General features: G+C 72.3%; 31 protein-coding genes and 1 tRNA gene (1 of these 32 only partly in view). 16 read left to right on the top strand and 16 right to left on the bottom strand.

Going from position 1 to position 44,727, the window contains the following annotated elements; all coding sequences use genetic code 11:
- The 4 genes from ACWDRW_RS03715 to ACWDRW_RS03700 form a co-directional block, all read right to left on the bottom strand.
- Window positions 1-691 (bottom strand): fructose PTS transporter subunit IIA (locus ACWDRW_RS03715; protein ID WP_451719553.1); only part of this gene is annotated, 691 nt, incomplete at its 3' end.
- A 238-nt stretch (window positions 692-929) separates the two neighbouring features.
- Window positions 930-1,877: a 1-phosphofructokinase gene (gene pfkB, locus ACWDRW_RS03710; protein ID WP_451719550.1), complete on the bottom strand. Its 948-nt coding sequence runs from the start codon at window positions 1,875-1,877 to the stop codon at window positions 930-932.
- A complete protein-coding gene (locus ACWDRW_RS03705; protein ID WP_451719548.1) occupies window positions 1,874-2,635 on the bottom strand; it encodes a DeoR/GlpR family DNA-binding transcription regulator in 762 nt (253 codons plus the stop codon). Before ACWDRW_RS03705 ends, pfkB begins: the two co-directional genes overlap by 4 nt.
- A gap of 184 nt (window positions 2,636-2,819) precedes the next feature.
- Window positions 2,820-4,361, bottom strand: coding sequence for an MFS transporter (locus ACWDRW_RS03700; protein WP_451719546.1), 1,542 nt, complete (start codon window positions 4,359-4,361; stop codon window positions 2,820-2,822).
- A 62-nt stretch (window positions 4,362-4,423) separates the two neighbouring features.
- On the opposite strand from ACWDRW_RS03700, the gene ACWDRW_RS03695 reads away from it, so the two are divergent.
- A complete protein-coding gene (locus ACWDRW_RS03695; protein ID WP_451719543.1) occupies window positions 4,424-5,389 on the top strand; it encodes a helix-turn-helix transcriptional regulator in 966 nt (321 codons plus the stop codon).
- Window positions 5,390-5,834: 445 nt separating this feature from the next.
- Here ACWDRW_RS03695 and ACWDRW_RS03690 read toward each other — a convergent pair whose 3' ends face one another.
- From ACWDRW_RS03690 to ACWDRW_RS03680, 3 genes are all read right to left on the bottom strand, one after another.
- Complete coding sequence (locus tag ACWDRW_RS03690; protein ID WP_451719540.1) at window positions 5,835-6,515, bottom strand: TetR/AcrR family transcriptional regulator; 681 nt, start codon at window positions 6,513-6,515, stop codon at window positions 5,835-5,837.
- Window positions 6,516-6,928: 413 nt separating this feature from the next.
- On the bottom strand, window positions 6,929-7,927 hold the full coding sequence (locus tag ACWDRW_RS03685) for a sigma-70 family RNA polymerase sigma factor (RefSeq protein WP_451719537.1): 999 nt from the start codon (window positions 7,925-7,927) through the stop codon (window positions 6,929-6,931).
- A gap of 404 nt (window positions 7,928-8,331) precedes the next feature.
- On the bottom strand, window positions 8,332-9,117 hold the full coding sequence (locus ACWDRW_RS03680) for a dioxygenase family protein (protein ID WP_451719535.1): 786 nt from the start codon (window positions 9,115-9,117) through the stop codon (window positions 8,332-8,334).
- Between the two features lie 135 nt (window positions 9,118-9,252).
- Between ACWDRW_RS03680 and ACWDRW_RS03675 the strand changes: the two genes are divergently transcribed.
- A complete protein-coding gene (locus ACWDRW_RS03675) occupies window positions 9,253-9,768 on the top strand; it encodes a MarR family winged helix-turn-helix transcriptional regulator (RefSeq protein WP_451719532.1) in 516 nt (171 codons plus the stop codon).
- Between the two features lie 96 nt (window positions 9,769-9,864).
- On the opposite strand, the gene ACWDRW_RS03670 is transcribed toward ACWDRW_RS03675, so the two are convergent.
- Complete coding sequence (locus ACWDRW_RS03670; RefSeq protein ID WP_451719529.1) at window positions 9,865-11,406, bottom strand: MFS transporter; 1,542 nt, start codon at window positions 11,404-11,406, stop codon at window positions 9,865-9,867.
- A gap of 75 nt (window positions 11,407-11,481) precedes the next feature.
- Complete coding sequence (locus ACWDRW_RS03665; RefSeq protein WP_451719527.1) at window positions 11,482-12,126, bottom strand: TetR/AcrR family transcriptional regulator; 645 nt, start codon at window positions 12,124-12,126, stop codon at window positions 11,482-11,484.
- 268 nt (window positions 12,127-12,394) lie between these two features.
- On the opposite strand from ACWDRW_RS03665, the gene ACWDRW_RS03660 reads away from it, so the two are divergent.
- The 7 genes from ACWDRW_RS03660 to ACWDRW_RS03630 all read left to right on the top strand — a co-directional run bounded on the left by ACWDRW_RS03660 (window position 12,395) and on the right by ACWDRW_RS03630 (window position 29,289).
- On the top strand, window positions 12,395-13,672 hold the full coding sequence (locus ACWDRW_RS03660) for a M6 family metalloprotease domain-containing protein (RefSeq protein ID WP_451719524.1): 1,278 nt from the start codon (window positions 12,395-12,397) through the stop codon (window positions 13,670-13,672).
- A 103-nt stretch (window positions 13,673-13,775) separates the two neighbouring features.
- On the top strand, window positions 13,776-15,338 hold the full coding sequence (locus tag ACWDRW_RS03655) for an IclR family transcriptional regulator domain-containing protein (protein ID WP_451719521.1): 1,563 nt from the start codon (window positions 13,776-13,778) through the stop codon (window positions 15,336-15,338).
- 147 nt (window positions 15,339-15,485) lie between these two features.
- Window positions 15,486-16,766: an MFS transporter gene (locus ACWDRW_RS03650; protein ID WP_451719518.1), complete on the top strand. Its 1,281-nt coding sequence runs from the start codon at window positions 15,486-15,488 to the stop codon at window positions 16,764-16,766.
- Entirely contained in the window at window positions 16,744-27,390 is a 10,647-nt protein-coding gene (locus tag ACWDRW_RS03645) for an amino acid adenylation domain-containing protein (protein WP_451719516.1), read from the top strand. Before ACWDRW_RS03650 ends, ACWDRW_RS03645 begins: the two co-directional genes overlap by 23 nt.
- The gene (locus ACWDRW_RS03640) at window positions 27,383-28,393 is read left to right on the top strand and encodes a serine hydrolase domain-containing protein (protein WP_451719513.1); all 1,011 of its coding nucleotides are present in this window, start codon (window positions 27,383-27,385) and stop codon (window positions 28,391-28,393) included. The genes ACWDRW_RS03645 and ACWDRW_RS03640 overlap by 8 nt, the downstream gene beginning before the upstream one ends.
- Window positions 28,394-28,527: 134 nt before the next feature.
- Window positions 28,528-28,600: transfer RNA gene (locus ACWDRW_RS03635), tRNA-Arg, on the top strand.
- Window positions 28,601-28,791: 191 nt separating this feature from the next.
- A complete protein-coding gene (locus ACWDRW_RS03630; RefSeq protein ID WP_451719510.1) occupies window positions 28,792-29,289 on the top strand; it encodes a hypothetical protein in 498 nt (165 codons plus the stop codon).
- A 265-nt stretch (window positions 29,290-29,554) separates the two neighbouring features.
- Here ACWDRW_RS03630 and ACWDRW_RS03625 read toward each other — a convergent pair whose 3' ends face one another.
- On the bottom strand, window positions 29,555-29,995 hold the full coding sequence (locus ACWDRW_RS03625) for a VOC family protein (RefSeq protein ID WP_451719507.1): 441 nt from the start codon (window positions 29,993-29,995) through the stop codon (window positions 29,555-29,557).
- Between the two features lie 119 nt (window positions 29,996-30,114).
- Window positions 30,115-31,107, bottom strand: coding sequence for an Lrp/AsnC family transcriptional regulator (locus tag ACWDRW_RS03620; RefSeq protein ID WP_451719504.1), 993 nt, complete (start codon window positions 31,105-31,107; stop codon window positions 30,115-30,117).
- A 144-nt stretch (window positions 31,108-31,251) separates the two neighbouring features.
- On the opposite strand from ACWDRW_RS03620, the gene ACWDRW_RS03615 reads away from it, so the two are divergent.
- Both ACWDRW_RS03615 and ACWDRW_RS03610 read left to right on the top strand, forming a co-directional pair.
- Window positions 31,252-31,626, top strand: a complete 375-nt coding sequence (locus tag ACWDRW_RS03615; RefSeq protein WP_451719501.1) for a VOC family protein — start codon at window positions 31,252-31,254, stop codon at window positions 31,624-31,626.
- A 189-nt stretch (window positions 31,627-31,815) separates the two neighbouring features.
- Window positions 31,816-32,172 carry a hypothetical protein gene (locus ACWDRW_RS03610; protein ID WP_451719498.1) on the top strand — a complete coding sequence of 119 codons (357 nt, stop codon included), beginning with the start codon at window positions 31,816-31,818 and terminating at the stop codon, window positions 32,170-32,172.
- 42 nt (window positions 32,173-32,214) lie between these two features.
- Here ACWDRW_RS03610 and ACWDRW_RS03605 read toward each other — a convergent pair whose 3' ends face one another.
- Together ACWDRW_RS03605 and ACWDRW_RS03600 are read right to left on the bottom strand one after the other, a co-directional pair.
- A complete protein-coding gene (locus ACWDRW_RS03605; RefSeq protein ID WP_451719495.1) occupies window positions 32,215-33,864 on the bottom strand; it encodes a cellulase family glycosylhydrolase in 1,650 nt (549 codons plus the stop codon).
- A gap of 82 nt (window positions 33,865-33,946) precedes the next feature.
- Complete coding sequence (locus tag ACWDRW_RS03600; RefSeq protein WP_451719493.1) at window positions 33,947-35,125, bottom strand: MFS transporter; 1,179 nt, start codon at window positions 35,123-35,125, stop codon at window positions 33,947-33,949.
- 70 nt (window positions 35,126-35,195) lie between these two features.
- Between ACWDRW_RS03600 and ACWDRW_RS03595 the strand changes: the two genes are divergently transcribed.
- From ACWDRW_RS03595 to ACWDRW_RS03585, 3 genes are read left to right on the top strand one after another with little or no spacing between them, the layout of a single operon-like run.
- On the top strand, window positions 35,196-36,188 hold the full coding sequence (locus ACWDRW_RS03595) for an ArsR/SmtB family transcription factor (RefSeq protein ID WP_451719490.1): 993 nt from the start codon (window positions 35,196-35,198) through the stop codon (window positions 36,186-36,188).
- Window positions 36,185-36,694, top strand: coding sequence for a glutathione peroxidase (locus ACWDRW_RS03590; RefSeq protein ID WP_451719487.1), 510 nt, complete (start codon window positions 36,185-36,187; stop codon window positions 36,692-36,694). Before ACWDRW_RS03595 ends, ACWDRW_RS03590 begins: the two co-directional genes overlap by 4 nt.
- Before the next feature lie 55 nt (window positions 36,695-36,749).
- The gene (locus tag ACWDRW_RS03585; RefSeq protein ID WP_451719484.1) at window positions 36,750-37,619 is read left to right on the top strand and encodes a MerR family transcriptional regulator; all 870 of its coding nucleotides are present in this window, start codon (window positions 36,750-36,752) and stop codon (window positions 37,617-37,619) included.
- Between the two features lie 145 nt (window positions 37,620-37,764).
- Here ACWDRW_RS03585 and ACWDRW_RS03580 read toward each other — a convergent pair whose 3' ends face one another.
- The 3 genes from ACWDRW_RS03580 to ACWDRW_RS03570 all read right to left on the bottom strand — a co-directional run bounded on the left by ACWDRW_RS03580 (window position 37,765) and on the right by ACWDRW_RS03570 (window position 40,128).
- Window positions 37,765-37,956, bottom strand: coding sequence for a DUF397 domain-containing protein (locus tag ACWDRW_RS03580; protein WP_451719482.1), 192 nt, complete (start codon window positions 37,954-37,956; stop codon window positions 37,765-37,767).
- A gap of 219 nt (window positions 37,957-38,175) precedes the next feature.
- Window positions 38,176-39,033, bottom strand: a complete 858-nt coding sequence (locus ACWDRW_RS03575) for a helix-turn-helix domain-containing protein (RefSeq protein ID WP_451719480.1) — start codon at window positions 39,031-39,033, stop codon at window positions 38,176-38,178.
- Between the two features lie 339 nt (window positions 39,034-39,372).
- Window positions 39,373-40,128, bottom strand: a complete 756-nt coding sequence (locus tag ACWDRW_RS03570; RefSeq protein WP_451719477.1) for a GOLPH3/VPS74 family protein — start codon at window positions 40,126-40,128, stop codon at window positions 39,373-39,375.
- 217 nt (window positions 40,129-40,345) lie between these two features.
- Between ACWDRW_RS03570 and ACWDRW_RS03565 the strand changes: the two genes are divergently transcribed.
- Together ACWDRW_RS03565 and ACWDRW_RS03560 are read left to right on the top strand one after the other, a co-directional pair.
- Entirely contained in the window at window positions 40,346-42,781 is a 2,436-nt protein-coding gene (locus ACWDRW_RS03565) for a D-alanyl-D-alanine carboxypeptidase (RefSeq protein ID WP_451719474.1), read from the top strand.
- Window positions 42,782-43,014: 233 nt separating this feature from the next.
- Window positions 43,015-44,727: the 5' portion of an MFS transporter gene (locus tag ACWDRW_RS03560; protein ID WP_451719471.1), read on the top strand. It continues 102 nt past the right edge of the window; only the first 1,713 of its 1,815 coding nucleotides appear in the window; it begins with the start codon at window positions 43,015-43,017; its stop codon lies off the right edge, out of view.

The raw sequence follows: 44,727 nt of genomic DNA, 5'->3' as shown, positions 1-44,727 counted from the left end.
CCGGGCTGGTCGAGGGGGGTCGGTTCCGGCAGGGCGGGCCAGTAGTGCTCGGTGCCCCCGGCGCCGCAGCGGAGTCCTTGGCGACGCTCTGCGCGCCGCGCGCGCCCCCTACAGCGCCGCTCGCGCTCTCCCCAGCGTCGCTCGCGCTCCCAAGAGCGCCACCCGCACCCTCAACAACGTCGCTCGCGCCCCCCTCAGCGCCGTGCGCGCCCTCGGAAGCGCCCTCCGCGCCGGTCTGCGCCCCCGGCACCTCCTCCCCACGGATCAGCGCCGCGGCCGACCCCGGGTCCCGCACCGACCGCAGCGCGTCGGTGAACTCCGCGTTCATCAGCTGCCGCGCCAGCGACGACAGGATCGTCAGGTGGGCGTCGTCCGCGCCGGCCGGAGCGGCGATCAGGAAGATGAGGTCCGCCGGACCGTCCGCGGCGCCGAAATCGACGCCGACCGCGCTGCGCCCGAACGCGAGCGTCGGCTCGGTGACGTGCTCACTGCGGCAGTGCGGGATGCCGATGCCGCCGTCGAGGCCGGTCGGCATCTGGGCCTCGCGGGCGGCGACGTCGGCGAGGAAGCCGTCGAGGTCGGTCACCCGGCCCAGCGCGACCATGCGCTCGGCGAGGGCGCGGGCCGCGGCTTCCTTGGTGTCGGCGGACAGGTCGAGGTCGACCAGGTCCGCGGTGATCATGTCGCTCATCGCGAGCTCCTTCGCACGCGTATCGCCCGGGCAGTGGCGTGGGCGGGGGTGGGGACGGGGGTGGGGACGGAGGTGCGGTGGGGAGGGGTGGCTGAGGCGAGGCCGGGGAAACCCCGCACTCCCCGGGCAACGGGACGACTCAGTCGGCCCCGCCATCCGCAGGTCTCGGCGCGTAACGAGGAGCCTCGCCCTTCCACGGCCGGGGTGGCCGGATCAGCGGAGAGCACAGGGCGGTACGTCATGACACCGGCTCCTTCAGTACGCGGTCCACCGGCACCTCCGCCGTGACCGTGACGGCCGAGGGGTCCAGGTCGCCCGGCGACGGCATCACGCTGCCGGGCAGCTGCACGGCGGCGGCGCCGTGCGCGACGGCGGAGGCGAGCGCCTCCGGGCCGCTGCCGCCGGCGATGAGGAAGCCCGCGAGCGAGGAGTCGCCGGCGCCGACGTTGGAGCGCACGGTGTCCACCCGCGCGCTGCCGAACCAGGCGCCCGCGTCGTCCACGAGCAACTGCCCGTCCGCGCCCAGGCTCGCGAGCACGGCGCGTGCGCCCATCTCGCGCAGCTCCTCGGCCGCCTTCACCGCGTCGCCCACCGTCGACAGGGGGCGTCCGACAGCCTCCGCGAGCTCCTCCGCGTTCGGCTTCACCACGTCGGGCCGCTCACGCAACGCCTCCAGCAGCGCACGCCCCGAGGTGTCCAGCGCGATTCGCGCGCCCCCCGCGTGCGCCCGCGCCACGACATCGGCGTACCACGCCGGCGCGAGCCCGCGCGGCAGGCTCCCGCAGCACGCGATCCAGTCCGCGTCCCGCGAGTGCTCGCGCACCGTCTCCAGCAGCAGTTCCTGCTCGGCCACCGAGAGCTCCGGACCCGGCGCGTTGATCTTCGTCAGCACCCCGTCCGGCTCGGCGAGCGCGATGTTCGAGCGGGTGGCCCCGGCGATCCGCACCGCCGTGACCTCGATGTCCTGCACGGCGAGCAGACTGGCGACGAGCGCCCCCGGCGCACCACCCAGGGGCAGCACCGCCACCGTGCGCCGTCCGGCGGCGGCGACGGCACGCGAGACGTTCACGCCCTTGCCGCCCGGGTCCATGCGCTCGCCGGTGGCGCGAACGACCTCGCCACGGTCGAGCGAGGGGACCTCGTACGTGCGGTCCAGGGACGGGTTGGGGGTGACGGTGAGGATCATGCGCGCACTACTTCCGTGCCGCCGCGCTCGATGGCGGCGGCGTCTTCGAGGCTCAGCCCGCTGTCAGTGATCAGCAGGTCCACGTCGCTCAGGTCGCCGAAGCGGGCGAAGTGCTCCTGGCCGTGCTTGGAGGAGTCGGCGAGCAGCACCACCCGGCGGGCCGCGGCCACCGCCGCGCGCTTCACCGCCGCCTCGGCGAGGTCGGGGGTGGTCAGGCCGTGGTCGGCCGAGAAGCCGTTGGCCGCGACGAAGAGGACATCGGCGCGGATCTCGCCGTACGCCCGCAGCGCCCAGGCGTCGACGGCGGCGCGCGTGCGGTGTCGTACGCGCCCCCCGACGAGGTGGAGCTGGATGCCGGGGTGGTCCGCGAGCCGGGCCGCGATCGGCAGGCTGTGGGTGACGACGGTGAGCGAGGTCTCGAGCGGGACGGCGGCGGCCAGGCGGGCGACCGTCGTACCGGCGTCGAGGATCATCGTGCCCTCGGTCGGGAGTTCCGCGAGGGCGGCCTTGGCGATGCGGTCCTTCTCGTCGGCGGCCGTGGACTCGCGTTCGGCGAGGTCCGGCTCGAAGTCGAGACGGCCCACCGGTATGGCGCCACCGTGCACCCGGCGCACCAGGCCGGCGCGGTCCAGCGCCTTCAGGTCCCGGCGGATCGTCTCCGCCGTCACCTGGAACTCCTCGGCCAGCGACAGCACGTCCACCCGGCCGCCATCACGGGCGAGCCGGAGGATTTCCTGCTGCCGCTCCGGTGCGTACATGTCCGTTTGCCTCCGACCGGTGCCCGAACTTGTGGTTTCACCCGGAGGCTGCGCCGGGATTTCCGGAAAGTAAACAGGTTCGGACCCAACTCGGGCATGAACGGACTTCCGGCGGCAGAGACCCGTACACGCGGAAGGGCCCCGCGCCACGACGCGGGGCCCTCGCTCCAGACGATCCGCCGGCTCAGCCGACCGGCACCGGCACCTTCTCCCCGGCGTCCCCGTCTCGGGCCTCCGCGCCGGAGAGCTCCTCCGCACCACCCTCCAGATGCTGCGCGGGCCGCCGAGGCAGCGCGAACATCAGCAGGAAGATGACGCCCATGACAGCGGCCACCCAACCCAGCGCGTGCTGGAAACCGTCCCCGAACGCCGGACCGACACCCGCGGGCCCGGCCGCCGCGATCCGCTCGTCGACCACCCCGAAGAACACGACCGACACCAGCCCGAGGCCCAGCGCGTTCCCCATCTGCTGCACCGTGTTGATCAGCCCCGAGGCCGAACCCGCGTGCTCGCGCGGCACCTCGGAGAGGATCGCGTCGGTCAGCGGGGCGACGATCAACCCCATGCCCACGCCCATCACGACCAGCGGAAGCGCCATCTGCCAGGGGGCGATGTCCATGCCGTACCGCTCGGACTCCCACATGTAGAGCAGCACCCCGAGTCCGAGCACCAGCGCCCCCGCCTGCAGCACGCCCCGCCCGAACCGCGGCACCAGCTTCTGCACCGACAGACCCGCCGCCGTGGACACCGCGAGCGAGAACGGCACCCCGGTCAGTCCCGCCTTCAGCGGCCCCCAGCCGAGACCCAGCTGCATGTACAGCGTCCACACCAGGAAGAAGATGCCGAGGCCGACACCGAACACGGTCTGCACGGCGATACCGGCCGCGAAGCTCTTCACCCTGAACAGGGACAGTTCGATCAGCGGGGAGCCGTCGCGCGCGGTCTTGCGCCGCTCGTACGCCACCAGCACCCCGAGCACGACGAGCGCGCCGCCCATCGAGACGTACCCCCACAGCGGCCAGCCCAGCTCACGGCCGCGGGTCAGCGGGTAGAGCAGCATCAGCAGTCCGAGCGTCACCAGGCCCACGCCCACCAGGTCGAGCTTGGGGGCCCGGGCGGCCTTGGACTCGGTGATGAAGCGGCTGCCGAGGATCAGGCCCGCGATGCCGACCGGCAGGTTGATGAGGAAGATCGGGCGCCATTCGAGGCCGAAGAGATTCCACTCGGTCAGCAGCGCGCCGAGCAGCGGACCGGACACGGCCCCGAGTCCCACGACGGCGCCGAACAGCCCGAACACCTTGCCGCGCTCGTGCGCGGGGAAAGTGGCGTGCACGATCGACAGCACCTGCGGCACCATCAGCGCCGCCATCGCGCCCTGCAGGATGCGGGAGGCGACCAGCATCTCCGGGTTCGCGGCGAAGCCGCACAGCGCGGAGGCCACCGTGAAGCCGCCGATGCCGAGGAGGAACAGCTTCTTGCGGCCGTGGATGTCGCCGAGCCGCCCGCCGGTGATCAGGCCCGCCGCGAAGGCGAGGGCGTAGCCGGCGGTTATCCACTGGATCTGGCTCTCGGTGGCGCCGGCGTTCTGCTGGATCGACGGGATCGCGATGTTGACGATCGTGACGTCGACGAGGTCCATGAAGGCCGCCGTCATGACGATGGCCAGGGCGAACCAACGTCGCCGATCTTGGGCCGTGGTTTCGAGATGAGGCTCGCTGGAGGTCATGACGTAAAGCTAGATCCTCACTAGGTCAGATCATGACCTAGTAGTCGGGCATCCTCGAAGACATGACCACAGACACCCCGGCCCGGCTGCTTCAGCTCCTCTCCCTCCTCCAGACGCCCCGCGAATGGCCCGGCGGCGAGCTCTCCGACCGGCTCGGGGTCTCCCGGCGCACGGTCCGACGGGACATCGACCGGCTGCGCGAGCTGGGCTATCCGGTGCAGGCGACCAAGGGTTCCGAGGGCGGCTACCGGCTCGTCGCGGGCAAGGCGATGCCGCCGCTCGTCCTCGACGACGAGGAAGCGGTGGCCATCGCGGTCGGGCTGCGGGCGGGCGCCGGGCACGCGGTGGCGGGCGTGGACGAGGCATCGGTACGGGCCCTCGCCAAGCTGGAACAGGTACTGCCCGGCCGGCTGCGCCACCGGGTCGCCACGCTCCAGGCCGCGACCACCCCGCTGACCAGCGGCGACGGCGCGAGCATCGCACCGGAGACACTGACCGTGATGGCCTCGACGGTGGCCGGGCAGGAGCGGCTGCGGTTCGCCTACCGCGCGGGCGACGGCACGGAGTCGCGCCGGCTGACCGAGCCCTACCGGCTCGTCTCCACCGGCCGCCGCTGGTACCTCGTCGCCTACGACCTCGACCGCGACGACTGGCGGACCTTCCGGGTGGACCGGGTCAGCGACCCCTTCGCCACCGGGGCCCGTTTCGCCCCGCGCGAGCTGCCGACGGGCAGCGCGGCCGAGTATCTGCGTCAGTCGATGTACCGGCGGCAGGAGACCTACGAGTTCAGCGTCACCTTCGCCGCCCCCGCGCAGTTCGTCGCGGCCCGCGTGCCGCAGTGGCTCGGCACGCCCGAGCCGATCGACGCGGACACCTGCCGCCTGCGCGCGACGAGCGGGGACGCCGTGGAGTGGATGGCGGTACGGCTGGCGATGGTCGACTGCGAGTTCACCGTCCACGAGCCGGCGGAACTGGTGCGTTGCGTCAGGAACCTGGGCGGCCGGCTGAGCAGGGCGGCAGCGGACTGACCGGCCCTACCCGCACGCCCTGTCCACGACGGCCCCGCGCCCTCGTCCACGACGGCCCTGGCGCCCAACCGCAGCGCCCCGCCACCGTCGCCTTGACGCCCCTCGGCCCGACGCCCCTCGGCCCGACGCTTAAACGCCCCTCGCCCCGAGGCCGTTGTCTTGACGCTCCTTGCCACCACGCCCCTCGACCCGACGCCCACGCCCCGCCACCGTCGCCTTGACGCCCCTCACCCCGACGCCCCTCGGCCCGAGGCCGTTGTCTTGACGCTCCTTGCCACCACGCCCCTCGCCCCGACGCCCACGCCCCGCCACCGTCGCCTTGACGCCCCTCGGCCCGACGCCCCTCGGCCCGACGCTTAAACGTCCCTCGCCCCGAGGCCGTTGTCTTGACGCTCCTTGCCACCACGCCCCTCGACCCGACGCCCAAGCCACCAACCCCCCAAGGTCACCGCCCCCCGGCCAACTCCCCCCAAGGAAAGTCCCGCAGCGCCGCCAGATTCCGTAGGGCCAGTTCGGCCGGTCCCCCCGGCCCGTCCGGCCGCCCCTCCCCCGCGGCCCACGACTCCACGGCGACCCGGACCGCCGCTCCGGCCACCGCCGCCGCGAACCTCAACTCGGGCGCACCGGCAACGTTGTCAGGCACGTCCGTCCGCCCCAGCCGCCCCGCCAGCACGTCCGCCAGCGTCCGTTCCGACTCGTGACAGACCTCCGCCCACACCTTCCCCAGCGCGGGGCCCGCGTCGGCGAGACGGATGAGGGTGCGGACCCACTCCCAGGAGGGCGCCGAGACGCCCACGCCGGGCGTCAGGGTGTGCCGTACCGCGTGTTCCAGGGCCTCGGGGACGGACAGTTCCGCGGGAGCGAGGTGCACGGCCCGGGCCCAGCGCTCGGCGCCCGCCGCGTAGAGGGGGGCGACGGCCTCTTCCTTCGTGGCGAAATACCGGTAGAACGTGCGCGGGGCGATGCCGGCGGCCTGGGCGATGTCCTCCGCGCGGGTGGCGCGCAGGCCCTGCCGAACGAAGAGGGCGGCCGCGGCGCGGGCGATCTGCAGACGCGTCTCCGCCTTGCGCCGCTCCGTCAGGGAGAGCGGGACGGCGGAGTTTGGTGCTGGGGTGGGGCTGCTCACATTCGGCAGGCTATGCCCATGTGACACAATCTGCCATCCGGCGGGCCACCCCGGGGTTCAGGTACGGGGTGGCCCGCCTTCCAGCGTGTCCCGGGGATGCGCGACCCCACCTCATGGAGAAGCCGGACCCCGGCGCCCAGGGGGGGAGGGCGCCGAGATCCGGCTCTGGGAGAGTCCCGGCGCCGGGGGGGATGTAGCGGCGGGACTTGGTTCAGGGTGAGCCCGCGAGGGGGGATCGCGAGGCCCGAACTCCTGGACCCTGAAAAGTTGTTCCCAGGGCCCCGGCGGTTGAAGCGGTGTTACGCGCCATGTTTGCGCGGTCTTTCGCCACCGGGCGTACGCGGCTGTGGCACCCCGCACGCCCCCGGGCTCACGTCGCCCCGGTCGATTCGCCCCCGCTCACACCGCCCCGATCACGCCGCCGCGTCGAACCCGGTGTCCCGGGCGAGCTTCTTCAGCTCCAGCAGCGCGTGCTTCTCGATCTGCCGGATGCGCTCGCGCGTCAGACCGTGCTCCTTGCCGACCTCGGTCAGCGTGCGCTCACGGCCGTCGTCGATGCCGTACCGCATCTTGATGATCGAAGCCGTGCGCTGGTCGAGACGGCCGATCAGGTCGTCCAGCTCCTCGCTGCGCAGCAGGGTCAGCACCGACTGCTCCGGGGAGACCGCCGAGGTGTCCTCCAGCAGGTCGCCGAACTGGGTCTCGCCCTGGTCGTCCACCGACATGTTCAGCGAGACCGGGTCGCGGGCCCAGTCGAGGACGTCCGCGACGCGCTCCGGCGTGGAGCCCAGCTCCGCGGCGATCTCGGCGGGCTCGGGGTCCCGGCCGTTCTCGCGGTTGAACTCGCGCTGCACGCGCCGGATCCGGCCGAGCTCCTCCACCAGGTGGACGGGGAGCCGGATGGTCCGGGACTGGTCGGCTATGGAGCGGGTGATCGCCTGACGGATCCACCAGGTGGCGTACGTGGAGAACTTGAAGCCCTTGCGGTAGTCGAACTTCTCGACCGCGCGCACCAGGCCGGCGTTGCCCTCCTGGATCAGGTCCAGCAGCGGCAGTCCGCTGCGCGGGTAGCGGCGGGCGACGGCGACGACCAGCCGGAGGTTGGAGCGGATGAAGACGTCCTTGGCACGCTCCCCCTCGGCGACCAGCGCCTCGAGCTCCTCACGGGAGGCGTCCGCCGTGGACTCCTCGTACCCGTCGAGGACCTGTCGCGCGAACACACCCGCCTCGATGATCTGGGACAGCTCGACTTCCTTGGCGGCGTCGAGCAGCGGGGTGCGGGCGATCTCGTCGAGGTACATGCCGACCAGGTCGCGATCGGCGATCTCGCCGCCATGGGCGCGAACACTGCTTGCCGCGGCGTCCGTCTCGCCGGTGGCGGACTGACGACGGGCGACGGCACGGGTTGCCATGCGTGCTCCCTTGCGATGGTGGGCTGGCGGGTGGTCCTGGTTGCCCGGCACTCTGCTCGGGTGCCCTGCATCCGATGGAAACAACGACTGGAATCAGGACAGAATTCCCAACCCGTCCTACTATTTTTCTGATCTTGCAGTACCCTGTCCGGCCGCACGGCCCGAGGCGGGTTCGTCGCCCCTCGCAGAGGCGCAGGTCAACCCGAGAGTCACGGGGTGCCCCGCAGCCCCCGCGAACCCCTGGGGTCACTGTGCGAATGTGACACCCGTCACATCCCGTACCGCGCTCCTCATCCGTGAAGACGGACCGCGCTCCCCGAAGGTTGCCGGGAGGGGCAACCTCACGGGAATCTCACAGGTACCCCACACGCGGTCTTTATGCCAGGTCACACGCGACGGCCGGCTCAGCCGAACTGCACCGACCGCTTCGCGAGCCCCATCCAGAACCCGTCGATCACGGACTTCTGCGCGTCCAGCTCGCCGCCCGCCTCCGCCGCGCCCATGGTCACGAACAGCGGGGCGAAGTGCTCGGTGCGCGGGTGGGCGTACCGGCCGGCCGGGGACTTGTGGAGGAAGTCCAGCAGCGCGTCCCAGTCCCGGCTCTCCAGGGCCCGGCGGCCCCAGTCGTCGAACTCGGCGGACCAGGCGGGGATGCCGCCCTGGCGGAGCGCGGCGAGGTTGTGGGTGAAGAAGCCGGAGCCGACGATCAGCACGCCCTCGTCGCGCAGCGGGGCCAGCTTCCGGCCGATCTCCATGAGCCGCACCGGGTCGAGGGTGGGCATGGAGATCTGCAGGACGGGGATGTCGGCGGCCGGGAACATCTCCACGAGCGGGACGTACGCGCCGTGGTCGAGCCCGCGGTCCGGGATGTCCTGGACGGGCACGCCGGGGGCGCGCAGCAGCTTGCGCACGGACTCGGCGAGTCCGGGGGCGCCGGGGGCGTCGTAGGTCACCTCGTAGTAGTGGCGCGGGAAGCCCCAGAAGTCGTGGACCAGCGGGACGGGCCGCACGGCGCCGAGCGCCAGCGGGGCCTCCTCCCAGTGGGCGGAGACCATGAGGATCGCCTTCGGGCGGGGCAGGCCGGCGGACCAGGCCGCGAGTTCGCCGGGCCAGACGGGGTCGTCGGCGAGGGGCGGGGCGCCGTGGCTGAGATAGAGAGCGGGCATGCGCTCCGGGGTTGCGGCGGTCATGACGGGCGGCTCCCTCTGACGCGATTCCCGGCCCCGGCGATCAGGACGGAGCGGGGTTACTTGAATTCTAAATCTCTACGTCAGAATAGGCTCCATTCGTTTAAGTTTCAAGGAGCCTACTCGTACAGTGGAGCCATGAACTCGGCATCCGCACCCGCATCCGCTGACCAGCCCCGCTGGCTCACCGACGAGGAACAGCGCGTCTGGCGCTCCTACCTCCAGGCCACGACCCTCCTGGAGGACCACCTGGACCGTCAGCTCCAGCGGGACGCGGGGATGCCGCACATCTACTACGGGCTGCTCGTCAAGCTCGCCGACTCCCCCCGGCGCCGGCTGCGGATGACCGAACTGGCGAGGTACGCGAAGATCACCCGCTCTCGCCTCTCCCACGCCGTCGCCCGACTGGAGAAGAACGGCTGGGTGCGCCGCGAGGACTGTCCCTCCGACAAGCGAGGCCAGTTCGCGGTGCTGACCGACGAGGGGCTCGCGGTGCTGGAGCGGACCGCGCCGGGCCATGTGACGGCCGTGCGGGGCGCGCTCTTCGACCGGCTCACCCCGGAACAGCAGAAGTCCCTCGGCGAGATCATGCGGATCGTCGCCGAGGGACTCGAGCCCGATGAAGCGGGTGCGGATCTGCCCTGGCTCCGCTGAGCCGCTCACTCACGCGGTGCCAGGGCAGATCCTGGGGTCGTACGTACGGGGCGTCCCCTTCCCCGCACGTACGGGTCCGTCCCGAAGAGGGGGTCGTCAGTGGGCGACGACCGGAACCGCCAGCTCCTCACCGGCGCCCTCTTCGGAGGAGGCCACCGGCGTGCTGCCGGGCTTGCCGGCGTTGACGAAGGTGAAGGCGATCAGCGCGGCGGCGAGCAGGATGCCGACGGCCGCCCAGATCGCGGTGGTGTAGCCCTCGACCATGCCCTCCAGCTGGACCAGCTGCTGCTGGGAGCGGGTGGCGGCACCGCCGATGTGGTCGGCGATGTAGGTGGTGGTGGCCGAGGCGGCGATCGTGTTCAGCAGCGCCGTACCGATGGCACCGCCCACCTGCTGGGAGACGTTGACCATCGCGGAGGCGACACCGGAGTCCTGCGGCTTGACGCCCATGGTGGCGAGGGACATCGCCGGCATGAACGCCGTACCCATGCCGAGACCGAGCAGCAGCATCGCGGGCAGCAGCAGGGCGGCGTAGGAGGAGTCGACCTCCAGCTGGGTCAGCATCAGCATGCCGACCGAGGCGACCAGGAAGCCGGGGCCCATCAGCAGGCGCGGGGCGACCCGGGTCATCAGGCGGGTGCCGATCTGGGTGGAGCCCGTGATCATGCCGACGATCATCGGCAGGAACGCGAAGCCCGTCTTGACCGGCGAGTAGCCCTGGACGATCTGCAGGTAGTAGGTCAGGAACAGGAACAGACCGAACATGCCGATGATGGCGAGGCCGAGCGAGAGGTAGATCCCGCCGCGGTTGCGGTCGGTGATCACGCGCAGCGGCAGCAGCGGGGCCTTGACCTTGGCCTCGGTGAGGACGAACGCCAGCAGCAGGACCGCGGAGGCGACGAACATGCCGACCGTCACCGCGTCGCCCCAGCCCTCGGACTCGGCGCGGGTGAAGCCGTAGACCAGCGCGACCAGACCCAGGGTGGAGAGCAGGACGCCGGGGATGTCGAGCGGGTTGCGGTTGCGGCCGCCCTCGGGCTCACGGATGACGAACCAGGCACCGGCCGCGGCGATCACCGCGAACGGGATGTTCACGAAGAAGGTCCAGCGCCAGTCCAGGTACTCGGTGAGGAAGCCGCCGAGGATCAGGCCGACGGCACCGCCGGCACCGGCGATGGCGCCGTAGATGCCGAACGCCTTGGCTCGCTCCTTGGCGTCCGTGAACATCACGGCGAGCAGGGAGAGCGCGGCGGGCGCGAGCAGGGCGCCGAAGACACCCTGGAGGGCGCGGGCGCCGAACATCATGGCCTCGTTGGTGGCGGCGCCACCGAGCGCGGAGGCCGCGGCGAAGCCGGCCAGACCGACGACGAAGGCGCGCTTACGGCCCCACAGGTCGGCGATGCGGCCGCCGAACAGGAGCAGTCCACCGAAGGCGAGGGCGTAGGCCGTGACGACCCACTGCCGGTTGCCGTCGGATATGCCCAGGTCCTGCTGGGCGGAGGGCAGCGCGATGTTCACGATGGTGGCGTCGAGGACCACCATCAGCTGGGCGAGCGCGATGAAGACGAGCGCCTTCCAGCGGTTGGAATCGGGGTTGGCATCCGGTACGGACGAAGCCTTGACGGCTGATTGAGACATGGAGGTACCCACTTCGGGACTTCGTGACGGAAAAAATCGTGGAGACGTGGACAGGTCGACGGGAGGCGCGATCGGTCAGGCTTGGCGGAGGTCCTCCAAGGTGACGGCGGCTCCCGGCAGTTCGGAGCGGGCCGGGGCCCGCAGTCCGTCCAGGAACAGCTGCAGGTGACGGTGGACGAAGCGGTCGGCGCTGAGGCAGCCCGTGCCGGCCGGGGGCCGGCTGAGCTGGGCGACGGCGACCATCAGGTCACCGACACCGACGTCCTCGCGGAGCTGCCCGGCCGCCCGGGCGCGCTCCATGACCATCGCGATGATCTGCTCGCTCCGCTCGCGCGCGGCCTCCAGATCCGGGTGGTTCTGGTCGAAGGTGCTGGAGATCATCGGGCACAGGGCACTGATCCGCTCGTCGGCGGCGGTGTGCACGAAGCGCTCCAGGGCCTCGAAGGCGTCGCCGTTCTGCGCGAGCGCGGCCTCGGCGGCGGCCACCGTGCGGTCCATGACCGAGCAGACGACCTCGCGGACGAGGGCGTCCCGGTCCGGGAAGTTCCGGTACACGGTGGCGTTGCCGACACCGGCGCGGCGGGCGATCTCGTCGAGCGGTACGTCCGGACCGTGCTCGACGAACATCTCCCGGGCGGCGGTGACGATCCGCTCCCGGTTGCGGAGGGCGTCGGCACGCGGCCGGGTCACCTTGCGCGGCACGGGGATCGCGGTCTGCACGGCGTCCTCCTCTGAGGCGTGAGTGGCTTGTGTAAGGCGTGTGACGGCGATCCGGGGAAGCTGTCCCCGTTTCGCGCGAACACTGGTCTAAACGGGGAGAGGGTCCCCGGTTATTTCCCGCCCGGGAAGAGATTTCCTGTGACCTGAGTCACAGCCTCTCCGGGTGCCCTGTTCGGGCTCTTCCAGCGCGCGCCCGCGCCCCCGTCGGCCGAGGGTGATCGCAAGGGTGCAGCCAGACCGGCGGCTGCCGTGGACGAAGGGCCCCTGCATGCAGCCGTCCAGCCGTCGGATACGCCCCCGCCGTGTCGCCGCCCTCGCCTCCGTGACCGCGCTGACCCTGGCGGTCAGCACCTCGGCGGGCTCCGGGCACCTCTCGGCGGGCGGGACGACGGCGAAGGCGGGACCGATCTCGCTGGCCCGCACCTCGGCGCTCGGCCCCTGCATGATCAGCGGGGGCCCGTCGGTGCAGATGTCCGAGGGCGTCCCCACCGCGAGCGGCTACTCCCGCTCCACCGGCACGGTCCGGGCGCTGACCCTGATGATCGACTTCTCCGACGCCCGCGGCCGGGGCAAGGCCATGGACCGCTACCGCGAGTTCTTCCCGCAGACCCGGGAGTGGTTCCGCACCAGCTCCTACGGCCGCCTCGACTACCGCGCGGAGACCCCGATCCGCGGCTGGCTGCGGATGCCGAAGTCGTTCGAGGAGTACGGCATAGAACGCGGCGCCCCCTTCGACCCCGGCTACCGCGGCCTCGTGCAGGACATCGTGGCCGTGGCCGACCCGAAGGTGGACTTCCGGCGCTACGACTTCCTGAACGTCCTGGTGACCCCCAACGCAGGCCCCTCCGCCCTGGACACGGTCCTGTCCGTCACCTTCGCCGGCAACACCGAGGCCCCGGTGGCCGACGGCGTTCCCGTCGCGAACGCCTCCTTCGTCTACTCCCGTCAGGACGACGGCTCCGGCACCTACGACCGCACCGGCTACCGCGTCCTCCCCCACGAGAACGGCCATGTCTTCGGACTGCCCGACCTCTACACCCAGGAGGGCGGGGGCGCGGTCGGGCACTGGGACATCATGAGCGAGGACTGGGGCGCCAACAACGACCTCCTCGGCTGGCACAAGTGGAAGCTGGGCTGGCTGGACCCGGCCCAGATCAGCTGCGCGACGGCGCCCGGGACGGCGGAGTACCGGCTGACCCCGCTGGCCCGCCCCGGCGGCCCCAAACTGGTCTTCGTCCCCCTGGACGGCCGTACCGGATACGCCGTCGAGCTGCGCACCCGCGAGGGCAACGACGAGACGGTGTGCCGGCCCGGGGTGCTGATCTACAAGGTCGACGCGGACGTGGACACCGGGCAGGGGCCGGTACAGGTGTACGACAGCCTCGGCGACAGTGGCGGCTGCACCCGCAGCCCGAACGTCCACGCGGAGCTGTCGGACGCGCCCTTCGCACCCGGGGAGGACTTCCAGGACCCGCGGCGGGGCATCCGGATCGCGGTGTCGGCGGAGCTGTCGGGGGACCACGTGGTACGGGTGACGCGGCGGTAGCCGCACTGCCCTCGCCCTCAGGGCGCCGCCCGTACCGCGGCTCACGCGGAGCCCGTCCGCCACTACCGTGGGGCCTGCCGTCACCCGCCGTACCGGAGACCCGATGCCCGCCCACACCCCGACCGACACGCCACCAGCCGAGGCGGTCGCGCCGCTGATCAGGGGGGTCAGCGTGCTGCGGGAGCTGACGGAGGCGGGCGGCACGGCGAGCGCGAGCGGACTGGAGCGGGCCACCGGCCTCGCCCGCTCCACGGTCGACCGGATCACCTCCACCCTCGCCCGCATGGGGTACGTCCGCCTCGACGGCCGGGATGTCGTGCTGACCCCCCGTCTGATGGACCTGGGCAACGCCTGCCTGGCCGCCCTGCGCCTGCCCTCGCTGCTGCGCGGGCCCGCGGACGCGCTCGCCGACGCGCTGGACGAGTCGGTCTCGCTGGCGGTCGCCGACCGCGACGGCATCCGCTTCATCCACCAGGCCACCCGGCGCCGGGCGATGTCCCTGAGCTTCCGCATCGGCGACCTGCTCCCGGCCGAACGCACCGCGCCGGGACCGCTGTTCGCCACGGAGTGGACGCAGGACGAGTGGCGGGCGTGGCGCGAACGCCGGGCGGCGGACCCGCACGACCGGGGCTTCCCGGCCGTACCCCCGAGGGAGCGGCCCGAGGACGACGAGGAGTTCGCGCGCCGGGTGACGGCGGCCCGGGAGCAGGGCTGGGCGGTGGACGACCAGTTGATCGAACCGGGTCTGGTGGCGCTGTCCGTCCCCGTCCGGGAACCCGGTACGGGCCGGATCGCCTGCGTCGCGAGCGTGGTGAGCCACACCAGCCGCCACTCGGCGGCGGACCTGCGCGAGACGCTGCTGCCACCGCTGCGGGCCGCCGTGGCGCGGATGGAGCGGGAGCTGCGCGAGGCGGCGGAGCCGGAGCCGTCGCCGCCGCCCTCGGGGCTCGCGGCCTGGACGGGCGCGTCGAAGCAGGAGCTGGGCCGGGACTTCGTGGAGTCGCTGGCCCGCGGTCTGACGGTGCTGACCGCCTTCGACGAGGGACGGGCGCGGCTGACGCTCACCGAGGTGGCCACCGCCACCGGGCTGGCCCGGGCGACGGCACGCCGGGCGCTGATCACGTACGAGCATCTGGGCCTGGTGCGACGCCTGCCGGACGACGACCGCGCGTTCGCGCTCACGCCCCGGGTGCTGTCCCTGGGCTTCCCGCCGCTCTCCCGCACCTCCCTGTCCCGGCTCGCGACCCCGCACCTGGCGGACCTGACCGCCCGGATCCAGGAATCGACGTCACTGGCGGTGCCCGCCGCGGGCGGGGCGGAGATCCAGTGCACGGCCGGGGTCACCGCGTCGCGCGTCATGAGCGTGCACATCGCGCCGGGCACCCGGCTGCCCGCCCGGCAGACGGCACAGGGCCGCGTCCTGCTGGAGAACGCGGGTCACGTCCTCCTCGACGACGAACACGAGCACGGGCTGCGCACCCTCGCCGTCCCCGTCCACGACCGGACGGGCCGGACCGTCGCCGCGGCGGCCGTGTCGATGCACGCGGCCCGGCACGCCCCCGAGGACTGCGAGGAGCACGTCCTCCCGGCGCTGCGGCGCACGGCGGACGCCATCGCGGCGGACCTGCGGGCCGCGTCCCGCTTCACCCACGTGCCCCTGTCCTGACCCCGCTCCGTCCGGGCTCCGTTTCTCGCTCCGTCCGGGCCGGACCACAGCGGCGGCGCACCACCACAGAGGCGCGGCGCATAACCGTATAGATCGCGCATAGAGGGCGAATAGATCCCGTATAGGGGCCCGTCCCACCGTCGACGCATGACCACGCCCCCCTCGACCGGTCCGCCCTCTCTGCGGCGGAACCGGGACTTCCTGCTGCTGTGGTCCGGTGCCGCCGTGTCCTTGCTGGGCACCAGGGTCGCGGGGGTCTCGTATCCGCTGATCGCGCTCTGGCACACCGACTCGCCGCTGGTGATGTCGGCGGTGTCGTTCGCCGCGCTCCTGCCCCTGCTGCTCGTGCAGCTCCCCGCCGGAGTCCTCGTCGACCGCTGGGACCGGCGGCGGCTGATGGCGGTCTGCGAGGGCGTACGGGCCGTGGCCCTCGGCAGCCTCGTCGTCACCCTGGCGCTCGGCGGGTTCTCCGCGGTCCAGCTGGCCGCCGTCGCGTTCCTGGAGACCGGCCTCGCGATCCTGTACCGGCTCGCCGAGCGCGGGGCCGTGCGCAACGTCGTCGACGCGAGCCAGCTGGCGACCGCCCTCTCCCGCAACGAGGCACGCGGACGCGCCGCGGTCCTGCTCGGCCAGCCCGGCGGCGTCCTCCTGCAGAGCGCGGCGCGCTGGGCGCCGTTCCTCTTCTCGGCGCTGGCCGGACTCGCCTCGCTGGGCAGCCTGCTGCTGATCCGCAAGGACTTCCAGCAGCGGCGCGGGACCCCGCCCAAGTCACTGCGCACCGAACTCGTCGAAGGGCTGCGCTGGCTGTGGCGGCAGCGTTTCCTGCGCACGGCACTCGTCTTCGTCGCCGTCAGCAACCTCCTCCTGCAGATCCTCCCGCTCGCGCTGTTCGTCCTGCTGAAGGAGGAGGGCCGGCCGCAGAGCGCCGTCGCCGTCATCGTCGCGGCGGGCGGGATCGGCGGCATCGTCGGCGCGCTGAGCGGCAACTGGTGGCAGCGCCGGATCAGCCTCCGCACCGTCCTGATCGGCGGGCTGTTCTGCTGGTCCGCGCTGATCAGCGCCATGGCCCTCGCCCGGGAGCCGGTCGTCCTCGGCGTCCTGTTCGCCGGGACGGGATGCGTCACCGGCGTCTTCAACGTCGCCGCCGCCGTGTACCAGGTCCGCACCACCCCCGACGCCCTCCAGGGCCGGGTCGCGGCCACCTCGCACCTCGTCGCCACCGGCGCCAACGTGCTCGGCGTCCTGCTCGCAGGCCTCGCCCTCTCCGCCTCCGGCACGGCCGTCGTGTTCCTGCTGATCGGCTGCGCCATGGCGGCCCTGGCCACGGCCGCGACGACCACCCCGGCACTGCGCGACGAAGACGCCGCCACGACCGAGAAGTTGACCGAGACAAGGGAGACCGATCATGGGCACGAGCGCACACGGTGACCGGGACGCCCTCCGCGCCGAGCTGCTGCGGCGCCGGCTCGCCGGAAAGGGCCGCGGCCGGCGCGGCGGGGACCCGGTCCGCGCCGACCGGGGCGGACCGCTGCGGCTGTCCCACGGCCAGCAGCAGATGTGGTTCCTGAACCGGCTGGAACCCGGCAGCCCCGAGTACCTGGTCCCGCTGGCCCTGCGGCTGCGGGGACCGCTCGACGTCCCGGCCCTCGCCCGGGCCTGGGACCGGTTCCTCGCCCGGCACGAGATCCTGCGCACCCGGTACGCCTGGCAGGATCCCGAACCCGTCCAGGTCATCGACCCGGTCCGCCCGGCGGAGCTCCCCGTCGAGGACGTCCTCGGGCTCTCCGAGGCGGACCTGCGGGAGCGGATCTCCCAGGACTTCCGTCGGCCCATCGACCTGGAGCGGGAATGGCCGGTCCGCGCCCGGCTCCTGCGCCGCTCGGCCGACGAGCACATCCTGATCGTGGTCGTCCACCACATCGCCTGCGACGCCTGGTCGACCCACCTGTTCGCGGAGGAGATCAGCGCGCTGTACACGGCAGGTCCCGGCGAAGGCCCGCGGCAGCTCCCCTTCCAGTACGCGGACTACGCGGCCTGGGAGCGCGAACGCCTCGCCGGGGACGTCGGGAAGCGCAATCTCGCCTACTGGCGACATCAGTTGGCCGGCCTGACCCCGCTCGCCCTCCCCACGGACCGGCCGCGTCCCGCCGTACGCGACCCCCGGGGCGCGTCGGTCGCCCGCGCGCTGCCGGCGGAACTCGCCGGCGCCGTACGCGATCTGGCCAAGCGGCACGACACGACCCCGTTCACCGTGCTGCTCGCCGCCTTCCAGGCGCTGCTGGCCCGGTACACCGGCGAGGACGACATCGCCGTGGGCACCCTGCTGTCGACCCGGAACCGCCCGGAATGGCAGCGCCTGTTCGGCTACGGCATCACCAGCCTCGTCCTGCGCGGCCGCCTCGACGGCGACCCGGCCTTCGACGAGTTGCTGTCCGCCACCCGCGGCACGGTGCTGGACGCCTTCGAGCACCAGGAGGTGTCGTTCCGCCATCTGGTCACGGAACTCGAACCGGACCGCGACCGCTCACGCACCCCGCTGTTCCAGGTGCTGTTCACCCTCCGCGAGGAGACGGTCGACGACTACCGGCTGCCCGGCGTGACGATGACCCGCGTCCCGCCCGCCGACCTCCCGGCCCGGTTCGATCTCTCCTTGGTGATGAACGAGGGCCGGGACGGCACCCTGACCGCCCACCTGGAGTACGCCACAGCCCTGTTCGACCGCGCGACGGCCGAGCGGATGCTGAGCCACTTCGTCCGCCTCCTCACCTCCGCCACCGCCCGGCCGGAGGTCCCCCTGTCCCGCCTGGACCTGCTCACCGAGGAGGAGCGCACGGCACTGCTGGAGGCAGCGGGGCCGCCCGGCGGGTCCCCCGTCACCCGACGCGTCCATGAGCTGTTCGAGGAGCAGGTACGCCGGGCGCCGCACGCCCCGGCCGTCTCGTACGGCGGACGGACGCTGTCGTACGGCGAGCTGAACGCCCGCGCCAACCGGATCGCCCACCTGCTGCGGGCCAAGGGCGTCGGCCCGGAGGACCTCGTCGGACTGTGCCTGGAGCGCGACATCGAGCTGATGCCGGCCCTGCTCGGCGTACTGAAGTCCGGCGCCGCCTACGTCCCCCTCGACCCGGCGAACCCGCCCGAGCGGCTGGCGTACATCGCTGCGGACACCGCGACCCCGTTGGTGCTGAGCACGTCCGCGCACTCCGGCGTCCTGGAGGGCGCGTACGACGGAGAACTCGTCCTGCTGGACCGGGACGCGGAGCTGATCGCCGCCCGGCCGGACACCGATCCGGGCGTCCCGGGCAGCCCCGAGAACCTGATCTACACGATCTACACGTCCGGTTCGACCGGGAAGCCCAAGGGGGTCGCGCTCACCCACGCCAACGTGGTGCGCCTGCTGCGGGAGGCGCGGCGCCCTCTCGCGTACGGCGACGGCGATGTGTGGTCGCTGTTCCACTCGTACGCCTTCGACGTGTCGGTCTTCGAGATGTGGGGTGCGCTGCTGCACGGCGGGCGGCTGGTCGTGGTGCCGTATCCGGTCACCCGCTCGCCGGAGGAGTTCCTCGACCTGCTTGCGGCGGAGAGGGTGACCGTCCTCAGCCAGACGCCGTCCGCCTTCCGCGGCTTGGCCGCGAGCGCCGGGGAGCGTGAACTCGCCCTGCGGGCCGTGCTGTTCGCTGGAGAGCGGCTCGACGTCCGCGAGCTGGAGCCCTGGACCTCACGGCGCGGCCTGGAGCGCGTCGCCCTGGTGAACCTGTACGGAATCACCGAGACCACCGTCCACACCACCTGCCACCGGCTGGCCGAGGAGGACCTCGCGCCCGGAGCGGGCAGTGTCGTCGGCCGCCCGCTCGACGATCTCCGCGTCCATCTGCTGGACCGGCACGGCCGGTTGGTGCCGGTCGGGGTGCCGGGCGAGATCCACGTCGGCGGCCCGGGCGTGGCCCGCGGCTATCTGCACCGCCCCGAGCTGACCGCCGAGCGTTTCGTGCCGGACCCGTTCGGCCCCGCGGGCTCCCGGCTGTACCGCAGCGGTGACCTGGCCCGGCGGCTCCCGGACGGGCGACTGGAGTTCCTCGGCCGGATCGACGACCAGGTCAAGATCCGCGGCTTCCGCGTCGAACTCGGCGAGATCGAAGCCGCGTTGGGTACCCACCCCGGTCTGCGCGACGCCGTCGTCGTGGTCCGCGAGGAACAGCTCGTGGCCTACGTCCTTCCCGCTGGCGAGGCGCCGGGACCGGCCGAGCTGCGGGCGCACCTGGCGGCCTCGCTGCCGCAGTACATGGTCCCCGCGGCCTTCGTCGCCCTGGACCGGCTCCCGCTGACCACCAACGGCAAGCTCGACAAGCGCGCCCTGCCCGCGCCCGGCCGTGAGGACCTGGGCGGAGACCGGGCACACACCGCCGCCCGCACCCCCGTCGAGGAGCGGGTCGCCGAGGTCTGGCGGGAGGTGCTGGGCCTTGACCGGGTGAGCGTCGAGGACGGCTTCTTCGACCTCGGCGGCGACTCCATCCGGGCGGTGGCCCTCGTCGGCGCCCTGCGGGCCGCCGGGTTCGACGTCGCCGTACGGGACGTCTTCGACCACCGCACGGTCGCCGGTCTCGCCGAGGTCGTGGCGGGGCGGGGCCAGGCCGTCGTACAGGAGGCGGTGCGGCCGTTCGAGCTGCTGGCCGACGCGGACCGGGAGCTGCTGCCGGCCGGGCTCGCCGACGCCTATCCGATGGCGCAGACGCAGATCGGCATGGTCGTCGACATGCTCGCCCACGACCGGCACAGCAACTACCAGAACGTCGCCTCCACCCGGATGCGCGACGAGGTCCCCTTCGACCTCGACGCCCTGCGCGCGGCCGCCGCCGTGGTCGTCGAACGGCACGACGTACTGCGCACCTCCTTCGACCTCAAGTCCTGCTCCGTGCCAGTGCAGTTGGTGCATCAGACGGCGACGATCCCGACGGCCGTACGGGATCTGCGCGGCCTCGGCACCGAGGAGGTGCGGCACGATCTCGACGCCTTCCACGCCGAGGAGAAGGCCCGTCTGTTCGACCTGTCCGAGCCCCCGCTGTTCCGGCTGACGGCCCATCTGGTGGACGACGGCTGGTGGCTGTCGGTGACCGAGTTCCACGGCATCGTGGAGGGCTGGAGCTACCACTCCCTGGTCCAGGAACTCCTCTCCTGCTACCGGCGGTTGTGCCAGGGCCTGCCGCTGCCGCCGTACCCGCCGCCCGGTGTCAGGTTCGCCGACTCCGTCGCCGGGGAGCTGCGCGCCCTGGCGTCCGCGGAGGACCGCGCCTACTGGGCCCGGACGATCGACGGGCCGCGGAAGTTCTCCCTCCCCGAGAGCTGGGGCGAGAAGGACGGGCCCGCCGAGCACTTCTGGGTGTCCGTGCCCTTCGACGACCTGGAGGACGGGCTGCGCGCGCTGGCCGCCCGGGCCGGTGCCTCGCTCAAGAGCGTGCTGGTCGCCGCGCACGGCAAGGTGCTGAGCCTGCTCACCCCGCAAACGGAGTTCACCAGCGGTGTCGTGGTGCACACCAGGCCGGAGGCGGTGGACGCCGACCGGATCTACGGCATGCACCTCAACACCGTGCCGTTCGCCTACGACCGGACGGCCCGCACCTGGCGCGACCTCGTGGCGCGGTCCTTCGCCCGGGAGGCCGAACTGTGGCCGCACCGGCGCTTCCCCATGCCGGAGATGCAGCGCATGGCGGGCGGCCGACGGCTGGTGGACGTGCTGCTCAACCATGTGGACTTCGACCGTCTGGAGAGCGACGCGGTCGACCTGGACTCCGTGCTGGCTCCGGGAACCACGGAGTTCGACCTCGCCGTCACCACGATCTCCCGGCGCATCGGCCTGAAGACCAACACCCGCGCCCTGAGCCGCCCCAACGCGGCCCGGCTGGCGGCGCTGTACCGGTCGGTGCTGGAGGCGATGGCGGCGGATCCGGAGGGCTCGGCCCGGGAGTCCCATCTCCCCGAGCCGGAACTTCGGCGTCAGCTGGTGGAGTGGAACTCCACGGCGTCCGAGGCCCCTACGGCGTCGGTGCTGGAGCAGTTCGAGGCGCAGGCCGCGAGGACTCCGGAGGCGGGGGCGGTACGCGCCGGGGACCACACGCTCTCCTACGGCGAGCTGGACGCCGAGGCCGAACGGATCGCGCACCGGCTGCGCGGCCGTGGAGTGGGCCCCGAGTCGCGGGTCGCCGTACTGCTCGACCGGGGTCCGGAGCTGGTGGCCGCGCTGCTGGGAGTGTGGAAGGCGGGCGCGGCCTATGTGCCGGTGGATCCGTCGTACCCGGCCGAGCGGGTGGCGGCGATCGTCGAGGTGTCCGGGGCGGAGGTGCTGCTGGACGAAGGGGGGCTCCTGAACAATGGAGGGCTCCTGAACGAAGGAGGGCTCCTGGACGAAGGCGCCCGGTCCGCAGCCGACGTCCCCGCCCCACCGCCGCCCCCCGTCGACGCCCTGGACCGGCCGGCCTATGTGATCTTCACCTCCGGATCGACCGGTACGCCGAAGGGCGTCGAGGTCACCCACCGGGGTCTGGCCAACCATGTCGGCTGGGCCGCGCGCGAGTTGGCGTCGAACGGCACCGGCGGCGCGCCCCTGTTCTCCTCGGTGGCGTTCGACCTGGTCGTCCCCAACCTGTGGGCGCCGCTGGTGACGGGACAGGCCGTGCACACGGTCTCCCAGCGGGTCGATCTCGCCGATCTGGGCGGCCGGCTGTCGGCGGGGGCGCCGTACAGCTTCGTCAAGCTCACCCCCGGTCACCTGGACGTGCTCGCCCACCAGCTCACCCCGGCCGAGGCCGCCGCGCTCGCCCCGGTCCTCGTCGTAGCGGGCGAGGCGTTCACCCGGACGACGCTGCTGCGCTGGCGCGCCCTCGCCCCGAAGACCCGGCTGATCAACGAGTACGGCCCCACCGAGGCGTCCGTCGGCACCTGCGTCCATGAGGTACCGGCCGAACCCGAGGAGGAGATCCTGCCGATCGGCAGGCCGCTGCCGGGTATGACGATGTACGTCCTCGACGGCTCGCTCCAGCCGGTACCGGCAGGCGTGCCGGGCGAGCTGTACGTCGGCGGCACGGGTGTGGCCCGCGGCTACGCGAACCGCCCCGACCTGACCGCCGAGCGGTTCCTGCCCGACCCCTACTCCGCCGAACCCGGCGCCCGTCTCTACCGCACCGGTGACCTGGTGCGGCAACGCGCGGACGGAATCACGGAGTTCCTCGGCCGGCTCGACGACCAGGTCAAGATCCGCGGCTTCCGGGTCGAGCCCGGCGAGGTCCAGGCCGTCCTGGCCGCCCACCCCGCCGTCCGCCAGGCCTTCGTGACGGCCGTCGACGGCGAACTCGCCGCGTACTGCGTCCCGGAGACGGTCGTGGCCGACGCCCTGCGCCGCCACCTGGCGGACCGCCTGCCCGACTACATGGTCCCGGCCACCTTCACCGCCCTGAAGGCGCTCCCCCTCAACGCCAACGGCAAGATCGACCGCGCGGCCCTGCCCTCTCCCTCCACGTCCGGCGCGGACACCTTCCTCGCCCCCCGCCCCGGCACCGAGGAGCGGATCGCCGCAGCCTGGCGCAGGGTCCTGGAGTGCGAACGCGTCGGCGCCGAGGACAGCTTCTTCGATCTCGGCGGCGACTCGATCCGTGCCGTCGCCCTCGTCGGCGCCCTGCGCGCGAGCGGGTTCGACCTCGACGTACGGGATGTCTTCGACTGCCGTACGGTCGCCGCTCTCGCCGCCCTCGTGGCGGACCGGGCACCGGCGGTCGCCACCGCCCTGGTGGAGCCGTTCGAGCTGCTCACCGCCGAGGACCGGGGGCGGCTGCCGGACAGCCTGGTCGACGCCTACCCGATGTCACAGACGCAGACCGGCATGGTCGTGGAGATGCTGGCCGACGAACGGCTGCGCCGCTACCACAGCGTGACGTCGTTCCGGATCCGCGACGAGGTGCCCTTCGACCCGGCCGCCCTGGTCGCCGCGGCCCGCACGGTCGCCGCGCGGCACGAGGCGCTGCGCACCTCCTTCGACCTCGACTCCTGCTCGGTGCCGGTGCAGTTGGTGCACCCGGCCGCCGAGATCCCGCTGTCCGTGCACGACGTCACCGGCCGGGACGTCCAGCAGGCCCTGCGCGCCTTCCAGGCCGAGGAGCGAGCCCGGCCGTTCGACCTGTCCGCCCCGCCCCTGCTCCGGCTGGCCGCGCATCCGGAGGGCGACGGGGCCTGGTGGCTGTCAATGGTCCGCTGCCACGCGATCACCGAGGGCTGGAGCCACTACAACCTCCTGATGGAGCTGCTGGAGTGCTACCGGCGGTTCCGCGACGGCGAGAGCGTGGCACCGTCCGACGAACCGGAGCTGCGGTACGCCGACTTCGTCGCGGCCGAGCTGAGGGCCCTGGCGAGCGAGGAGGACCGCGCCTACTGGTCCGGGATCGTCGAGGAGCACCCCCCGTTCGCACTGCCGGACGGCTGGGGAGGAACTCCCGGGTCCTCGGACGACAGCCAGGTCAGGCTACGGGTCCCGATCGGCGACCTGGAGTCCGGACTGCGCGCCCTCGCGAGCGGGGCCAGGGCCTCGCTCAAGAGCGTGCTGCTCGCCGCGCATCTGAAGGTGCTCGGCGCGCTCACCGGCGACCGGTCCTTCACCACCGGTCTCGTCTGCGACGCCCGGCCGGAGGCGGTCGGCGCGGACCGGGTGCACGGCATGTACCTCAACACCGTGCCCTTCGCGCACGACCGCCGCCGGGCGGACGGCAGCTGGCGGGACCTCGTACGGTCGGCCTTCGACCGCGAGGTCGAGCTGTGGCCCCACCGCCGCTTCCCGATGCCGGAGATGCAGCGCATGGCGGGCGGTGGGCGGCTCGTCACCGTGTCGTTCAACTACCTCGACTTCCGCCAGGTCGACCAGGAACTCGTGGACGTGGCACCCACGCTCGCCGAGGGCGGCACCGAGTTCGACCTCGCCGTGACGACCCTGGCCGGGCACCTCGGCCTCAGCAGCCGTACGGGCGTCCTGAGCGAGACCGCCCTGGGGCGGATCGGGGCGATGTACCGGCGGGTGCTCGAAGCGATGGCGGCCGACGCGGACGGGGACGCGGGGGCGGAACTGTTCCTGTCCGAGGAGGAGCGGTCGCTGCTGGAGGAACTCGGCAGCCCTGTTCGGGCGGAAGGCCCCCGACCCCTCCTCCCCGAACTGTTCGAGGAACAGGCCGCCCGCACCCCCGACGCCCCGGCCCTCGTCCACGGCGCGACCACGGTGTCGTACGCGCAGCTGGAGACCCGCGCCAACCGCCTCGCGCACCTGCTGCGGGCCCGGGGCGTGGGCGCCGGGTCCACCGTGGGCGTGCTCCTGGACCGCGGACCGGACCTGGTGGCGGGCCTGCTCGGGGTGTGGAAGGCGGGCGGGGCGTACCTGCCGCTGGATCCGGCCTCGCCTCCGGACCGGCTGCGGTTCATGGTCGCGGACGCGGACGCGCGGACCGTTCTGACCCGGCGCGAGAGCGCCCCCCGCGGTTTCGACCACCCCGGGGCGCTGTTCCTGGAGGACGCCCCCCTGGACGCCGGTCCGGCCACGGCGCCCGCCCGGCAGACCGACGCCGAGCAACTGGCGTACGTCATCCACACCTCGGGCTCCACCGGCCGGCCGAAGGGTGTCCAGATCACCCACGGCGGCCTCGCGCACCGGGTCTCCTGGGCGCTGACCGCGCAGGGCCTCGGTCCCGCCGACCGCGTGCTGCACAAGACGTCGATCGGCTTCGACGCGGCCGGGTGGGAACTGTTCGCCCCGCTGATCAGCGGAGGCACGGTGGTGCTCGCTGCGGCCGGGGCGGAACGCGACCCGGCGGCGCTGCTGCGCTCGGTCGCCGACCACCGGGTGACGGTCCTGCAGGTGGTGCCGTCGGTGCTGCGCCTGCTGGCGGAGACGGAGGGCTGGGACGGGTGTGACTCGCTGCGGCTGCTGTGCTCGGCGGGCGAGCAGCTCGACGGTGAACTGGCCACTCGCGTCCGGGCGTTGTGCCCTTCGGTGGAGCTGTGGAACACCTACGGCCCCACCGAGTGCACCATCGACGCGACCGCCCATCGGGTCCCGGCCGGCCCCCTCACCGGCCCCGTGCCGATCGGCCGGCCCCTCCCGCACGCCGGTGCCCGGGTCCTGGACGCCGGTCTGCGCAGGGTCCTGCCCGGCGTGACCGGTGAGCTCTACGTCGCGGGCGTCGGTCTCGCGCGCGGCTACGCGGGCCGCCCCGACCTGACCGCCGAGCGCTTCGTCCCCGATCCGTACGGCCCGCCCGGCGCCCGCCTCTACCGGACCGGTGACCTGGCCCGGGTGCTGCCGGACGGCACGCTCCGGTACGCCGGGCGGACGGACGACGAGGTCAAGATCAACGGGGTGCGGGTGGCCCCGGCGGAGACCAGGGCCGCGCTGCTCGCCGTACCCGGTGTACGGGACGCGCTCGTACTGCCGTGGCGGGACGGCCAGGGCGAACAGCGCCTGGTGGCCTACGTGGTGGCCGACGACGCCGAGCCGGCCCGGCTGCGCCGACAGCTCTCCGGCACCCTGCCCGCGGCCCTCGTCCCCCACTTCCTCGTCCCGCTCGACCGGATCCCGCTCACCGTGAACGGCAAGCCGGACCGGACCGCACTCCCCGCGCCCGAACCGGCCGAGGATCCGGCGGGCCCGGACCCGAGCACCCCCGTCGAACGGGCGCTCGCCGAGATCTGGTCCGAGGTGCTGGGCCTGGAACGGGTGAGCGCGCACGACAACTTCTTCGACTACGGCGGGGACTCCCTGATGGTCATCAGGGTGATCGGCGCGGCACGACGGCGTGGTCTGCCGCTGACCCTGCGGATGTTGTACGAGTACGACACCCTGGCCGCCCTGGCCGAGGCCGTCGACTCGCTGAGGGAAGGACAGGGCATGACGACCGACGTACGACCGGCGCCCGAGCCGCTCCGGGCCGTCCTCCTGCCGCCGGACTTCCGGCGGGAGCTGGAGGAGGTCATGGCGGCCCACCGCGTACCCGGGGTGAGCATCGCCCTGCTGCGCGGTGGCGAGGTGGTGACCCTGGAGGGCTACGGCGTGACGGCGGCCGACCGCCCCGAGCCGGTCACCCCGCACACCGCCTTCCAGGTGGCCTCGGTGAGCAAGCACGTCACGATGCTGGCCGTGCTCCAGCTCGTCGGCGACGAAGTGCTCAACCTGGACGCCGACATCAACCGCTACCTCACCACGTGGCAGGTCCCGGACGGCGCCCGGATCACCCTGCGCGAGCTGATCAGCCACCAGTCGGGGCTCAGCCATGTCGCCCCGACCAACTTCCTGCCCACCGAGCCCATGCCGTCGATCCCCGAGATCCTGCACGGCCGCCCGCCCGCCACCAACGCGCCGGTGCGGGCCGAGCATCCGGCGGGCACCGTCTTCAAGAAGACGAACATCAACTTCTCGGTGCTGGAGCAACTGCTCCTCGACGTCACCGGCGAGCCGTTCGGGGCGATGATGCGGCGCCTGGTCCTCGAACCGCTGTCCATGACCGACAGCACCTTCGACCAGGACCACCCCGCCGTCGCCCCGGCCCCGGTGGCGGTCGGCCACGATCCGGACGGCGCCCCGGTCCCGGGCCGCTGGCGGGTCCGCAACGAGGTCGCGGCCGGCGGGCTGTGGGCGAGCGCGGCGGACCTCGCCAAGGTGGCGCTGGAGATCCGCCGCGCGTGGCGGGGCGAACCCGGCACCCTGATCAGCCGCCCACTGGCGCAGCAGATGCTGACCATGTGGCATCCCGGCGGCTTCTACGGCCTCGGCACCGTTGTCGACACCAGCACCGGCGAGGTGGAGTACGGGCACGGCGGCCGTACCGTCGGCTTCAGGGTGGGCACCTTCACCCGGGTGGACAGCGGCGAGGGCCTGATCGTGCTGACCAACTCCGAGAACGGCAAGCGGGTCAACACCTTCGTCGCGGACACCGTCCGGCGGGCGGGGGGCTTCGGCAAGGGCGAGATGATCACCACGTGGGCGCATACGGAGGACGAGCCGGTCGAGCGGGTGGCGTCCGGTGACTGAGGCACTCGAACAGGCGGTGGGCCACCGCCCGGACGACGAGGCCACGGCCGTGATCCTGCGGGCCGAGGGTCCCCGGGGCCCCTGGTCGACGGCATCGGGAGTCGCCGACACCGCCACCGGCGAACCGGCCGGCCCCGACCACAGGTTCCGTGTCGGCGGGGTGACCAAGACGTTCGTGGCGGCGGTCGCGCTGTCGCTCGTCGACGAGGGTCTGATCGCCCCCGACGAACCGGTCGAGGCCCACCTGCCCGGCCTGCTCCAGGCACCGGTGACCGTACGACAGCTCCTCGACCACACCAGCGGCCTGGCCGACGACAGCGACGTCCGCTACAACGACACCCCGTGGTTCCTGAGCCACCGTCTGGACACCTTCACCCCCGCCCAGCTGATCGACCTCCCCCTGCGGGAGCCGATCGGCTTCCCCCCGGGCACCCGGCAGCAGATCACCCGCGCCAACTACGTGGTGGCCGGGATGCTGATCGAACAGCTCACGGGACGCTCGTACGCGCGGGAGGTGGAGGACCGGATCCTGCGCCCGCTGAACCTGACGTCGACCACCCTGCCGGGCACCGACCCCACGATGCCCGCCCCGCACATCAAGGGGTACGAGAACGGCGTCGACGTCACCGAACAGAGCCCGACGATCCACGGCGCCGCGGGCGAGATGATCTCGACCGTCCCCGACCTGGACCGCTTCCTGACGGCCCTGTTCGGCGGCGAGCTCCTCACCGAGAAGAGCCTCGCCCACATGTTCCGGGTGCCGGACGTCCCGTACGTCAGGGGCGGCCGGGCCTTCTGCGGCGCCGGCCTGGACAGCATGGTCCTGCCCGGCGGCACCACGGCGTGGGGCATGGCGGGCGTCGTCCACGGCTACCTCAGCGGCCTGGGCGCCACCCGGGACCTGGAACGCCGGGTCGTCTACATGATGAGCCCCCGCACCCGGGGAACGATGCGGGTACCCCCCACGGTCCAGTCCTTCCTGACCGCGGCCCTCACCCCGTAGCGGAGCGGGGCCGAGGGCACACCCCGGAGCGGGGCCGGAGCGGGGCCGAGGGCGAACCACTCCCCGGCCCCGCGATCCACCCACCCGCTACACTGTCGGCGGCGGCGCAACAACTCTCGACCGCGCCACCGCGCGCCTTCGTAGCTCAGGGGATAGAGCACCGCTCTCCTAAAGCGGGTGTCGCAGGTTCGAATCCTGCCGGGGGCACAGAGTGAAGGGCTGGCTCAGGAGGTTTTCCTCCCAGGCCGGCCCTTCGTCGCCGATCGGCGCCGGTTCCGGCCCCATCACGGTCGTCGGTCATGTGCTGACAGATCAAGTGTCGACTCCGCCGACCTGATGTCGGTGCCGCCTGCTCTACTTCTCGGCACAGGGCAGGACGGTGGACGACGGAGACCGACATGGGCGTGCTGTACGACTACTTCCACGCGACCGACCGCACTACGGCGGTGAACCAGGCCATCGGCCCGGACGGCGACTGGCTCCGCGGTACGTCGTTGGAGGAGGCGGGCGCGGACTGGATCGACGCCAAGGGGTTGGACCCGAACGTCGCGCTGGCCCCACTGGTCGCCTACGCCGAAGGTGTCCCCTTCTCCGATCAGCGGGATGCGCCGGAGCTGGTCTGGCCCGAAACGCCGTATCCCCAGGGTGATCCCATGAATGTCGACTCCCCCTGGGACACGGGCCTGGTCCTCCAGCGACTTCCGGATCGCTGGCGGGACGTTCTCGCCGCTCTCCCTGAGGACATGATCCCCATGGTGGCGGCCCAGTGGTACGAGATCGAGGAGGTCGATTTCGCCGACCACCTCCATGCCAACGATGCGGTCGCCGCGTTCACGGCCCTGGCGTCCCGTGCGCGCATAGTGGGCTCCCACCTTTACTGCCGGTGCAGCCTGTGAGGCGGTCCGTGGGGCTGTCGGCCCGTTGCCGCCAGTGCGAAGCCGCGTCCGCTCCCCGTTGCTGTGCGCCACATGACCAGCGACGCCCCGACCTGTCCTGCGTGCGGACAGCCCATGACATCCGGTGGACTCGTACTCTCCAGGCGAGAGGAGCCGGGCGATCCCCTGGAGCGTGCCCGGTGCCCAAGCTGTTCCGATGACATCCACCGCTGATACCAGCAGGGGCGAAAGGCTTGGTGGCGCTGCTCGGATCGTCGGACGGTGCTCAGCTCAGTTGTTCGGCCAGGCCGACGATGATGCCCTCCGGGCCCCGGACGTAGCAGAGCAGGTAGCTGTTCTCGAAGCGGGCGATCTGGCCCATGAGTTCGGCGCCGTGCGGGCGCAGGCGGGTGACGGTGTCCTCGATGTCGTCGACGGCGAACATGACGCGGTGGGTGCCGACGATGTTGTGGGGGCGGTCGCGGGGGCCGGCGGCGATCGGCTCGGGGCTGCGGTACCTCGCCAGTTCGAGCCTGCTGTGGCCGTCGGGGGTGCGGAGCATCGCGATGTCGCAGTGGACGCCGTCGAGTCCCGTGCACTGGTCCGCGAAGAGGCCCTGGACCTCGCCCCTGCCCTCCAGTTCCATGCCGAGTTCCACGAAGAACGCGACGGCGGCGTCCATGTCCTCGACGACGATGCCGACGTTGTCCAGCCGCTGAATCGCCATGACGGTCTCTCCTTGTGCCTCGTGCGGCCGGTGGCGGCCGCTGACGTCCCTGGGACGGAGCCGGGGGCTCGTTCTCGACACGTACGGGCCCCCGCATTCCGAGAATTCCGGGCGCCGTCTCAGGTGCGCGGTATCAGGAGCGGGCCGGCGCGTTTGAGCCAGCGGGAGACGATCTCCGTCTCTGCGCGGTGCACGCCCGGGAGTGCGCCGAGGCGGTCCGCGAGGTAGGCGTCGAGTTCGTCGGTGGTGGCGAATTCGAGGATGGCGAGGATGTTGCTCCTCCCCGTGGTGGTGGCCGCGAACGCGACCTCCGGGTGGGAGCCGAGCGCGTCGGCGACGGCCCGGACCGCGGCGGGTCGCACGTCGAGCCAGCAGATCACGTCGATGTGGCGGCCGTAGAGCTTGGGATCGACCTCGACCTCGAACATCAGCACGCCCCGGCCGGTGAGCTCGCCGATCCGGCGGCGCACCGTCGATTCGGGGATCCCCGACGCGGCGGCGAGGCGGGCGACGCTCGTCCGTCCGTCGGTGGCGAGGAGGCCCAGCAGGCGCTCGTCGTCGTCCGACCGGGGTGTGGCGGCGGACGCCGTGGCCACGTCGGGCCCGGAAAGGGGCGGTGCCAGGGCCTCCCGTTCGTCCCGGGTGAGCGCCTGCAGCCTGCCCGGCCATCCGCCGACTCCGGCGAAGGGCGCGAGCAGGCGCTGGGCGGTCACCGTCCCCACGCCCGCACCGCGCCGGAACCGCTCGAGCGCGTTGCCCGTGCCGCCGGTCGGCACGGGGACGCGGAGGATGCAGCTGAGCCCGCCGCTGCCCGTAAGGGACGCGATCCAGGAGGTGTCGTCGCGGAGGGCGAGTCCGCGCGCGACGGCGTCGACCGACGTGGGTGCGGGCGTGACACGCAGGAACCAGTCCTCCTGTGCACGCCGGTCGTGGCGCGTGACGCCGACCACGCGCAGCGCGAGCCGGGACCGCAGTCGGTGGTAGCGGCGCGAGACGGCACGCTCGGACATGCCGAGAACCGTCGCCAGCCGGGCGAAGGACGCCCGCCCGTCGAGCTGCAGCGCGTGCAGCAGGCGCCGGTCGTCCTCGTCGAGCCTGACGTTTTCCGCCACGTCCACCGACCCTAGCCGCGTGATCCGCCATACCGCGACCGCGTGGACGACAGACCTCCCGGCACCGCCCAGATTGGGCGCATGACCCGGTTCGGGGTCACCCGGCCGCGCGCCGGACCTCCCCCTCCAGCTTCAGGAGACGTCATGCTCACCGTTCTGCCCATCCGCTACGTCGCCGACGTGGCGGCCTCCCGGCGCTTCTACGAGGGCCTCGGCCTCACCTACCGCACCGACACGGGCGTCGCGGTGTGGGCGCAGCTGGACGGCGGGGCCGGCGGGGTCGGTGTCCACGACGCCGCCGTGTCGAAGGGCCGCCCGCCCGGGACGGTCGAACTCGGGTTCTCCACCGACGAACGGCTCGAGGACGTGTCCGCCCGGCTCACCGCCGACGGCTACGAGCACACCCTCGTCGACGAGGACTTCGGCCGCAGCATCCGCGTCACGGACCCCGACGGCGTCGTCGTACAGATCCAGGAGATCGACCCCGAGACCGTGCGCCGGTCCCAGGCGCGGCTGTGAGACGGACGCCGGGGCGGCCCTAGTCGCCCTGGTCGGCGTGACCGTCCTGGTCCTCCTCGTGAACAAGGTCTGGGCCCAGCGTCCGAGAGGGCTCGAGATCGCCCTGCGCGCGGGCGCGGCGACCGTGACCGTGGCCGGCCTCACCCACCGCGCACCCGCACGGGAGCCGTCCGCGCCGATACTGAACCCGTGCGCACAGCATTCGCCCATGACGCGGTCCTCGTCATCGAAGCCGACGGTGATGTGAGGGCACCCGGCGCCGCCATCACGGTCGCGCTCTGCGGGCACTGGGAGCACGAGCCCCCGTGCCCGCTGGCGGCCCACCACACCGCCACCGAGCGCATCGGCGACGAGGTCCGGTTGCGCGTGCTGTTCGCCTCCGAGCCCGCGGACGAGGCGGAGTTGCGCGGGCGGATCGAGAGCGCGCTGTCCGAGGGCCGCCTCGACGGCCCCGACGGGCGCACCACGCGGTGGCGCCTCCGCGACACCCGCCCCGGCGTGGTCCACGACGACGAGCGCGACCACGCCGAGCGCCTCACCCGGTGAGACGGGCCGGAGGTCAAGTGAGGGCTCCGGCCCGTCCGGGGGTCAACTCGTGCCGCAGGTCCCCCCGTTCAGCGTGTACGTCGTCGGGGGCGCGTTCGTCGTGTTCTTCGTGCCCGTGAAGCCGACCGTGACCGAGCCGGCGGCCGGGATCGTGGATGTCCAGGAGGCGGCGGTCACGGAGACCGCGCTGCCCGTCTGGGTGGGGGTGCCGCCCCACATGTTCGTGACCTTCTGGTCGTCGGGGAAGGTGAAGGCCAGGGTCCAGCCGTTCACGGCCGTCGTGCCCGTGTTGCGGATCGTGATCTCCGCCTGGAAGCCGCCCGGCCACTCGTTGGACACCCGGTAGCCCACCGCACAAGTGCCCGCGGGGGTCGCCGTCGTCGTCACGGCCGCCGTCGCCGAGCGCGGCGAACGGTTGCCGGCCGCGTCGCGGGCGTAGACCGCGAAGGTGTACGACGTGTTCGCGGTGAGGCCGGTCAGCGTCGCCGTCCTCGTCGTGGACGACGCCACCACCGTCTCCGTCCCTCCGCTCACCCGCACCACGTCGTACGCCGTCACGCCAACGTTGTCAGTGGCCGCGGGCCAGGTGAGCGTCGCCGAGGTCGCCGTAACCCCCGAGGACGTCGGGGTCCCGGGCGCCGTCGGGGCCTGCGTGTCGGGGGCCGTGCCGCCGAAGATCGTGGCCTCCTTCGAGGTCTGGGCGATGCCGTTGGCGCCGTTGAAGATGCGCTGACCCCAGGAGCTGAGCCGGTTCGGGTCGAAGCCGATCGCCAGGTCCAGGATCGGGTCGGTGTTGCCGCTCCAGGACCAGGCCAGGTAGCCGAGGTCGAGCTGCTCCGCCGCGGCCATCATCGTGTCCTCGTCCGGGTCGCCCCACTGGTCCGCGGGGCCGCCGAACTCACCGATGAGGATGGGGAGTTTCGCGGTGACGAAGGCGTTCAGGTAGTCGGTGATCTCCGCCGCCGTGTCGTACACGCTGTACATGTGGATCGAGAAGATCAGGTTGCCGGTGGTGTCCGCGGCGTACACCGCCTGGGCGTTGGCGCGCATCACGCCCTGCCAGTCCTGGCCCCAGTTGGGCGCGTCCACCATGATCGTGTGCTCGAAGCCCGCGGCCCGCAGCTTCTTGACGGCGGCGATCGTCGGGGCCGTCCAGCCCGCCGGATCCGTGTTGCCCCAGGGCTCGTTGCCGATGTTGACGATGACGTGGTTCTCCTGGCCGGCCAGCACGTCCTTCAGGCCGATCCAGTAGTCCGCCGCCGAATCCAGCGTGGCGGCCGCCGCCTCCTCGCCGTAGCCCGTGGTGTCGTGCACCTCCAGGACGCAGATCAGCCGGTTCGCCCTGCAGTCGGCGATGACCGCGGCGACGTCCTCGGGCGTGTTCCGGGTCCAGCGGTGGCCGTTGGACAGCACGACCCGCACGCTGTTCGCGCCGAGCCGCTTGATGTCGGCCAGCGACTGGGTCCGGTCGGGGTACCAGGTGTGGGCGTGGTTCACGCCGCGCATCACGAAGTCGTTGCCGTTGGACTCCAGCAGGCGGCCGTCGCTGATGTGCAGGCCGGTGGCCCGTGGGGCGACGGGCGGCTCGGCGGCCCCGGCGGGGGCCGTGCCCAGGGCCAGCAGACCGAGCAGCGCGGCCAGCGCCGTGAGCAGGGCGGTTAAGGGGATTCGTCTCGTGCTCTGTCTTCTCACTGCGACTCCAGTAAGCGCCGGAAACAGGGACAACCACAGAAACATGGGAGCGCTCCCATAAACGCACTCGGGCAGGGACACGTCAAGATGTCGGGCAGGTCCGAGTGTGCTCGGCACGCAGGCCCGGCGCGAGGGAGGCCGTCACCACGAGGGAGAGGGCGGCCATGGCCGTCATCGCCGTTGCCGGAGAGGTGAGTTGAGCGAGGGAGCCCGCCACCGTCGCGCTCGTTCCCTGCCACGTGAGCATCCCGGCGGAGTGCAACCCCAGGGCATGGCCGCTCAGTTCGTCCGGGGTCAGGGCCATCAGACGCTCCTGCTGGACGAGGCTCGCGCCGAAGCCGACGGAGGCGACGGCGACCGCGGTGGCGGCGAGCGGCAGCGCGGGGTGCAGGACGAACAGGAGGTACGGCGCCGCCAGCAGACACAGGAGCGGGACCCCGAGCCGGGCGCGCCGCGCGGGCGGGAGGAGGCGGCCCACGGTGACATCGCCGACCAGCATGCCGAGGGCCGCGCAGGCGAACAGGGTCCCGGCGGATTCGGGGGCGTAGGAGACGTAGAGCGATTCGCAGCCCACCACCAGGCCGTTGGGGATCCACAGCGCGAGGTAGACGGTCCGGCGGGGGCGGGAGGACCACAGCAGGGCGTTGGCGCGCCAGGTCGTCGAGACGGAGGGGCGGCCCGAGGCGCGGGGCGGGCGGGGGGTGAGGCCGAGGCGGACCACGGCCGCCGCGAGGACGTACAGCAGTGCCGAGAGCAGCAGGCAGAGGCGGGGCGAGAGGAGCGTGACGAGGACGCCGCCCGTCGCGTAACCGGCGATCTGCATGATCCCGCTCATCATGTTGAAGACCGAACGCCCCGTCAGATAGGCGTCCTTGGCGAGGATCTCGTTCAGCAGGCCCCAGCGCACTCCCCCGCCGAGCGAGGCGACGAGGCCCTGCGCGAGCAGCACGGCGAACACGGCCCGGATCGGCAGGCCGGGGACGGCGAGGACGGCCGTGGCCGCCGCGAAGGCCAGCGAGAGGCCCGTCAGGGTCGCCCTCGGGGGCAGGCGGTCGGCACCGGAGAGGAAGAGGGACGCGCCGAGCACCTGGGCCAGCGAGGGTCCGAACATGCTCACCGCCGACAGCAGCGGGGAGTCCGTCGCCCGGTACACCAGGGTGCCGAGCGCCAGGCCGCCGACCGTCTGGGCCGCGATCTGGGCCGAGGAGGAGAGGAAGAGAGGGGTGAACTCGGGGGTGCGGAAGAGGAGTCGGTAGCGCATGGGCGGAGTCTCCGGCGGGCCGCGCGGGGCCGGTTAATGTTTCGCGTGGGCACGAAAGGTGGGGGGCGTCATGGGCTGGTGGCAGATCAACGCGGACACGCTCGCGCGCAGCCGGTTCGTGCTCTCGCCGCTCGCGGAGACCTTCGCGAGTCTGAAGCTGCTGCAGGCGGGCGTGGGCGCGCATCCCGGGGAGCGGGACTGGCTGCGCGTCCACCGGCCCGGGTACCGGGCCCTGCTCGCCGCCGACCCGGTGACCGCGCTGCTGGTGCGCGCCGGGCTCGGGCGGGACTGGATCGCCGACTTCCTCACGCCGACGCCCCGGGACGGAGAGAGCTTCGAGGAGGGCGTGGCCCGGGTCCGCGCCGCCCGTCCCGAGGACGCCCGCGCCCACCTCGCCGTGTCCCTGGCCGGCCCGCTCCCCGCCGAGCTGGACCGGGACGACCTGCCGTCCCGGGCGGCGGCGCTTCTCGCATACGTCTGGCACCAGACCGTACGACCGGACTGGGAGCGGCGCCGACGGGTCCTGGAGGCGGACGTGGTCGCCCGGACCGTCCAGGTGAGCCGGTACGGCTGGGCGGCGGTGCTGGACTCGCTGCGGCCGGGGACCCGCTGGCTCGGGGAGAGCAGGTTCCAGGTCAACCGGCACGAGTACCCGCCCCGGGAGCTGTCCGGTGCGGAACTGGTGTTCGTACCGGTGACACCGAGGGCGGGGTGGGTGGCATGGGAGGGGTTCGAGCGGTACGCGGTCGTGTACCCGTGTGTCGGAGCGCTGGCCGAGGAGGGCCGACGACCCGCCCCGGCCGGACTCGGGGCCCTCGTCGGCGCCGCCCGGGCCACGGTCCTGACGCTGCTCGGCTCACCCCTGAGCACGACCCAGCTGGTCGCCGTGACCGGCCAGGGGCTCGGCTCGGTGGGCGGCCACCTGCGGGTCCTGCTGGACGCGGGCCTCGTGGAGCGGCGGCGGGCGGGGCGGTCGGTGCTGTATGTGCGGACGGCCGCGGGCGAGGTGCTGGTGGAGGCGGCCGGAGCGGTGTCACCCGGCGGAGCTAGCATCCGAGCATGACTGTAGACAGCAGCAACGGCAGCCCCCTGGACGTCCCGATCGGCGCGCTCACCGGTGGCTCCGCCGATCTCAAGCAGTACGCCGGCCAGGTCGTGCTGGTGGTGAACGTGGCCTCCAAGTGCGGGCTGACCCCGCAGTACGCCGGGCTGGAGCGGCTGCACGAGCGGTACGCGGAGCGTGGGCTCACCGTGCTCGGGGTGCCCTGTAACCAGTTCCTCGGGCAGGAGCCGGGCAGCGCCGAGGAGATCGCCGAGTTCTGCTCGGCGACGTACGGCGTGACCTTCCCGATGACCGAGAAGGTCGAGGTGAACGGCGAGGGGCGGCACGCGCTGTACGAGCGGCTCGTCGGCTTCGCCGATGCCGAGGGGCACAGCGGGGACATCCGCTGGAACTTCGAGAAGTTCCTGATCGGCCGGGACGGAAGCGTCGTCGCCCGGTTCTCGCCGCAGACCGAGCCGGACGCCGCGGAGCTCGTCGCGGCCGTCGAGGCGCAGCTCGCGGGTTGACCTTGCCCCTGGGGCAGGGCTGAGCCTCCCTGTCACCGGGCGGAAGAGCCGCCCGGTGACGGAGGATGAGGCCGTGGACGAGGAACTGCTCACCATCGGCGCGTTCGCCGCGCGGGCACGGCTGTCCGCCAAGGCGCTGCGGCTGTACGACCGCCTGGAACTGCTGGCGCCGGCGCGGGTCGACGAGGTCAGCGGTTACCGCTACTACCGCGCCGACCAGGTCGAGCGCGCGCGTCTGGTGGCGCTGCTGCGCCAGCTCGACATGCCGCTCGCCCGGATCGCGGAGGTCGTCGGTGCACCGGACGGGATCACCGCCGCCGGCCGGCTCGACGCCTACTGGGTGGACGTGGAGACGCGGGTGGCGGGTCAGCGAACACTCGCCGAGTACCTCCGTGGACGGCTGTCGGGGAGGAGCTCCGAGATGTACGGAAAGTTCGTGGTCGAGACGGTGGACGTGCCCGCGCAGGTGCTGATCACCGAGACCCGGCATGTGCTGGCGGGCGAGCTGCCGGCCTGGATCGGCGCCTCGCTGGGGCGTCTCGAGGAGGGGTCCCGGGAGTGCGGCGGCATCACCGGGGCGCCGTTCGTCGTGTACCACTCCGATGTGTCGATGGAGAGCGACGGCCCGGCCGAGGCCTGCGTGCCGGTGGCCGACGAGGCGGCGGCCCGGGCCTGGGTCGAGCGGCAGGGCCGTACCCGTGCGACGAAGCTGCGCGTCGAGCCGGCCCAGCGGCTGGCGTACACCAGGATCACCAAGGCGCAGGTGGCCCATCCGCAGATCCTGGCCGCCTTCGAGGCGGTGGAGGAGTGGATCCCGGGGCAGGGGCTGCGGATGACCGGCCCGTGCCGTGAGGTCTACTTCGCCGACTGGGACGCGGCGGGCCCGGAGGACCCGGTCTGCGACGTCGCCTTCCCCGTGAGGTGAACGGCCGTGCCCGGCGGACGCGTTGTGCGTTCGCCGGGCACGAGCCGAGCCCCCTCGGCAAGGACGGCGGGCTGGTCGAGAGGGCTCTCGCGTGATGCTTGCGCGGTTGTCGATCGTCATCGGCCAAGGCTCAGGGGGCGGCCCCTTACGCCTTGACCGAGGCCACGAAGGCGCTCCACGCGGTCGCGGGAAAAGCCAGGACGGGACCCTCGGGGACCTTGGAGTCCCGGACGGCCATTGCCGACAGGACAGGGGACTTGATCTCGACACACGCGCCATTGCCCTGCGAGTACGAGGACTTGACCCACGTGTCCGTGACACCCTGCTTGATTGCCATGTTCGCTCCGGTAACCAGTTGCTGAGTTGCTGACCGCGTGCCGTGCGGGTGCCTTCCGTCCGCACGGCACGGTTTTCGCCAATCGGTGTTGCTCGATGGCGTGATCGACGCTACTCGCCAACATCGAGGTGCGGAGCGACTATTCACTCGACTGGATGGCATATTCCAGTGGGGACTTCCGCCACGGGCGGGCGAAGGTGTATCTTCCGGCGCCGCAGCTCAGCGCGCGTAGTCCTTGGCCACGTCGGCGATGAACTCCCGGCTCTGGTCGGCGTTCAGGGCCTGGGCCCGCAGGTGCTCGTACATCACGCTGTACTTCTGTACGTCCTGCGCCTTCTCCAGGTAGAGGTCGCTGGTCACGCCCTCGATGTAGACCACGCTGGAGTCGGCGGCGTCCGGGAACTCCAGGATCGCGTACTGGCCGCTCACGCCGGGGTGCGCGCCCATGGTGAACGGGATGAGCTGCACGGTGACATGGGGCAGCCGGGACATCTCGATGAGGTGGTCCAGCTGCTCGATCATCACGTGCCGACTGCCCACCTCGCGACGCAGCGCCGCCTCGTCGAGGACGGCCCACAGGCGCAGCGGGTTGTCCGGGGCAGAGATACGTTCCTGTCGGCGCAGCCGCACCTGGACGCGCTTGTCGATGTCGACCGGGGTGACCTCCGGCAGGGCGCCCGAGATCAGGGCCTCCGCGTAGCTCTTGGTCTGGAGCAGGCCGGGGACGACCTGGGGGTCGTAGACCCTGAGGCTCGCCGCGTCCGTCTCCAGGCCGATGTAGACGCTGTACGGAACGTCCCCGAAGGCGTGCCACCAGCCCTGCTGGCGGGAGTCCTTGGCCATCTGCATCAGGGAGTCGACGATCCGGTGGTCCTCGACCTCGTAGACCCCGCACAGGTCGCGGACGTCGCGCTGGCTGATGCTGCGGCGGCCGTTCTCCAGGCGGCTGATCTTCGACTGGGAGACCAGCAGCCGCTCGGCCACTTCTTCGGCCGTCATGCCCTTGAGTTCGCGGAGCCGGCGCAACTCCTGACCCAGCCGGCGGCGCCTGACAGTGGGATTGACATTGGACGCCACGGGACGTGCACCTCCGGCTGCATGTACTGCTTGCGACTTTGCGTATCTGCTGTTGAGCAGACTGCCACCAAGGTGCTTTCTACCGCTGGGAAACGGTGGATATGCGCTATGTAAGCGCCAGTTCAGAGCCCTGACCGAATCCTTCCGTACATGCGGCCGCGCGGGGCGGCGGGACCGTGTCGTCGTCCGGACACGTACGGTCCCGTCGCCCCGCGCGGACCAGCGGCTCCCGAACCGGCCTTGGGGACTGCGGTGCGGCGCTCGTGGTGCGTGGTGCGTCGTGCGTGGTGCGTCTTGCGTCGTGCCGACTGCGGTGACGTGACGTCGTGGAACTGCGGCTCAGTGAGCCACGACGCGCGCCATCGAGCCTCGGCGTGGCTGCATCGGAACGCCACGAGCGGGTTCCGGTGCGGCCCTGCCGCCCGCGGCCGGTTGGCGGCCCGCCGGGGCTGGGCTGCGGCGCGGCTGGGCCGCGACGCCGTTCTGGACGTCCATCACGGCGTGCGCGACGAGACCGCCCATGGGGTCGTGCCTGATCAGATCCCGCAGCCGGGACCGCGAGGACCTGCCCTCGTTGCCCGGATACAGGTGCTTGCCGAGACCGACCGCGTGCGCCAGTGCGGCGAGCGCCGCGGTCCGCGGGTCCGGCGGTACGCCGGTGCGGATCGCGGAATCCAGCCGTGACCGGATCTCCCGGCTGATGGCGGTGTCCGTCGCCTGGTAGCGCGTCGTCGGCAGCACCCCGCACATCTGACCGGGTACGGCGGCGACCATGCCGCACCGCTCCAGATGCGAGAGGTACGTCTGGCGCAACCCCAAGCGGGGTCCGCCGATCCAGTGAACGGCACGTACGGGAGCGCCACGCCTGCGCAGCAGCTCCAACGCACAGTCCAAAGTCGGATCTCCAGTCGGCCGTGGTGCCACCACGGCGATACGATCCCCGTCTGGGGCTATCCGTCCGGCCAGCGCCAGCTCCACTAGCTGTGCTCCGGCCAGACCGAGGTCGAGCGACTGCGGCTGCGCAGTGGTACCCGTGGCCGGGTCCAGTGCCAGCAGCAGAAGCTCCTCCGGAATTGTTCTGCGGCTCCTGCCCATCCATGCCTCCCCGCGTGGATGAAAGACAGGGTGACCCCTCTCACATTGGTCTGTCGAGGGTGCGTGACCTGTTTGTGAGGGAACCAGTAGGTATGTCGTTCTCGTCTATCGCATCGGTCAGGCCCGCACACAGGACACTGGTACATGGTTCGGACAGCGCTGCGGAGCAGTGTCCCGGGCGGCGGCGATTGAGACGATCACGGTTTAGGAGGCATCGGTGGCGGGCGAGTCCCCCGACAGTTCGAAGCAGCGCGAGTCGTCGGCAGAACCGACGTCGGGGAGCGCGGTTCCGGTTCCGGAGTCCCGGAGCGAATCCACCGACCCCCGTCTCGCGATGACCCGCGGCGGCGTGGACACGGCCACGCGCGTGTTGTCGTCCCGCGACCTGGCGGAGGCCAGAAAGCCGGCGCCGACGACGGAGGAGTCCGAGCCCGAAGAGGCCGAGACGCCCGCGAAGGCCGAGACCGAGAACTCCGAGACCGAGAAGGCCGAGAAGGCCGAGAAGGCCGACTCCCAGCAGCCCAAGTCCGGCGACGACCGGCTGCGTGCCGCCGTGGCGGCCTGGGTGGCGAGCGGCGACGAGAAGGCACCGGCGGCCGACACCGAGACCCCGGCAACCGCGGACAAGGGCGAGGCGTCCGACGAGGAGACGGGCTCGGCGGAGGCCGCGGACGCGGAATCGGACGCGGAATCGGAGGAGACCGGGGAGGTCGAGGCAGAGGCGGACACCACCGCCGAGGCACCCGAGGAGACCCCGGAGACCGAAGCCGAAGCCGCGCCTGAGACGGACGCGGCCGCCGAGACGGAGACCCAAGACGCCGAGGCGGAGGAGCCCGAGGCCGGGGCTGAGGCAGAGACGGAGGCGGAGGACAGGCCGTCCACCGACGACGACGCCGAGCCGAGCACCGACCCTGAGGCCACCGACGCCAAGCCGGGCGGCGAGCCGAAGGCCACCGACCCGAAGGCCACCGACCCGAGGGCCGCCGGCTCGAAAGTCACGGCCCCGAAGGCCGCCCCCCAAGACGCTCCCGCGGCCGCCGACGGCGCGGACGCCCCGCAGGGGCCACCCGCACCCGACGACGAAAGCGGCACGGGTGGTGCGGGTGGGAGCGAGGCGGCCGACGGCGAAGCCGAGGACGCCCCGAAGCCCGCCGCCAAGGCCGTGGATCAGCCCACCACCGCCTTCCGCGCCGTCCGGCCCCCCGTGGACCAGCCCACCAGCAAGTTCGTCGCCCTCAAGCCCGACCTGCCGGTAAAGCCCGCAACACCCGCGACGCCCGCAACACCCGCGACCTCGGCGAAGCCCTCGGCACCCGACGCCACCGCCGCCGTCCCCCAGGTCGGTCCGGAGCGCACCACGCAGCAGCCGCTGCCGCCCAAGCCCCCGCTCGACCTGCTCGCCGAGCTGACGAACACCCCGCCGCCCCCGGACACGCCTGTCCGCACTCTGGTCCGCCGGGTCAAGATCTGGACCCCGCTCGTCCTGCTCCTGGTGATCGCCTTCGCGATCGTGCAGGCCGTACGACCGGTCCCCACCCCCACCCTCGACCTCACCGCGCAGGAGACGTACACCTTCGACGGCGGCAAGGTCGACATCCCCTGGCCGCAGGAGGGACAGGCCGCCCTCGACGTCCAGGGCATCGGCACGTTCGGCTCCTCCGGTGAGCAGAAGCCCGTCCCGATCGCCAGCGTCGCCAAGGTCATGACCGCCTACGTCATCCTCCGCGACCACCCCCTCAAGAGCGGCGAAGAGGGCCCGAAGATCGAGATCGACCAGACCGCCGAGGAGCAGTCGGACGCCGGCCAGGAGTCGACCGTCGACGTCTTCGCCGGTGACTCCATCACCGAGCGGGAAGCCCTGGAGAGCATCCTCATCGCGTCCGCGAACAACGTGGCGCGTCTCCTGGCCCGTTGGGACGCGGGGTCCGAGAAGGCGTTCGTGGCGAAGATGAACGCCGCCGCCGAGGACCTCGGCATGACCAACACGACGTACACCGACCCCTCGGGTCTGAACAACACGACCGTCAGCACCGCCGTGGACCAGGTCAAGCTCGCCAAGGCCGGGATGGAGTTCCCCGCCTTCCGCGAGGTCGCCGCGATGATGTCGTACGACGACTACAAGGGCCAGAACCACGGCAACTGGAACCAGCTCGTCGGCAAGAACAACGTCGTCGGCATCAAGACCGGCACCACCACCTCCGCCCTCGGCAACCTGGTCTTCGCCGCGAAGCAGGACGTCGGCGGCGAGACGCGCACCATCGTCGGTGCCGTGGTGCGCCAGCCGGACACCGGCAGCGGCATCCTCGCCGCCGCGCTCAACGCGGGCGACCAGCTGATCCGTGCCGCGCAGGGCGCGCTGGAGTCCAAGACGCTGCTGAAGAAGGGCGAGGTCGTCGGATACGTCGACGACGGACTCGGCGGCCGTACCCCGGTCGTGGCGACGAAGGACGTCAAGGCGGCCGGCTGGACGGGCCTGAAGGTGGAGCTGGACTTCGCCGCGGACGCCGTACCGCACGAGGCGAAGGCCGGCACCAAGGTCGGCACGCTCACCGTCGGCGACGGTGGCACCGCGGGCGCGGTCAAGGTCCCGGTGGCGCTCCAGAGCGACCTGGTGGAGCCCGGCTTCACGGCCAAGCTGACCCGCATCGGCTGAACCGCCGGGCCGACCCGCATCGGCTGAACCGCCGAGGTCGCACCGCCCGCGCCGCAGCCCACCGACCGGCCCCACCCGGGAGCCGCCCGGTGGGCTGCGTGCTAGCGTCACGAAACGGGTCAGGTCGTCGCCCACAAGGCGTGACCGGAGAACCCTCAGAGTCAGGGCCGACAACACGCGGGAAACGGGACGCGGCCAGAACAGAAGACAGGACACCACAGGGAGCCTTGACGGTGGCCACCGCTGAGCCGACACGCACCGACGACGCCGATCCGGGCCCGGAAACCGGCCCGCGAATAGACGTGCCCGAGGAACCAGCCGCGCAGTCCCCCCTCCTCACCGTGCGTGAGCGGCTGCTGCGCCACCCGGTCCTGTCGGTCACGGCCCTCGCCGGGGTCCTGCACATCGTCTGGTTCTTCACCTTCGCCAACAGCGGCGGCGACCTCGCGGCGCAGGACGCCTGGGCCGAGTTCGTCGGCCGGCACCCGGACTCGGCGTACAACCTCGCCTGGTACGGCGGGATGCACCCGGTGTCCTACAGCGTGGTGTCGCCGTATCTGATGTCCGTGCTGGGCGTCCGTACGACGATGATGATCGCCGGGACCGTCTCCGCCGGGCTGCTCACGCTCGTCCTGCTGCGCAGCCGGTCCGTGCGCAATCCGCTGTGGGCGGCGCTCGCGGGCGTGTTCGCGCTGCTGTGCAACGCCGCCTCGGGCCGGGTCACCTTCGGTCTGGGCACGATGTTCGCCCTCGGCGCGGTGGCTGTGGTGTTCTGCTGGCCGTACCGCTGGCGCTACAAGCGCTGGGCGAAGGCCCTGTGCGCCGCCCCGCTGGCCGCGCTCGCGACGATGGCCTCGCCGGTCGCCGGACTGTTCGTGGGTCTGATCGCGGTGGCGATGTTCCTGCAGAAGAGACGTCCCGGCGCCTGGGCGCTGGGGCTCGCGCCGAGCGCGGTGGTGGCGGTGTCGGCGTGGCTGTTCCCCTTCTCGGGGACGCAGCCGATGTCGTTCGCCTCGGCGATCCTGCCGTTCACCTCCGCGGTCCTGGTGCTCTTCCTCGTGCCCAAGGAGTGGACGACGGTCCGGCTGACCTCGGCGGTCTACGCGCTGTCGGTGCTGCTGGTGTGGCTGATCAGCTCGCAGATCGGCTCCAACATCACCCGGCTGCCGATGCTGTTCGCGGGCGTGGCACTGGTGGCGGCCCTCCCGTTCACGGTGCCGCGCTCGCGCAAGTGGTACGCCGTCGTGCTGTCCGTCGTCGGGTTCACGGTGTGGATCGGCGTGAAGTCGGTCGACGACGTCGTGCACACCACCCCGGCCGCCTCCTGGGCCCGGGAGCTGGCGCCGCTGGTCAACGAGCTGCAGGAGGTCGGCGCCGAGAAGGGCCGGGTGGAGGTCGTCCCGGCCCGCTCCCACCGCGAGGCCTCCGCGCTCGCGCCGTACGTCAACCTCGCCCGCGGCTGGAACCGCCAGGCCGACATGGAGCGCAACCCGCTCTTCTACGACGACACCCTGAACTCGGCGAACTATCTGGAGTGGCTGCGGCGCTGGGCCGTGCACTTCGTGGTGGTGCCGAAGGACGATCCGGACGGCGACGGCGGTGAGCGCGAGCGGGAGCTGGTGCAGCGCGGGATGCCCTATCTGGAGCAGGTGTGGGGCGACGCGAACTGGCAGCTGTTCCGGGTGATCGACCCGGCGCCGCTGGCCGAGCCGAACACCGTGGTGGAGCGGGCCGAGCAGGGCGAGTGGACGATGCGGGTGACCAAGCCGGGGCGGGTGCTGATCAGGATCCCGTACTCGCCGTGGCTGAGCATCGTCGACGCCGAGGGCCACAAGCTCGACCCGCCGAAGGAGACCGAGGCCTCCAAGGACCGTCCCGACGGCGAGCCGAAGACGTACGACAACGTCAACGGCTGCCTGTTGGAGACCGAGGAGGACGCCCTCGGG

It is taken from the genome of Streptomyces sp. NPDC003635 (assembly GCF_053587635.1).
The sequence above is the reverse complement of the archived record's forward strand: the minus strand, read 5'-3'. Positions and strand labels throughout refer to the sequence as shown.

Bases quoted from the DNA above. Each gene is read 5' to 3' on its own strand.
- pfkB (WP_451719550.1), bottom strand. From the start codon at position 1,877: ATGATCCTCACCGTCACCCCCAACCCGTCCCTGGACCGCACGTACGAG.
- ACWDRW_RS03705 (WP_451719548.1), bottom strand. From the start codon at position 2,635: ATGTACGCACCGGAGCGGCAGCAGGAAATCCTCCGGCTCGCCCGTGAT.
- ACWDRW_RS03700 (WP_451719546.1), bottom strand. From the start codon at position 4,361: ATGACCTCCAGCGAGCCTCATCTCGAAACCACGGCCCAAGATCGGCGA.
- ACWDRW_RS03695 (WP_451719543.1), top strand. From the start codon at position 4,424: ATGACCACAGACACCCCGGCCCGGCTGCTTCAGCTCCTCTCCCTCCTC.
- ACWDRW_RS03685 (WP_451719537.1), bottom strand. From the start codon at position 7,927: ATGGCAACCCGTGCCGTCGCCCGTCGTCAGTCCGCCACCGGCGAGACG.
- ACWDRW_RS03680 (WP_451719535.1), bottom strand. From the start codon at position 9,117: ATGACCGCCGCAACCCCGGAGCGCATGCCCGCTCTCTATCTCAGCCAC.
- ACWDRW_RS03675 (WP_451719532.1), top strand. From the start codon at position 9,253: ATGAACTCGGCATCCGCACCCGCATCCGCTGACCAGCCCCGCTGGCTC.
- ACWDRW_RS03670 (WP_451719529.1), bottom strand. From the start codon at position 11,406: ATGTCTCAATCAGCCGTCAAGGCTTCGTCCGTACCGGATGCCAACCCC.
- ACWDRW_RS03660 (WP_451719524.1), top strand. From the start codon at position 12,395: ATGCAGCCGTCCAGCCGTCGGATACGCCCCCGCCGTGTCGCCGCCCTC.
- ACWDRW_RS03655 (WP_451719521.1), top strand. From the start codon at position 13,776: ATGCCCGCCCACACCCCGACCGACACGCCACCAGCCGAGGCGGTCGCG.
- ACWDRW_RS03650 (WP_451719518.1), top strand. From the start codon at position 15,486: ATGACCACGCCCCCCTCGACCGGTCCGCCCTCTCTGCGGCGGAACCGG.
- ACWDRW_RS03645 (WP_451719516.1), top strand. From the start codon at position 16,744: ATGGGCACGAGCGCACACGGTGACCGGGACGCCCTCCGCGCCGAGCTG.
- ACWDRW_RS03630 (WP_451719510.1), top strand. From the start codon at position 28,792: ATGGGCGTGCTGTACGACTACTTCCACGCGACCGACCGCACTACGGCG.
- ACWDRW_RS03625 (WP_451719507.1), bottom strand. From the start codon at position 29,995: ATGGCGATTCAGCGGCTGGACAACGTCGGCATCGTCGTCGAGGACATG.
- ACWDRW_RS03615 (WP_451719501.1), top strand. From the start codon at position 31,252: ATGCTCACCGTTCTGCCCATCCGCTACGTCGCCGACGTGGCGGCCTCC.
- ACWDRW_RS03600 (WP_451719493.1), bottom strand. From the start codon at position 35,125: ATGCGCTACCGACTCCTCTTCCGCACCCCCGAGTTCACCCCTCTCTTC.
- ACWDRW_RS03595 (WP_451719490.1), top strand. From the start codon at position 35,196: ATGGGCTGGTGGCAGATCAACGCGGACACGCTCGCGCGCAGCCGGTTC.
- ACWDRW_RS03590 (WP_451719487.1), top strand. From the start codon at position 36,185: ATGACTGTAGACAGCAGCAACGGCAGCCCCCTGGACGTCCCGATCGGC.
- ACWDRW_RS03580 (WP_451719482.1), bottom strand. From the start codon at position 37,956: ATGGCAATCAAGCAGGGTGTCACGGACACGTGGGTCAAGTCCTCGTAC.
- ACWDRW_RS03570 (WP_451719477.1), bottom strand. From the start codon at position 40,128: ATGGGCAGGAGCCGCAGAACAATTCCGGAGGAGCTTCTGCTGCTGGCA.